45 protein-coding genes, 8 pseudogenes and 1 riboswitch (1 of these 54 running past the window's edge) are annotated in these 57671 nt (G+C 60.3%); of the genes and pseudogenes, 29 read left to right on the plus strand and 24 right to left on the minus strand.

Annotation, left to right across the window (positions count from 1 at the left end):
* Positions 1-585, plus strand: a 585-nt coding sequence (locus EOB49_RS08220) for an FAD-dependent oxidoreductase (RefSeq protein WP_164781619.1), incomplete at its 5' end; no start/stop codon positions are given.
* A 69-nt stretch (positions 586-654) separates the two neighbouring features.
* Here the strand turns inward: EOB49_RS08220 and EOB49_RS37455 are convergent.
* Positions 655-849, minus strand: a pseudogene (locus EOB49_RS37455) (DUF459 domain-containing protein); the annotation flags it as partial.
* Positions 850-1280: 431 nt separating this feature from the next.
* Between EOB49_RS37455 and EOB49_RS08230 the strand changes: the two are divergent.
* Positions 1281-2018, plus strand: a complete 738-nt coding sequence (locus EOB49_RS08230; protein WP_127322442.1) for a hypothetical protein — start codon at positions 1281-1283, stop codon at positions 2016-2018.
* Here the strand turns inward: EOB49_RS08230 and EOB49_RS36880 are convergent.
* Positions 2015-2233, minus strand: a pseudogene (locus EOB49_RS36880) (helix-turn-helix domain-containing protein); the annotation flags it as partial. The gene EOB49_RS08230 and the pseudogene EOB49_RS36880 overlap by 4 nt on opposite strands.
* 398 nt (positions 2234-2631) lie before the next feature.
* A complete protein-coding gene (locus EOB49_RS37460; RefSeq protein WP_245472580.1) occupies positions 2632-2997 on the minus strand; it encodes an extracellular solute-binding protein in 366 nt (121 codons plus the stop codon).
* A gap of 1054 nt (positions 2998-4051) precedes the next feature.
* On the opposite strand from EOB49_RS37460, the pseudogene EOB49_RS08245 reads away from it, so the two are divergent.
* Both EOB49_RS08245 and EOB49_RS08250 read left to right on the plus strand, forming a co-directional pair.
* Positions 4052-4272, plus strand: a pseudogene (locus tag EOB49_RS08245) (insulinase family protein); the annotation flags it as partial.
* A 57-nt stretch (positions 4273-4329) separates the two neighbouring features.
* A complete protein-coding gene (locus EOB49_RS08250) occupies positions 4330-5388 on the plus strand; it encodes a class I SAM-dependent methyltransferase (protein ID WP_127380698.1) in 1059 nt (352 codons plus the stop codon).
* Between the two features lie 607 nt (positions 5389-5995).
* On the opposite strand, the gene EOB49_RS08255 is transcribed toward EOB49_RS08250, so the two are convergent.
* The 4 genes from EOB49_RS08255 to EOB49_RS08270 are packed head-to-tail and all read right to left on the minus strand — an operon-like array spanning position 5996 to position 10527.
* A complete protein-coding gene (locus tag EOB49_RS08255; RefSeq protein ID WP_126057630.1) occupies positions 5996-7051 on the minus strand; it encodes a hypothetical protein in 1056 nt (351 codons plus the stop codon).
* Entirely contained in the window at positions 7048-9114 is a 2067-nt protein-coding gene (locus tag EOB49_RS08260) for a hypothetical protein (protein ID WP_126057629.1), read from the minus strand. Before EOB49_RS08260 ends, EOB49_RS08255 begins: the two co-directional genes overlap by 4 nt.
* A 2-nt stretch (positions 9115-9116) precedes the next feature.
* Positions 9117-9362 (minus strand): hypothetical protein, encoded by a 246-nt coding sequence (locus EOB49_RS36885; RefSeq protein ID WP_148129478.1) that lies wholly within the window; start codon positions 9360-9362, stop codon positions 9117-9119.
* Complete coding sequence (locus EOB49_RS08270; protein ID WP_127319045.1) at positions 9322-10527, minus strand: metallophosphoesterase; 1206 nt, start codon at positions 10525-10527, stop codon at positions 9322-9324. Before EOB49_RS08270 ends, EOB49_RS36885 begins: the two co-directional genes overlap by 41 nt.
* A 59-nt stretch (positions 10528-10586) precedes the next feature.
* Here EOB49_RS08270 and EOB49_RS08275 point away from each other — a divergent pair, with 59 nt between their 5' ends.
* Positions 10587-10916, plus strand: a complete 330-nt coding sequence (locus EOB49_RS08275) for a hypothetical protein (RefSeq protein WP_186815491.1) — start codon at positions 10587-10589, stop codon at positions 10914-10916.
* Positions 10917-10937: 21 nt separating this feature from the next.
* Here the strand turns inward: EOB49_RS08275 and EOB49_RS08280 are convergent, their stop codons facing one another.
* Complete coding sequence (locus tag EOB49_RS08280) at positions 10938-13622, minus strand: AAA family ATPase (RefSeq protein ID WP_126063811.1); 2685 nt, start codon at positions 13620-13622, stop codon at positions 10938-10940.
* A gap of 671 nt (positions 13623-14293) precedes the next feature.
* Here EOB49_RS08280 and EOB49_RS08285 point away from each other — a divergent pair.
* The 3 genes from EOB49_RS08285 to EOB49_RS08295 are packed head-to-tail and all read left to right on the plus strand — an operon-like array spanning position 14294 to position 24025.
* Positions 14294-20257, plus strand: coding sequence for a DUF3320 domain-containing protein (locus tag EOB49_RS08285; RefSeq protein ID WP_127319047.1), 5964 nt, complete (start codon positions 14294-14296; stop codon positions 20255-20257).
* Positions 20258-20270: 13 nt separating this feature from the next.
* The gene (locus EOB49_RS08290) at positions 20271-21395 is read left to right on the plus strand and encodes a DNA repair exonuclease (protein WP_126057626.1); all 1125 of its coding nucleotides are present in this window, start codon (positions 20271-20273) and stop codon (positions 21393-21395) included.
* Entirely contained in the window at positions 21392-24025 is a 2634-nt protein-coding gene (locus EOB49_RS08295; RefSeq protein ID WP_126063810.1) for an ATP-binding protein, read from the plus strand. Before EOB49_RS08290 ends, EOB49_RS08295 begins: the two co-directional genes overlap by 4 nt.
* 21 nt (positions 24026-24046) lie before the next feature.
* Here EOB49_RS08295 and EOB49_RS08300 read toward each other — a convergent pair whose 3' ends face one another.
* The 3 genes and pseudogenes from EOB49_RS08300 to EOB49_RS37465 all read right to left on the minus strand — a co-directional run bounded on the left by EOB49_RS08300 (position 24047) and on the right by EOB49_RS37465 (position 26135).
* The gene (locus tag EOB49_RS08300; RefSeq protein ID WP_126057625.1) at positions 24047-24424 is read right to left on the minus strand and encodes a DUF5615 family PIN-like protein; all 378 of its coding nucleotides are present in this window, start codon (positions 24422-24424) and stop codon (positions 24047-24049) included.
* A 4-nt stretch (positions 24425-24428) separates the two neighbouring features.
* A complete protein-coding gene (locus EOB49_RS08305) occupies positions 24429-25079 on the minus strand; it encodes a DUF433 domain-containing protein (RefSeq protein WP_126057624.1) in 651 nt (216 codons plus the stop codon).
* 533 nt (positions 25080-25612) lie between these two features.
* Positions 25613-26135: pseudogene (locus tag EOB49_RS37465) on the minus strand (SMC-Scp complex subunit ScpB).
* Between the two features lie 1059 nt (positions 26136-27194).
* Here EOB49_RS37465 and EOB49_RS08315 point away from each other — a divergent pair.
* From EOB49_RS08315 to EOB49_RS37470, 12 genes are all read left to right on the plus strand, one after another.
* Complete coding sequence (locus EOB49_RS08315) at positions 27195-27494, plus strand: hypothetical protein (protein ID WP_245463529.1); 300 nt, start codon at positions 27195-27197, stop codon at positions 27492-27494.
* A gap of 662 nt (positions 27495-28156) precedes the next feature.
* Positions 28157-28384, plus strand: coding sequence for a hypothetical protein (locus EOB49_RS08320; RefSeq protein WP_245454713.1), 228 nt, complete (start codon positions 28157-28159; stop codon positions 28382-28384).
* Positions 28385-28505: 121 nt separating this feature from the next.
* Positions 28506-28622: riboswitch (TPP riboswitch) on the plus strand.
* Positions 28623-28725: 103 nt separating this feature from the next.
* On the plus strand, positions 28726-30561 hold the full coding sequence (gene thiC / locus EOB49_RS08325) for a phosphomethylpyrimidine synthase ThiC (protein WP_127380699.1): 1836 nt from the start codon (positions 28726-28728) through the stop codon (positions 30559-30561).
* Positions 30558-31559, plus strand: a complete 1002-nt coding sequence (thiO, locus tag EOB49_RS08330; protein ID WP_127318684.1) for a glycine oxidase ThiO — start codon at positions 30558-30560, stop codon at positions 31557-31559. Before thiC ends, thiO begins: the two co-directional genes overlap by 4 nt.
* Positions 31528-31725: a sulfur carrier protein ThiS gene (gene thiS, locus EOB49_RS08335; protein ID WP_127318686.1), complete on the plus strand. Its 198-nt coding sequence runs from the start codon at positions 31528-31530 to the stop codon at positions 31723-31725. The genes thiO and thiS overlap by 32 nt, the downstream gene beginning before the upstream one ends.
* 1 nt (position 31726) lies before the next feature.
* On the plus strand, positions 31727-32500 hold the full coding sequence (locus EOB49_RS08340; RefSeq protein ID WP_127318688.1) for a thiazole synthase: 774 nt from the start codon (positions 31727-31729) through the stop codon (positions 32498-32500).
* Positions 32497-33102: a thiamine phosphate synthase gene (locus tag EOB49_RS08345; RefSeq protein ID WP_126057618.1), complete on the plus strand. Its 606-nt coding sequence runs from the start codon at positions 32497-32499 to the stop codon at positions 33100-33102. The genes EOB49_RS08340 and EOB49_RS08345 overlap by 4 nt, the downstream gene beginning before the upstream one ends.
* On the plus strand, positions 33093-33908 hold the full coding sequence (locus EOB49_RS08350; protein WP_126057617.1) for a hydroxymethylpyrimidine/phosphomethylpyrimidine kinase: 816 nt from the start codon (positions 33093-33095) through the stop codon (positions 33906-33908). The genes EOB49_RS08345 and EOB49_RS08350 overlap by 10 nt, the downstream gene beginning before the upstream one ends.
* Before the next feature lie 627 nt (positions 33909-34535).
* A complete protein-coding gene (locus tag EOB49_RS08360; RefSeq protein WP_245463528.1) occupies positions 34536-34730 on the plus strand; it encodes a DUF982 domain-containing protein in 195 nt (64 codons plus the stop codon).
* A 564-nt stretch (positions 34731-35294) separates the two neighbouring features.
* A complete protein-coding gene (locus EOB49_RS08365) occupies positions 35295-35927 on the plus strand; it encodes an Hsp20/alpha crystallin family protein (protein ID WP_126057616.1) in 633 nt (210 codons plus the stop codon).
* A gap of 12 nt (positions 35928-35939) precedes the next feature.
* Positions 35940-36344: an Hsp20/alpha crystallin family protein gene (locus tag EOB49_RS08370; RefSeq protein WP_127318690.1), complete on the plus strand. Its 405-nt coding sequence runs from the start codon at positions 35940-35942 to the stop codon at positions 36342-36344.
* Positions 36345-36602: 258 nt separating this feature from the next.
* Positions 36603-36869, plus strand: coding sequence for an Hsp20/alpha crystallin family protein (locus EOB49_RS37470; RefSeq protein ID WP_245463532.1), 267 nt, complete (start codon positions 36603-36605; stop codon positions 36867-36869).
* A 55-nt stretch (positions 36870-36924) separates the two neighbouring features.
* Here EOB49_RS37470 and EOB49_RS08380 read toward each other — a convergent pair whose 3' ends face one another.
* The 3 genes and pseudogenes from EOB49_RS08380 to EOB49_RS08390 all read right to left on the minus strand — a co-directional run.
* A complete protein-coding gene (locus tag EOB49_RS08380) occupies positions 36925-37179 on the minus strand; it encodes a hypothetical protein (RefSeq protein WP_127318692.1) in 255 nt (84 codons plus the stop codon).
* Between the two features lie 43 nt (positions 37180-37222).
* Positions 37223-37456: a hypothetical protein gene (locus EOB49_RS08385; RefSeq protein ID WP_127318694.1), complete on the minus strand. Its 234-nt coding sequence runs from the start codon at positions 37454-37456 to the stop codon at positions 37223-37225.
* A gap of 481 nt (positions 37457-37937) precedes the next feature.
* Positions 37938-38375, minus strand: a pseudogene (locus EOB49_RS08390) (transposase); the annotation flags it as partial.
* A 391-nt stretch (positions 38376-38766) separates the two neighbouring features.
* On the opposite strand from EOB49_RS08390, the gene EOB49_RS08395 reads away from it, so the two are divergent.
* Complete coding sequence (locus EOB49_RS08395) at positions 38767-39837, plus strand: PAS domain-containing sensor histidine kinase (RefSeq protein WP_127318696.1); 1071 nt, start codon at positions 38767-38769, stop codon at positions 39835-39837.
* 298 nt (positions 39838-40135) lie between these two features.
* Here EOB49_RS08395 and EOB49_RS08400 read toward each other — a convergent pair.
* Positions 40136-40418 (minus strand): annotated as a pseudogene (locus EOB49_RS08400) (transposase); the annotation flags it as partial.
* Positions 40318-40530: a hypothetical protein gene (locus EOB49_RS08405; protein WP_126057615.1), complete on the minus strand. Its 213-nt coding sequence runs from the start codon at positions 40528-40530 to the stop codon at positions 40318-40320. The gene EOB49_RS08405 and the pseudogene EOB49_RS08400, both read right to left, overlap by 101 nt.
* 122 nt (positions 40531-40652) lie before the next feature.
* Between EOB49_RS08405 and EOB49_RS36400 the strand changes: the two are divergent.
* Positions 40653-41166, plus strand: a pseudogene (locus EOB49_RS36400) (transposase); the annotation flags it as partial.
* Between the two features lie 314 nt (positions 41167-41480).
* Here EOB49_RS36400 and EOB49_RS08415 read toward each other — a convergent pair.
* Positions 41481-42419 (minus strand): EAL domain-containing protein, encoded by a 939-nt coding sequence (locus EOB49_RS08415; protein WP_164761586.1) that lies wholly within the window; start codon positions 42417-42419, stop codon positions 41481-41483.
* Positions 42396-44063: pseudogene (locus tag EOB49_RS08420) on the minus strand (diguanylate cyclase); the annotation flags it as partial. The gene EOB49_RS08415 and the pseudogene EOB49_RS08420, both read right to left, overlap by 24 nt.
* Positions 44064-44485: 422 nt before the next feature.
* On the opposite strand from EOB49_RS08420, the gene EOB49_RS08425 reads away from it, so the two are divergent.
* From EOB49_RS08425 to EOB49_RS08430, 4 genes are all read left to right on the plus strand, one after another.
* On the plus strand, positions 44486-46957 hold the full coding sequence (locus tag EOB49_RS08425; RefSeq protein WP_245472582.1) for a hypothetical protein: 2472 nt from the start codon (positions 44486-44488) through the stop codon (positions 46955-46957).
* Positions 46958-47470: 513 nt separating this feature from the next.
* Positions 47471-47851: a shikimate kinase gene (locus EOB49_RS37475; RefSeq protein WP_245463526.1), complete on the plus strand. Its 381-nt coding sequence runs from the start codon at positions 47471-47473 to the stop codon at positions 47849-47851.
* The gene (locus EOB49_RS37480; protein ID WP_245463530.1) at positions 47820-48281 is read left to right on the plus strand and encodes a hypothetical protein; all 462 of its coding nucleotides are present in this window, start codon (positions 47820-47822) and stop codon (positions 48279-48281) included. The genes EOB49_RS37475 and EOB49_RS37480 overlap by 32 nt, the downstream gene beginning before the upstream one ends.
* Before the next feature lie 705 nt (positions 48282-48986).
* On the plus strand, positions 48987-49280 hold the full coding sequence (locus EOB49_RS08430) for a hypothetical protein (RefSeq protein WP_164781620.1): 294 nt from the start codon (positions 48987-48989) through the stop codon (positions 49278-49280).
* Positions 49281-49369: 89 nt separating this feature from the next.
* On the opposite strand, the gene EOB49_RS08435 is transcribed toward EOB49_RS08430, so the two are convergent.
* Together EOB49_RS08435 and EOB49_RS08440 are read right to left on the minus strand one after the other, a co-directional pair.
* Positions 49370-49969 (minus strand): NADPH-dependent F420 reductase, encoded by a 600-nt coding sequence (locus EOB49_RS08435; protein WP_127380700.1) that lies wholly within the window; start codon positions 49967-49969, stop codon positions 49370-49372.
* Between the two features lie 74 nt (positions 49970-50043).
* Positions 50044-50778, minus strand: a complete 735-nt coding sequence (locus EOB49_RS08440) for an SDR family oxidoreductase (RefSeq protein WP_127320812.1) — start codon at positions 50776-50778, stop codon at positions 50044-50046.
* A gap of 275 nt (positions 50779-51053) precedes the next feature.
* Between EOB49_RS08440 and EOB49_RS08445 the strand changes: the two genes are divergently transcribed.
* Positions 51054-51950, plus strand: coding sequence for a LysR family transcriptional regulator (locus EOB49_RS08445; protein WP_127380701.1), 897 nt, complete (start codon positions 51054-51056; stop codon positions 51948-51950).
* A gap of 258 nt (positions 51951-52208) precedes the next feature.
* Here EOB49_RS08445 and recQ read toward each other — a convergent pair whose 3' ends face one another.
* Together recQ and EOB49_RS08455 are read right to left on the minus strand one after the other, a co-directional pair.
* Positions 52209-54050, minus strand: a complete 1842-nt coding sequence (gene recQ / locus EOB49_RS08450; protein ID WP_127380702.1) for a DNA helicase RecQ — start codon at positions 54048-54050, stop codon at positions 52209-52211.
* Entirely contained in the window at positions 54050-54619 is a 570-nt protein-coding gene (locus EOB49_RS08455) for a sulfotransferase (protein ID WP_245472593.1), read from the minus strand. Before EOB49_RS08455 ends, recQ begins: the two co-directional genes overlap by 1 nt.
* On the opposite strand from EOB49_RS08455, the gene EOB49_RS37485 reads away from it, so the two are divergent.
* Both EOB49_RS37485 and EOB49_RS08460 read left to right on the plus strand, forming a co-directional pair.
* A complete protein-coding gene (locus tag EOB49_RS37485) occupies positions 54500-54970 on the plus strand; it encodes a hypothetical protein (RefSeq protein WP_245472595.1) in 471 nt (156 codons plus the stop codon). The two genes, EOB49_RS08455 and EOB49_RS37485, sit on opposite strands and share 120 nt — an antisense overlap.
* A 129-nt stretch (positions 54971-55099) precedes the next feature.
* A complete protein-coding gene (locus tag EOB49_RS08460) occupies positions 55100-56521 on the plus strand; it encodes a coniferyl aldehyde dehydrogenase (protein WP_127380703.1) in 1422 nt (473 codons plus the stop codon).
* 255 nt (positions 56522-56776) lie between these two features.
* Here EOB49_RS08460 and EOB49_RS08465 read toward each other — a convergent pair whose 3' ends face one another.
* Together EOB49_RS08465 and kduD are read right to left on the minus strand one after the other, a co-directional pair.
* Positions 56777-57115 carry a cupin domain-containing protein gene (locus EOB49_RS08465; protein WP_127322113.1) on the minus strand — a complete coding sequence of 113 codons (339 nt, stop codon included), beginning with the start codon at positions 57113-57115 and terminating at the stop codon, positions 56777-56779.
* A 112-nt stretch (positions 57116-57227) separates the two neighbouring features.
* Positions 57228-57671 carry the 3' portion of a 2-dehydro-3-deoxy-D-gluconate 5-dehydrogenase KduD gene (gene kduD, locus EOB49_RS08470; protein ID WP_127380704.1) on the minus strand. The gene runs 315 nt beyond the window's last position, so the window shows 444 of its 759 coding nt (coding positions 316-759); its start codon lies off the right edge, out of view — the gene reads right to left on this strand; it ends in the stop codon at positions 57228-57230.

Raw genomic sequence — 57671 nt, forward strand, 5'->3', positions numbered from 1 at the left:
CATGTCGTCGTCGTCGGCGGCGGCGATACCGCGTCCGACTGCGTCGGCACCGCCTTCCGCCAGGGCGCGGTCCGCGTCACCCAGCTCGACATCCGTCCGCAGCCGCCGGAAAAGGAAGACAAGCTTTCGGTCTGGCCCTACTGGGCGACCAAGATGCGCACCTCGTCCTCGCAGGCCGAAGGCGCCGAGCGCGAGTTTCAGGTGGCGACGCTCGAGTTCATCGGCGAAGACGGCCAGCTGACCGGGGTCAAATGCTGCGAGGTCGACGAAAAGCGCAAGCCGATCGCCGGCAGCGAATTCGTCATTCGTGCCGATCTCGCGTTCATCGCCATCGGCTTTGCCGGGCCAGCCGCTCGCGGGCCGGTGTCGGAACTGGCCGGCCAGATGAAGATCGCCATTGACAGCCGCCGCTCGAAGAATGTCGAGGCCAATGACCGGGACTACAGGACCAGCGTCGAAAAGCTCTATGCGGCGGGCGACGTGCGGCGCGGCCAGTCGCTGGTCGTCTGGGCGATCCGCGAGGGCCGCCAGGCGGCGCGCGCCATCGATGAGGCGCTGATGGGATCGAGCGTGCTGCCGCGCTGAGTCCGTCTCGAGACCCTACTTGTGCGGCCACCTGAAGGCGCTTTCCGCCCTTCCGCTGCCCCGGGCAGCTTACGGACTGATCGCCGTGGTCGTTTCGGTTGTGGCCCCGGCCGCAGGCTGCCGCCTTGGCGGCCAAGAAAAATCGTCGGCGCGGCCGGGCGAAGCAGCGGGCGCCTTGCCCTCGACGACGAATTTTTCACCGGACCCGTCCGGCTTGGCCGGCGCTGCGGCACCGAGAAGTTCCGAACCGCCGTCGAATGCCGGTGATTGCGAGTCGGCGTCGGTAGCCGGGTCGGCGGCCTCAGTCTTTTCCTTCGAGGGTGGACTACGCTACTGGCCAGTACCGGCAACGCATCGAAGGAACTTTACAATCATAAAGGTACGTCACTGGTCTCGCGGCTCACCTATGACGATCTAGACGCGCATTCGAGTGAAGTCTTCTTCAACGCGATCCACAATCCGACTGGCATTTTCGTAAAGGCCTCCTCGGTGCGGGCGGCATCAGGGAGGGTTTTCTCATGACGAGGACTTCTTACGGAAATGGGGGGCTACTCAAACACATTCAGTGATCAGCGCGGGGGCGGCGTCAGCTATTTCACCGCCGATCTTGGATATAATTTCTTGAATTCACCGCGCTACCGCATCGGTGCTTTTGTTGGCAACAATTTCTGGCACGAGAGCTACGACGCTTTCGGTTGCACGCAGCAGGCGACCAACTGGGGAACCTGTGTGCCAACCGTCCCACCTACTTCAACCTCATCAGCCAGGACAACGATTGGCATTCGCTGCGACTCGGCTTGGCCGGGCAGACGCAACTCACCGAGCGACTCAGCCTTTCTGGTGACGTGGCGTTCCTCTTCACGCGGCTCGACGGCAAAGATCAGCACCACATGCGCCCCAAGATCAAGCTAATTCCCGAAGACGGCGATGGGCATGGCGTCCAGCTCGAGGCGATGTTGCGGCCGTGGCGAATAACGGCACCGCTCATTTCGAAGAGGCAATGGGCGGTCGTGGTTCCCCGCAGGCCGACGATTGGAAGGCAAAGCGCTACGGCGTTTTCGTGCAGGCTAGCATCAAGTTCAACTGAGAGAGCAAGAACCGAGGAGAGCGGCGATGCCACTCCAGCTCATTACGATCGTTGGATCAACAGAAGGAAGTTTTCCGAAGAGTTCTGCAGGCGTGCGCAAAGTCGCCAGACAAAGTTCTCTCGGTCCATAGTGTACGTGCCGTCACGCCCGTTCTCGACATGGTTGAATGATACGTCCCGCGCGATCGATCAAAGTCGTTTTTCATTGGTTTTCCGGAAATCGCGGGTAGCACAGCGTGCTGTGACCCTCGCCTGCTGGTTTTCTGTCAACGCGCAGATGAGGGAGAATGAGCGTACAGCAAAAATCATCAGTGCTGTCGCTTTCGCCAAAGCCCGCCGCAGCTAAACGGGGTCCCACGCCCGGTAGCGCCCCCTGCCGGTCACCTCACGGATGCCGAGTTCGGCACCAGCCCGAGCGCAGCGCGCTGGCTAATTTTCAGCTCGGCCGCGACCAGGCCTGCCGACACCAGCGGCCGCGCCAGCACCAGCTCGATCAGCGCCGGCAGGCTCGAGTTTTTTGCGCCGGTTCCTGAGCCGGCGCTCCATCTGGCTTTTGGCCAGCGCCTGGATGATTGCAAGGCTGAAACAGTCGATGGAACGCCCCTCCAGCGAAGCCGAACCGGACGAGGCGCGCGCGCCAGGGCCTTCGCCTGCCATCGGCACGCTGGGTTTAAGTGCTTGGGGTGACACGGCGTGATCTCCGCCGTTGGCGGGAACAGGGCAGTGCAATAGTACTGCCCTGTTCCTTTTGATCAGAGGCCAGTGCGGATTTCTTCGGCAAGCGCCCTCAACGTCGTCTCGACGTCATCGCCGTTTGCCATCTTCTGCATCGCCACGGCCCATGCGTTCATGGCTTCGCCGAAGCCGACACGCGGTGTGAAAGCCAGCGCGGCTTGATCCTGTATCTTTTTGAAGCTGTCAACGAAGTTGTTGAACTCGGGCTGCGAAGCGTACTTAGTCTAGGTATCGTCCTGCCAGGTCGACGTGCGCGGCGGATTGACGAGCTGGCCAGCAAGGGCACCCTTGAGCGCCACCTGCTTGGAGGTGGCCCACGGGATGAACAGCCAGGCCGTGCCCTTCTTTTCGGAAGCCGCGTTCATGGCGAGAGCCCAGATCCAGATGTCAGAATCCAAGCTCGTGGCGCTCGGTGCGTGCAGCGGCGGAGCGAAGGCGATCTTGCCGGATGCCGGCTTCCCCGCAACATCGTTCCAGAAGCCGAACATTTTTGAGTCGATCGTCATCGCGCTGCGGCCGGACGAGATGCCGTCCACGACCTGGTTCCAGTTATCATTGGCGAAGGAAGGAGCCGCGCACTTCTTGATCATGTCCGAATGTAGTCGTATCCAGCATCGGTAAGCTTCGGATCACTCAGGTATTTGTCCAGCAGGCGCCACTCGGAGCGAGGTCCTACGCGGGCTGAATGCCAGTGCCGAACACATCCCATGCTGGCGACTTCGTCGTCAGTTGGATCGTCATCTTGTTCCAGTAAGAATCGTCTGGGTAGAGTTCCGGCGTGACCTTGATGCCGGGTCAGCTTCTCGAACTCCGGAAAGTTGCGCAGCGAGAGCATCCGCATAGGGGTGGATGTCGTAGGCCCAAGTTATGCTGGTCCCTTCGAATTGACGCCAGTTCACGGTGTCGGCAGCGGCCGAATTAGTGAGCGATGCCGAAACGGCAAGAAACGCCAAGTCAAAAGCAAGCTGTTTGCGAAGCGACGCGCACCTGTAACGAGTACGGGGAATGAGCGACCCATGTAATCCTCCCTGGGGCATTTTGCCAATTTTTGGGTCCACTCCTCCATCCCGAGTTTGCTCATAGCCACAATAAGCGGTTTCCAACGACCTCGCTCTGAATGCACCAGGCCAACTGGGTAAAAACGGGTAACCGGCACTTAAAGGCGATGTAGTATCGCCACCAGAAATACTGCTCCGTGGTGCTGGCCTTTGCCTGGGGGCGCAACACGGCAACTACCCGCTCAAAACGGTTGGTCCTCTACCTCTTATTCACCGTCGCTTTCCTCGCGGCCTAACCCGGCCGGAATATCCGTTGCCAGAAAAAGGCCTCGCGGCCGGTTCGAGGCGCATCCCTCCTCCGAAGCAGCACGCTCAAGTATCGTCACAAGCCCCGAGCGCTTCGCGTTCGGCGATGTCCAAATTCCGACAATGTCGGATACAGTCAGATCTACTGGATTGCGTTTGAATGGTTTTCTCATTTGGCACAGTACATGCGGGTCATCCGCAAAACACGTGACCGACCAACAAGAGTTCGCATGATCACCTTACCACAACATACAGCCGCCGCGGAACAATCACTTGGCCCCTGATCGCCCGCCCCGGCACCACAACCGGAGTCATCGATGTTCTGACAGGCTGCCCAAGGATACCTGCTGCAACAGGGCTTGCCCTGGTGACGACCACTCCGGCTCCGCCGGTTACCGACGAGGGCAAAGTGACGGATTTCCTGCTTTTCAACGGCATGGAGGTGGCTGTCATTCCCGACCACCGCGCCGCTCGTCACCGATATGGTCTGGTGCAGGATCGGCAGCGCGGATGAGCCGCCGGGGATATCTGCATGTCTTCGAGCATCTGATGCTCAAGGCGCCTCATGACGAGCACGGCTCCGTCGCCTGGAGAGATTGAACCCAAAGGGAGATTCAGATGTCTGAAGCGAATCAGGAAAAGTTGGACGCATTCTTGGGGAAAATGGTCGGCGATCTCGGTGCGATCGCAACGGGCGCGGGAGTCCTGCTGGGGGACAGACTCGGCCTGTTCAAGGCATTGCGCGAAGGCGGCAAGATGACGGCCGCCGAACTTTCGACACGCACCGGCACCCAGGAACGCCTCGTAAGGGAATGGCTTTCCGGGCAGGCGGCGGCGGGTTACGTCGACTACGATGAAGCGAGCGACAAATTCTATCTCAACGCCGAGCAAGAGCTGGTGTTCGCTGATGAAGACAGCCCGGCCTTCATGGCAGGCGCATTCGAGTTCCTGTCCGCGCTGTGGCTCGATGAAGAAAAGGGGAGGCAGGCATTCCAGTCCGGCAAGGGCGTCGGGTGGCACGATCATAGCGCGTGTCTGTTTCGCGGTACGGAACGGTTCTTCCGTCCAGGCTACAATGCCAATCTGATCGACTCCTGGCTGCCGGCCTTGGAGGGCGTCGTCGAGAAGCTCGAACGCGGCGTGGACGTCGCGGATGTTGGATGCGGTCATGGTGCATCGACCGTGCTCATGGCACAGGCCTTCCCCAATTCGCGCTTCGTCGGCTTCGACTATCATGCCCCCTCGATTGAGCGCGCCCGCAAGGCGGCCGAGGTAGCCGGCGTCGGCGTTAACACGCGGTTCGACGTGGCGGCCGCCAAGAGCTATCCCGGAACGTATGACCTCGTCACATTCTTCGATTGCCTTCACGACATGGGCGACCCGACGGGCGCCGCCACCCATGTCCACGGATCGCTCAAGCCGGACGGCACGTGGATGATCGTCGAGCCGTTCGCGCATGATCATCTGGCGGCGAACCTCAATCCCGTCGGCCGCGTTTACTATGCCGCTTCCACTTTCGTGTGCACGCCCGCATCCGTGTCGCAGGAAGTCGGGCTCGCGCTTGGAGCCCAGGCCGGTGAGGCGAGGCTGCGCAAGGTTGTGACCGGCGGCGGCTTCAAGCGATTGCGTCGCGCCGCGGAGACACCGTTCAACATGGTGCTGGAGGCCCGCCCTTAGCGTGGCCGTCGCCAGAAATTGCAGCTCATCGCATTTGATTGAAGATCACCGCCAAAAATCCGGACGCATCGGGGACATTTTCAAGGCGCCTGGGTTCACGCAGAGGTCGCTGCCGAGTTGTGTGCCAAGAGTCCCATACGTTGCGGCTCAGAAAGGACCCGACGCACGGCTACGAACATGCCCATAGTGATGGCCGCTATAATCACATATGCCCACCATGGCGCGTTCACAAAGCTGGTAAGCCACGTCGCACCGAACGCGCTTACGACAAAAACGAGAGCCTCGATAAAATGACTGAGCCTGTACACATTCAGTCGTCTCATCCTCATACCACCCATCCAAAGACTGAGCTTGTTGCGCTACTGCGACAGAGCCTAACATATTGGAGAGCGCTCACTATTTCTATGCTAAACAGTCTCGCCTGAGTATATGTTTTGAGTCGCTAATTATGGAATTCTGCCAGTCTGCATTTCCCCCTGATCTGATGTAGAGCAGCTTCTAAGTGGGAATTAGTCCCCCATCGACCGGATCGGGCGACACGAACATGCGCTGAAGGCTTGGCGGAACGGCTACTGGGACCATGATGCTACTCGAATGCAAGATCGTGTCAGAACGTCCCGGGAAGGCTGCAGGCAGGGGATGTCAGGTCAATCAGCCTATAGATATGATACCGCCCATTCGCTGAGACTTCACGATGGGCATAGGAGGTGGGAATTCGTGCCTTGAGATGGACGCGGCTGTCGGAGCAGGCGAGCACGGCAGCAGCGATGGCCTGAACCTTCGGGCCGCTGACAAAAACGTTCACCACCGCACGCGAGCCGAACCCGTCGAGATACGTCTCGAAAGCATCGAGGTGGGCCATCAGCCCGAAAGCCTGGATGTCGCGAACTTCGCCATCTTCGAGCCGGTGGGTTTCACGTACCTTGGCCACCTGTTGATCGAGCAAAGCATCGATATGCGCATTCTTCTCGCTTCTTGGGACGAGGAGCGAGATCCGTTCCGGACTGACGATATCGATCAATCCGTAGAATACGTCGGCATCTCCTCCGATCCCCACGAGCAGGACTTTCTCTTCGCCCATTCCTCCGCTGCCTTGAAGATGAGGGACGGTGACGTATCGGTCCAAGCCGCTGGAAAAATCCTCTTTGCCGATCGCGTTCCCGTAGATACCTTCGGCGTACCCGAATTCGAGAGACTGAATCGACATTTTCTTGAATGCCACCGCAATCAGCCATTGGATGTAGATTCGCGGCATCGTCGAGCACTCGACGAAAACCTTCCGCAGGCTTCCTTCGTATGAGCCACATGAAGCGGCCATCTGAGTGAGCAGGTGATCGAGGAGATTGATGTTCTTCTGATACTCGATGGAAGGCTCGAGGGTGATCGCAGTCACTTCGACGCCCCATCGGGTACCCATAGCGATGAGCTTTCGCCGGTTTTCTTCGACGGCTGGGACGTTCGCTTCCTTCAGAGCAAAGTCCAGAACCACGATTTTGCCGACCTTCAGGTCAAGATGGTTTTCGAACGCGGCGAAACGCGTTTCCCATCCAAGCGCGACGATCGCGATATCTGCCTCCATCGTTTCGCAGGTACCTGCATCTCTCGCCTTCTCAGTGACGGCCAGATGGCCGAAGACTCGATACTCGACAGTTGAAGCGGTCATTCGAGATCGCTCTCGAAAAGCGAGTGCTGGAATTCGGTCTTGAGTGCGGGCCGCGCGACGAGCTCCTTAAACACCGAGTCGGCCCAGTCTTCTGGGAGCCGATGCCTGGTAAAAAGCAGGTCGACCATCTGCGCCGCAGGGATTGTGTTGATTTCGTACGGGCCGCGATAGGAGAACCCGAAGTAAGGTGCAAATCGCCGATGCAATCTGATCAGCATCTCCTTCGATGCGGGGTCGGCGCGGTCCACCTCAAAGTTGCCGGCGGCGGAGACCTCCCGGATAAACCCATCCCTTTCCGCCCGACGCAGGACCTCGTCCAGTTTTCCGCTGGGTTGCTCCAGTCGGTTCACCAGCGAGCGCATTTCCTTTAGATCAACCCTGAAAATGCCTCTCTCTGTCGTTCCTAGAGCATTTTCTTCGGCAAACTCTGTCTGGAGGCGAGCGGTCAGGTAACCCAACGCCCGCACCATGCGCACGCTCTCTTCTTCGTACGGATGTGAAAGCGCCTGAAGTCCATCAAGCTTCCGTTGAGAGGCGGCGTTCACAGCCTGTCTCTGCTGTTCGAGATGAATCTGTAAATCCGAGTTGATGAATTCCACCAGTTTTCGTGGATCACTGGAACTCGGAACACTGCGGCGGAAGATCTCTCCCATTATATCAAGGAAATCGCGTATACAGACGTCGCTCAATGATGTGATGATCTGGTGCCCTACGTACGGGTAGTCATGCAGACGCAGCATCTGGCACGCTTTCAGAAAAGCCCATCCCTGTTTCCGGGCGATCGACCTCTTCAGATTTGAAGCATCCGCCTTGCTCATGGGCCGGCGCTTGATTTCCGGGTTCATGAGCGCGAGCGCCAGCCCTTCGGCATAAGGGCGCGCTTTTCGATCAAGAAGGAATTGCTGCTGATCCGCCGTCCTCAAATTCACGGAGAGGAATTCACGTGCTGCATCAGCAAGTGCCACAAGCTCTTCTCTGCCCTCGGAATGACCCGATATGATAACCCGCTCGATGATGTCATTGACGGAAAGCCGCCCCAGCCGGTTTTTGAGCGAAAACGCGCTGAGCGCATCGTTGCGCTTGAGATCACTCCGCAGATGGTCAGGAAGCGCATAGTAGAGCCGAAGCGACGACACGTTCTCGCACAGCGTGGCGAACTCCCTCGGATCGACTGAATCAAGATTCTCGACGTCCCGGTCAGCATTCGAGAGCGACTGGCCGGGTATGATCGTCCGGATCGTGTCGTAAAGGCCGCCGATGTAGGCGAGGACCCATTTCACATTGCCGCGCGTCTTCCTCACCAAGGTGTTCAGGAACTGCTGTTGGAGCGGTGTCAGTGCCTCACAGTCGTCAATCAGGATCTTGAAGAAGGGCGCCCTGTCACCGGCGAAAGATGGGCCATTTAAAAGTGGGGTGATCGCGGTCGCGACCTTGTTAATGATCGCGCCAGGGTCTGTCGCTCTGAAGCCGGTCGCTCCCTCATCGGCGGCAAAGAAGAACGCGTTGAAGCATTCGTCGACGTACCGGGTTATCCCACCCCGCAGCTCATCTATGCTGAAGAAGTCGAGACGGGCAGGTTGGGGTATGAAGTGCAGCACTTCGCGATGCAGTGCCAAGGCGACGTCCCTATCTTCAGAGGCCCGGTATTTCAAGTGGCTGTCGCGTCTGAGCTGGCTGATGCTCTCGAGCAGGCGTTCGACTATCTTCAGCTCCAGATAGTGAGAGAAGATTACGAATTGCCGCGGGATCACGGCGGCCGTGTCGAAGCGTATCCGCTCCGGAATGAGGTTCAGAACCGCGTTGTCGATTAGGGGCGAAAATGTCTCATTGAGCTGGAAGAAGACGCCATACCAGCCGAGCTTGCCGACTTGGTCCGCGAGACTTTTGTCTTCGAGGATATGAACTGTGGAAAGCGAGCGAAGAATACTGGTCTTGCCGCTGCCTCTCGTCCCTGCGACGAAGACCGGCTTGGCGGCGGCAGAAATCAAGGCCGACTTCTGACTGAACCACAGTATCGGGCGACTTTCGTACTCGATCCTGTTGGGGCCGAACGGATTCTCCATCTCTATTCGTCCCTTACCTTAATGCGCCAAGCCGAGTTTGCCTTCGTGAGGCCGTCTATCTCGACGAAGCGCGCCGCTTGGAGCATCAGAAGAGAGTCTTCCAAATCTAGCCCGAGCTCGGCGGAGGCGGCAATCTCAGTGATCTCGTCCCAGAAGAGTAACCCATTCCCGCGCCTGGTGGCATGGTCGCGCAGTCGGCGCATCAGGTCAAACGTGTCGTTGTTCAGAAAGGCCTTGCCGTTGGACATAGTCGAGATGAAGCAATGTTCGCCTTCCATGACCGTCCCGTCGGCGACATTGGTGCGGTAGGGTATAAGTCGGATGCCGACGAGCTCTCCCTGGTGCTGAGATGCAGATCAATTTGCCGTCCGGAAACCTTGGATCGTTGACGATCTCGACCGGATCGGCATGTATGTGTCCATGCAGGTAGACGATAGGCTTGTTGCCCTGCAGCAGCTGAGTTCTGACAAATCCGCTGTTGAGCATCTCCGCGTATGGCGTAATGCGCGGAGTCTTTTGTGGCAGCAGATTGTGATGGCCGATCATGATGCCGTAACGCATGTCGGGCTGCTGGAGCAATTCCTGTAGGCCTGCAAGCATCTCACGCGAGATGTATGGCGTGTCCATCTGACCGTAATACTCGTCGTCGGACGCCTCCTTGTCTGGATCGCTGGGAGGTGTCGCGGGCGAATGTCCCGAGGTGTCCGGCGAACCGAGATCTACAGGTTCTGTAGAAGGACCGAGTGCCTCGAGACGATCACGAAGGAACGCGGGAAGGTTCTGAAGCTCCCAACTGCCTATCGCTGTGTTGACGAGGATGAAGTTTGCGCCTGCGGATCCTGTCGGAAGTCTGAAGTGCACGGGTTGGTCCACGGGAACGGTCTGCCAACCCAAGCGGGCGGCTAAACTCGCCATTTCGCTGAATTTCTCAGTCGGTCCAAGTTCGCGCGCGTCATCACGGTTCACATCGTGATTTCCCGGTACGAATATCAACGGAAGCGCCTTTGAACTGCGCCCCTGTGCGCGGCAGAGCAACGTGAAATGCTGGAATGCCGAAGCAATGAAAGTCTTGTCGCCACGGCTCGTGAAATCCCCCATGAAGGCGATCGAATCCAAGGGCTTCGAAGTCGTCAGCCGCCGAAGCTTCGTCAAGACGGCACGCAGCGAAGACGCGCGTAGCTTCTGCGTTATTTTCGGAGCGAACTTGCTATCCTTGGCATCGATGTTGCTAGAGGAAGGATGCCAATCCGGATAGTGAATATCGCCTACTTGAAGGATTCGCACCCGTCGCATAACTCGCCCCCCCGCCGAGAGCCATAGACTAATCCGTTCGCTTTTGCCAAGCGCGAAACGATCATCCGACCGCATCGCCTGGAAAGCGCGTTTATCTTTTTGTTGGTAATGGAGAGGCACGACGCAATTGTGCCCCCGGTTGCTTGTCTGCCCACCAAATGGGCACTCAATCTGGGCGCATGGCTTATGATTTCTCGAGTTTGTCCCATAACGAGTTTGAGGATTTGGCCCGCGACCTCGTAGGTCGCGAGATCGACAAGCGTTTCGAGGCCTTTCCCGAGGGACCGGACGACGCGATGGATGGTCGACATGCCCTTGCCGGCGGCGACATTGTGCAGGCGAAGCACTACCAGCGGTCAGGCTTCTCGGCGCTGAAATCCAAGATGAAGAGCGAGCGCACAGCCATTGATGGCTTGGCGCCCTCGCGATACTTCCTCGTCACGTCGGCTTCGCCCGCGGCAGGCGGACACCGGCATGCGCAGCAGGATGAAGCCAGTGAGGGCCAGTAATACACGACAATAGTCATTAGGCTAGAGTACAGTCGCCTTGGGAGGCTGTTCGAATTCAATCCGGCGCTTTTCGGCATCCTTTTTTCGTTTGGTGGTGTCGATACGATATTGGTCAATTCCATCAAGATCGCTCTTCATATCGTTTGGTGTTGGAACTGGAATGGCCTTGGCGGACGCCATGTCATGTCCAGAACGCTCCGAAACTCGCTTCATGGCCCAATAGATTCGCTTGTGGTCTTCGTCCTCGACCACCACACCCTTCAGGCTCTGTGTCTTGACATCGCTGTTAAATCGCTCGACGACTTTACCGAGCAGGATTTCTTCAACGAGCCTCTCCCAGGTTTCCCGAAGATCGCTGTAGAAATCCTTCGCTGACCTTCGCCAAGCATCGGTGGTGAAATCAGTGGCGCCGTCGAAGCTCTTCAGGCGCGTCTTGAGAGTCTCGATGCGCTTCGTGACAGACTGTGCGATCCACGGCTCGTCAGTTTCGCTAATCAAGCCAAAACCGGCAGATTCGGACTTGTTGATGTAGTTTCGAACAAGGGGAATCGGCGGATTGGCCTGCGCAGCTGCGTCAACCACCTCGTTGAAGAACAGAAGATTATGGGTGAAAATAATAATCTGACGTCCTGTGGCCGCTTCTTTTACGAGCCTTGCCGCGACCCGCCTGATCCGAACATGGTCGAGAGATGACACGGGGTCGTCGATGATCATGCCTTGACGCGATGTGTCTCCTCCGACCTCGGCTAAGAAACAGGCCAGGGCAAGCGCGCGCTGCTCTCCTTCGCTTAAGACCTTGCTGTTTGAGATCGCTTTTGCCGCGTTGAGCCCGACCTCGAAATAGCTCTGCCCATCTTGACTACGATCATTAACTGCGAACGGGATGTGCGTTAACGCCAGAGTCTCAATCTCGGCGACGACGCGCTTTTCGAGATCCTGCATGACGAGGCTTCGTCGAAGCGACGTCATCTGCCGTGACACCGAGCCTGTTTCGACAGCATCGCAGCATGAGAGAAGCTTGCGCCGCTCTTCGAGATTCGCCAAGCGCGCGAGAACGATGGTGAGATCGTCGCCCAGTTTTTTCCGATCCTTGAGTGTATCGCGACGAGCTCGATCGGTAGCGCGGTTCCCGTCGTCGGCCGCTGCCTTGTCGTCCGTCAGCGCTTCGGCCTCTAGCGCCTCCGCCTCCGTTCGGAGTTTCGATGCAACTGGCGCCGCAAGTTGCGGGAACGCAGCGTACTCGGACAGCGCAGCCGCAACGACAATTGCATCACGCCTTTTACCTGCCTCGACATAATATGCCGAGATCAGGGCCACCATCGCCTTGCGTGCGGCGGACAGATCGCCAAACTCTCCGAGAGCCGCCTCAACCGCCTCCCCGGTCGCAATGGTGAGTCCTTTGATTTGGCGCAGGGCCTCTTCATGGGCAATAGATGCGACTTGCGCCGCCTTATTTGCGGCGCCCGTTACGAAGTCATTGAAGGATTGGATCCGCCCCGCGGCGTCCGCCGTCATCGGCTCCTGGCAGAGCATGCAACGATCGCCTTCCTGATCTGGCAAGTGCTGATGATCGATGCCAGTGACGCTCGCTAAATAGGCTCGTGCATGGTCGAACATATACCGCCAGGGAGAAAGCCCAACGCCGCTCAACGGCATAGTCGCGAACGCTCCTGAGGCGGCAAGTTGTGCAGCCTGCGCTGTAGAATCGGCTGTTGCATATAGATTGCGATAAATCTCGAGGGCCGCCGCTGAGAGAGCCGCGTCGATCTGTTCAGATGCAGTCAGCAGTTTTTCCAAGGCCGCCTTGGCACGCCGACGCTTTGTCGCCATCGTTGAAGGGTCGCTTGCCAGAGCCTGTTCGAGGCCAGCGAGATCAGCCATGTCCTGCTCTGAGAGGGCAGCGAGGTTTTTGATTTCGGCTGCGGAAGGCATCACGTCCTTTGACTTGATTTCGAGACGAGCCAGCAGCTTTACGACCGCGCCGGCAGCTGTGTACCCACTCGGCAATGGTGTCTTTAGGTTCTTTTCGATCGCTTTGATTTCTTCCCGGAAGTCGGCTTCGAGCTCGGTGCGGTGACGTCCATGGCTTTCGAGAAGCGCGATGGCTGCGGGCAGAAAACCGATACGGTTTTGCTTATCGACGTAGAGGCGAGCGTTCGCGGAGTCGAAAACGGAGATCCGTGCAATTGACGCGGGGGGCAGCGTTCCGTCCTTCCAGGTTATGGGGGTCGGTTCCGTAGCACCCTCTTCGAGAAACCGGACAAGCACTTCGGCTGGCGGTTTGGTGCCGATCTCGAACACGTTGCCAAGAAGATCATCCGCCGTCAGACTACGGCAAAGCTTCTTCGCGATCCGGCAATAGCCGCTCTTTCCGCTTCCATTGTCGCCGTAGATAATGGTGATGCCATCGGTGGCGAAACGCAGTTGCTGCTCTTCGGCGAGGCGGTTCAAATGCTTGACGGGGCCGAGTGAGCAAAGCACCGCGCGCGGCTCGTTCGAACTGTTGGCCCTCAAATGCTCCGCCGAGAGCGGAGAGCATTCGGGCAGATCAGCGGTAAATCCACCGACGTGGCGGACCCGAGCTGTTACACCGGCCTTATCCTCCTGCTCGAGGTTGAAGCCCGGCCGCGCGGCGTGTCTTCTTAAGGCATCCCTAATCCAGTCGGGCTGCTTATCCGCCCATTCCAAAAGTCCAACCTCGGCCATTCCTGCCCCCCGAATCTTACCATCATTATACTTATTGATCTGTCCAGATTCGATGAATTCGCTTGTCTGGACAAATTTTCCTCGCGATCGCACATAGAGTGCTGGAGATGTACCAAATAAATGACCTCCCCCCGCGCCGCTAGGTCAGCAAACAAATGCTTCAGCGATCAAACGTCTCCACAACGACATCAGCAATCAAAGGCATTGGACCGCGCGCACGAATTTAGGTAGCCGGCAACGCGTACGAGGAGATAGAGCTGGAAGTGCGTGCCTTTCGATAGTCTATGGGCGGAATTCGACCGCCTCACCGATAGGCCGATCGAGGTTCGCCGTCACTGTCGGGCTGGGTCCGAGTCCGCGATAGGCGCCACGACAGCGCTCGCGATAGGCGCGCAACGCTTGGTCCATGGCGCCCGGACCGCCACACATTTGCGGATGACGTCCTGCCCGTCTTGGGTTTCAGCAGCGTGCGCCGGCGCTCCGATTTCCGCGACTTTTGGATCCCCTCCAATCGTGACGACCGATTATCGCCTGTCTCCATTTCGACCGTTATCTGGGCGGTAACACTTTTAGAAATCTATGCTGCTGGACATAAGCGGCGACCATACCGAGAATTTACTTTCAAATTCTGGCGGCAAAGTTCTATCGTAAATGAAAATAGGGGATGGGGTATGGAAACGAGTTCGGAGACTGGCGATGCTGCCGGTATATCAGCCGCGCCCGTAATAGAAGTCGTGGCGGACATCGCCGCCAGCTTTACATATGCGTCCTTCCAAAATGCTATTCCGGTGATCCGGTCTATCGCGCTCAACAACCCGACCCAGCAGGGTTTCGAAAAATGCACTCTCGAGCTGACATCGAACCCCCCTTTTTTGCGCGCCAAAAGCTGGACAATTGATCGGATCGTTGCTGGCGACCGGCTTCCCTTAAGCGATCGAAAAATCGATCTCGACGCCGGCTATCTGGCCGGTCTCAACGAGGCTGAGCGCGGGGAGATAACGTTGCGCCTAACCTCAGGAGGCGCAGTGCTGGCCGAGCAGCGCGTTGCGGTGCGCCTGCTTGCCCGCGACGAATGGGGTGGCGTCGTCGATATGGCGCAATTGCTCGCCGCATTCGTCATGCCGAACGACCCGGCGATCGCAGGACTGCTGCGTTCCGCAGCGGAGCTGCTCGCAGCGCATGGTCATCCTTCCAGCCTCGATGGCTATCAAAGCGGCAATCCGCAACGCGCATTCATGCTGGCGGCCGCAATTTATTCGGCCATTGCTGGCCTATCGCTGCATTATGCAGAGCCACCTGCGAGCTTCGAAAGCCGCGGCCAAAAAATTCGACGTCCCTCAATTATTACGGCAGAAAAGCTGGCAACCTGTCTCGATACCAGTCTGTTATTCGCGTCCGCCCTGGAGGCGACGGGCTTGCATCCCGTCGTTTTGATGTTTCAGGGACACGCGGCCGTCGGCGTCTGGATGACACAAAGGACGCTCGCCAACGCCATTGAACCCGATGCCATGGAGGTCCGCAAGGCGCTGGCATCGCGCGAACTCATCGTGTTTGAGACGACAGGCGTGACGCATCGGCCGGCGATGACGTTGGAGGCTGCCCAACACGCAATCGAACAGCGGCTCGACGAAACGCAGGTAGCCACCTTTGTCGCAGCCATCGATATACGCCGCTCGCGCAGCGGCGGCATCACACCGCTTGCTTCGCACGAACCGACGCGCCGCAGCGTGGATGCAGAGGTGGCAACCGAAATCGCGTTGCCGTTGCCAGCCGCACCGGCCGTGGTAGCCCTGCCGGTCGAGATCGTCGAGGTAAAGCCGACGACAGCGGCCGGACGGATCGACCGCTGGCAGAAAAAGCTCCTCGATTTGACACTGCGGAACCGCCTGCTCAATTTTCCGGACTCCAAGAAGACAATTCCGTTTCTTTGTACTGACGTCGGCTACCTCGAGGACCGTCTGATGGCAGGCGCTTCGATCCGGCTGATTTCGCTCCCCGAACAGAATCCACTGGGCGAGCGGGATGCTGTCCTCTATCGCGAGGTGCACGGACGTGACCTCCAGCGTGGCTTTGCCGCGGAAGCGCTTCTGCGCGACGAGCTCCCGTCGACGCTCGATGGGCGTCAATTGGAATCCCGGCTGATCGATCTTTACCGGCAAGTGCGCAACGATTTTGCCGAGGGCGGCGCGAATACGCTCTTCCTGGCGGTCGGCTTCCTGCGCTGGAAGAAGAAGGCCGAGGACGAGCGCAGCTATCGCGCGCCATTGCTGCTCGTACCGGTCAAAATCGAGCGCCGCAGCGCAACATCGCATTTTACCTTGCGCTTCCATGAAGATGAACCGCGATTCAACGCAACCTTGTTGCAGTTTCTCGAACGCGACTTCGAGCTCAAACTGCCACAGTTTTCCGGTGAGCTGCCCGAGGACGAAAGCGGCGTTGATGTGCCGAGGCTGCTCGGTCTTATGCGCCAGGCAGTGCGCGACGTCCCCGGCATGGAGGTGGTGGACGAGACGGCGCTGTCGACCTTTTCCTTCGCCAAGTTTCTCATGTGGAAGGATCTGGTCGAGCGTACCGATGCGCTGCGCGAAAACCGTGTCGTGCGCCATCTGATCGACACGCCGGAGATAGCTTTCGAGGGCAATGGCGCATCATTCCGCGACGAGCGCGAACTCGACCGGCACTATGCCCCGTCCGACATGGTTTTGCTGCTGCCGGCCGACTCCTCACAGACCGCCGCAAGTCTTGCCGCCGCTGAGGGTCGCGATTTTGTCATCATCGGTCCTCCCGGCACTGGCAAGAGCCAGACCATTGCCAACATGATTGCCAACTGTCTTTCAGTTGGCAAAACCGTGCTGTTTGTGGCCGAGAAGACGGCGGCGCTCGATGTGGTGTATCGCCGCCTGCGCGAACATGGCCTGGGCGCGCATTGTCTCGAACTCCATTCCAGCAAGGCGGACCGACGCAACTTTCTCACCCAGCTCAGGATCAGCTGGGAAAGCGGCGTGCGCGTGGACGCAGCGGAGTGGATTGCGATCAACGAGCGGCTTCGCGTCCGTCGCGACGAACTGAATGCCTATGTCGAAGCGCTGCATCGGCACCATGTCAATGGTCTGACGCCTTATCTGGCGCTCGGCATCGCTCTCAAGAACAAGCGGCAGCACGCTCCGAGATTGTCCTGGCCATCGCGCGATTCCCATGACGAGGCAAACCGGCTGGCGCTGGAGCATATTGCCGCCGAAACAGGTCTCGCATTTCAGTCGGTGGAGATGCGGTCGGTCTTGCGTCTTATAGATGTCACCGAGTGGACGTCAGGCTGGCAGGACAATTTGCTCGAAGGGGCAAAGACCCTCAAGAATGCGTCCGAGGTTCTAGCGACCGCACTCGACGCCTTCCTGGTGAGCATCGGCCTGCGCGCCAAAGGCGACGCGTCAAAAGCGGAGCTCGAAGCGCTGCGAAAACTAGCAGCGGCACTCCAGGACAGTGCCGGCTATGACGTCAGCATTGTCTTTGATCGAGATTTCGCCCAGTTGCGGGGAGCCCTCGCCACTCTCAATGAGGCAATCGGAGACTATCGCAAGTCTCGCAAGGACCTGTCGGCCCGCTATGACGAGGCTGCCGTTGCGCGCATACGGGTGGAGGACATAGAGCAGCAATGGCAGCAGGCCGCTTCTGCATTCTGGCCAAACAGTCAGTTGGGCAAACGCAAAGTCCAGAAGCTGCTTCAAGGCTATGTCACAGAGGGGGTAGCCGATCCTCAGCACGACTTGCTGCTGTTGCGCCTGATGCAGGACCGCCGGGCCACTGTCGAAGCCAACATCCTATCTGGGAAGCCGATCGGATTTGCCGCACTTGATACCGACACCCACCGTATCGATCAGATACTCTCGATGGCCGAAAGGCTTCGACAGACGCTACGCCTGCCCGGCCTCGGCACGGAGGATTTCAAAGCGCTCCTGCAAGCAACCGCCCCGAGCCTGCGAAGCGGTGCAGCAGATAGCACGATGCGCTATGGGGCAGCCCGCTTCCTTGCGGCTTCTGCAGCATTCGAGGCTGCCAAGACCCAATTTGCGATCCCTGCTGGAAAGACGCCTTCTTGGGCAGAACATGATAACCCGCTGACCGAATTGACGACTGCGATGGGAGACTTGCTCGACGCCCGTCATCTTCTCCGGGACTGGACTTCGTGGTGCGGCATTCGTCGCAGGGCTGTCAGTCACAATCTGGGAGCGTTGGTCGACGATATCGAGGCGGGTCTAGTGCGACCAGCTGAAGCTCAATCCGCGTTCCGCCTGGCCTATGTACGCTGGTGGCTGCCGGCCACGCTGGATGCCGATCCGGTGCTGCGGAATTTCCGTCGCTTCCAGCACGAGCACGCCATCGAAGATTTCCGGGAAATCGACGATCTTGTCCGCGCTCAAGCAAGCCTTCGCGTCATCAGTGCCATCGCTCATGGTTTGCCGGCTGTGCAAGGCGTCCCGCGCAATTCCGAGTTGGGCCTGTTGCGCCATCAGATGGAATTGCAGCGGCCCAGCCGGTCAATCCGCGAGATGATTGGCGCGATGCCGACGAGCTTTGCCAAGCTCGCGCCGTGCATGCTGATGTCCCCTCTTTCAATCGCTCAATATCTACCGCCCGACCAAGCCCTGTTCGACGTGGTGATTTTCGACGAAGCATCGCAGATCACCACCTGGGACGCCGTCGGTGCCATCGCGCGAGCCCATCAAACCATAATCGTAGGCGATCCCAAGCAGTTGCCGCCCACCAATTTCTTTGGCCGCAACGAGGAGGACGAGGAAGTCGTCGAACACGAAAAGGATCTTGAGAGCATTCTCGACGAAGCCAAAGCGGCCGGCATCCCGGTACGTGACCTGCGCTGGCATTATCGTAGCCGCAATGAGTCGCTGATCGCCTTTTCCAACCATCACTACTATCAGAACCGGCTCATCACATTCCCTTCGCCAACGGTGGAAGATCGGGCAGTTCAGCTGCGAAAAATCACGACCGGCATCTATGACCGTGGCAAAAGCCGCACCAATCGAATCGAAGCCCAAGCGGTAACCGACGAGGCGGTCAGCAGGATGCTGCGTTGGCTGGCCCTACCGGAAAAGGACCGACCCACGCTCGGAGTCATCACTTTCAACGCGCAACAGCAGTCGCTCATCCTCGACCTTTTCGACAAGGCACGCCAGACAGAGCCGGAGCTTGAATGGTTCTTTGCCGACGAGCGTATTGAGCCCGCCATCGTCAAGAATCTGGAAAATGTCCAAGGGGACGAGCGTGACATAATCCTGTTTTCGATCACCTTTTCGCAAGATAATGCCGGCAAGCGCAGCATGGATTTCGGCGCGCTGAATCGGGACGGCGGCGAACGCCGGCTGAATGTCGCGGTGACGCGTGCGCGGCAGGAACTGATCGTATTTTCAGGTTTTGCCGCCGACCAGATCGACCCCAACCGAACCAAAGCGATCGGCGTACAGCATCTCAAAGCCTTTCTCGATTTTGCCGAACGCGGCGCTGTGGCATTGCCAGCGCAGGAACGCGGATCGGTCGGAGCCCTGGAATCCCCTTTCGAGGAGGCCGTCGCTGCCGAGCTTGAGAAGCGCGGATGGACCATCGTTCCTCAAGTCGGCATTTCGGGCTTTCGAGTGGATATAGGGATCCGGCATCCCGATCTCGCCGGCGCCTATCTGGCTGGGGTCGAATGCGACGGCGCGACCTATCACAGTTCTGCCACGGCGCGAGATCGAGACAAGGTCCGCGAGCAGGTCCTGCGCGGCCTCGGGTGGAACATTGTCCGGGTATGGTCAACCGATTGGTGGTTTGATCTCGAAGGTTGCACCGAGAGGCTTCATGCCAGCCTGGCCGCGCTGCTCGAGGAAAGCCGTCGCAAACAGGCTGAACAACAGGAAAGTGAAGCCGCGATCCATTGGGACATGGGACATAAGGTCGACCCCATGGACCCATTGCCAGCCGAAGACCTAGCATCGGCCGGCGAACCGGAACATCCGTCGATAAAATCAGAGCCAGAACTTGTCGCCGCTCCCCTCGCGACGGGAGAGCGCCCATCGGCATCTGCAGGAATTTTGCCTGCGGCCGCGCATTCGACGCATGATACCGTACCGACGGGCGGCCGTTATCGCCTGACTGATCTAACCGGATTTTCCACCAGCCCGGATCAGTTTTATGACTTCGTCTACCGAGGCACGCTGCGGTCCATGGTCGACGCGGTGATCGAGCAGGAAGGACCTCTGCGAGAAGACGTCCTTGCGCAGCGCATCGCACGGGCGCATGGCTGGCTCAGAACGGGCAACAAGATTCGGGAGCGGATCGACCTGCATCTGCGCGAGTTCGATAGAACTGAAGAATCCAGCGGCAGCTTCCTATGGAAGAGAGGGACGGTGGTCGACCTGCTTGATTATCGCATGCCGTTCGATGCCGATGCCCGCCGGTCCATTGCCGACATTCCAATCGCCGAGCTGGCCGCTGTCGTCGTTGCGAACGAGGACATTCTGGAACAGTCCGACCCCGCTCTCGACCTTGCACGTCTGCTCGGTGTCGAGCGACTTGCGGCGATTTCACGCTCCCGGCTGGATGAAGCCATCGATCGCGCCCAGCGCAACCTGGCATCGACATAGTCTCGGAGACTCCATGTTTCGATTCATCCACAGCTCCGATCTTCATATCGGCAAGCGGTTCGGCAACATGCCAGAGGATCTGCGCGGGCGGCTCCGTGAAGCGCGCCATGGCGCGATCAGCCGGCTGGCAGAGCAGGCACGCGTCCATGGTGCATCCACCATACTTCTGGCCGGCGATACGTTCGATACCGAAACGCCCACTCCAGCGATGTTGCGGCAGGCCATGGCCGAGATGAGCCAGAGCGCGCCTCTGCGCTGGATATTGCTGCCTGGCAACCATGATTCCCTGTTGGCTGATCAATTGTGGAGTGCAGCGGACAGCGTTGTGCCGGACAATGTCCTGCTGGCGACGCGGCCCGAAACCCTGACCATTGGCGCGGACGTGGCGCTGCTGCCTGCACCTTGCACCACCCGCAGACCCGGTCGCGACCTTACCGAGTGGATGAACAGCGCCGCGACGCCGCAAGGCGCCATCCGGCTCGGCCTTGCTCATGGCGCTATTCAGAACTTTTCCGAAGATTCAGCAGCGTCCGATGTCATTGCACCAGATCGCGCGACCAAGGCCGGCCTCGATTATCTGGCACTTGGCGACTGGCACGGACCCGTCACCATCAATGAGCGCAGCCGTTATAGCGGTGCGCCCGAACCTGACCGTTTCAAGCATGATACACCCGGTCAGGCCCTTGTCGTTTCCATTGCCGGGCCTGGCGCCGTGCCCGAGATCGTGGCCGTTGAAACAGCTAGCTTTTCCTGGAAAACCGCTCCCCTGCATCTGCTGTCTGGCGACGACAGCGCCGCGGCATTTGAAGCGTTGCTTCCACCGGCTCATCTGCGGCGTCAGACTTTGCTGCGAATTGCCGCGTCTGGCCGGGTGCGGTTAAGTGGGCGAACGATCCTTCAAGCGGCGATCGCGGTAGCCGCGCCCGACTTCGCCTATCTGGAACTGGACGGGGACGGGCTCGCGACCGACTGCGAAAGTGGCGATTTGGATCGGATCGACCGCTCTGGTGCCCTTCGCGAGGCAGCGCAGGCACTGTTGGATGAAAGCAGCGACGAAACCCGGTCGGCTGTCGAACGCGACATATCGCGAGAAGCACTGGTTCGGTTGTTCAGCTATTGCGAGGCGATGGGATCATGAAACTTACGGCCCTTCGGCTCCACAACGTCAAACGGTTCGCCGGGCAAGGCGTCGCCATCGAAAACATCGGCGACGGCGTCAACGTGCTTTGCGCGGTCAATGAGTTCGGCAAATCAACCTTCTTCGAAGCGCTGCACGCACTCTTTTTCCAGCCTCACACGGGCACACCCGAAGGCGTGCGACTGTTGCGGCCTTATAGTGGGGGCAATCCGGTGGTGGAGGCCGACATCACCACTTCAGAAGGACGCTATCGACTTGCCAAGCAGTTTTATGGCGGCAGGCTGGCCAGCGTTATTGACCTCGACGGCGGGCGACTGTTGGCTCAAGCCGATGAGGCCGAAGCCTTTATCGGCAAACTAATCCATGGCGGAAGCGCAGGACCGGCAGGATTGCTCTGGGTTCGCCAAGGGGTCACCGGCATCGAAAGGCGCAGCAAAAGCGAGGAGGACGGCGAAAAACGCGTGCGCGAAAGCCTACTGTCCTCGGTTCAGGGGGAAGTTGAAGCCCTGACCGGCGGGCGACGCATGGCCGAAATCGCCGCGGCATGTGAAGAAGAACTCTATAGCCTGGTTACGTCAACGCTGCGTCCCAAGAGCGGCGGTCTCTATGCGGCAGCGCTCGACGAGCGTGACAAGCTGGTGAAAGACGAGCAGCGTCTCAGCGCCGAAGTCACCGGTCTGCGCGATTCGCTCGACAAGCGGCGCATGGCGTTGGCGCGTCTGTCTGAGCTTGAAAACCCCGAAGAAGGCGCCACTCGGCGGGAAGCCATCTCGGCCGCGGAAGCCGCAGTCGAGGCCGCCAAATCGCACAGCGAAGCCTTGAAAGCCGCCGAGGCGGAAGCTGCCCTTGCCGCAATTCACCACGACGCGGCGCAGCAGGCCCTCGATAGTTTTCGGACCGCGCTCAAACGAGCCACGGATTTGCGCCAGCAGTCGACGATTGCGCAGCTTCGCCGCAGTGAGGTTCTCGATCGGCGCGCTTCTGCCATTGCCGAAAACGAACAAGCGATGGGCGAAGTTCAAGCAGCCGAACTGGAAGAGCGCGAAGCACGCGAATTGCTCGCGCGGCTGGATGCGACTCTTTTGGCGCGTGACGCTGCCGAACAACTGGCCGGCTCGGACAACCGGTTGAAACAAGCCGAAGTCGCCAGAACCCAGATCGAAGATGGAGAGGCAGCACTGGCGATGCTGGCGGTGCCGGAACAAGCTGTCGAGCAACTCCAGGCGCTCGAAATCGAGATCGCCAGCCTTCGTGCAGCTCACCTGGCAACCTTGCCGACGCTATGCATGGAATACCGGGACGGCGCCGCCGATTTGGTGACCATCGATGCCAAGCCCTTGCCCCATGCAGAAGACCAAAGCTTTGCTGGCACCGTACGCCTGGATATTGCCGGCATCGGAGCCTTGACCCTGCGATCGAATCGGCCGCAGCAGGCCGACCGGACCATCGAAGACGCCGAAGCGAAGCACCGCAGCCTGCTTGCGTCCCTCGGTGTCGATAGCCTCAGGACGGCACGCCAGCGCCTAGTGGAAGCGCGCGACAAAGCTACCGAACTGGGCTTGGCGCGTCAGCGACTTGCCGATCTCGCGCCCAAGGGGATACAGCAATTACACGAGGAGCTTGCTCGTCTGAGTGCCCTCGGGGCCGGGGACCTCGAACTCAAAGTCGATCCAGAACAGATCCGGCAACATCATGCCGCAGCCGAGCAGCGTGTGGCGACAACACGCAACAGCGTGCGCGAGGCCTTGCCTTTGCGCAGCCATGCCGACGAGGCTGTCATGGCTGCGGAGACGGCTTATGTCACCATCCAGGCGGAACTGACCAGCCTCGAGGTCATATTGGGACCCGATGCAGCGCGCGAGGAAAAGGGGCGCTTGCTGCTCACCGAGGCCACCGCACGACAAAAGCTGCGCGAAGCGGCCGAAATGCGCGCTGCTCCCCTGCGCGACGGCGCTCGCGATCTCACCAGCGCTGAAGCCGTTCTGCGCCGCGCCCGTTCGGTTCAGGATGCCGCCACACAGGAAGCAAGTCAGTTGCGTGTAACCCTGGCCGATCTCAATGGCCATATTCGCACTCGGTCCGACGACGCGGTGGAAGAAGCTTTGCGCGAGGCCACAGAAAAATTGGAAATCGCTGGAGAGCGAGCGAGACGCTTCGAATTCGAAAAAGCCGTCCTCGACCGGCTGCGCACGACGCTGGTCGCTGCGCGCTCGACGGCACGCGATCTTTATCTGAAGCCGGTCATGTCCGAGCTGCGACCGCTGCTTGGATTGCTATTCGATGACATCTCCATAGTGTTCGACGAGAACACACTGTTGCCACAGACCGTTCGCCGCAATGGTCAGGATGAGGATGTCGATAGGTTGAGTGGCGGCATGCGAGAACAGCTTTCGGTTCTGACACGTCTGGCCTTCGCCCGTTTGCTTGCCCGCGACGGCCGACCCACACCGGTTATCCTGGATGACGCTTTGGTTTATTCCGATGACGACCGCATCGAGCGCATGTTCGACGCTTTGCATCGTCAATCACACGATCAGCAGATTCTCGTTTTCTCCTGCCGCCAACGCGCGTTTGCAAAACTCGGCGGTAACATTTTGCAGATGAGCGACTGGCAACCGGGTCGGTCATAAGCGGAGATCGCGCAGCCTCAGCTAGGGCGACGGCAGATCGTATCGTGTTACGATTGCAATGCCGTTTTCGATCTCGATTTCGATAACTTCATTAATCAGGAATTCCTCTGGGCCAAGATCCTCGAGGAGAGCATCGAAGAGCTCTCTCTGTTTTTCAGGCCCGACCTGAGGGACGACGATAATCAGGCCGGCGTGAACCGGTTCTTTGGCATAGAGCTTCCTGAAGTCCTTAGCATTGTTGGTGACGAAGGTGAAATCCTCATCGATAATGAGCGGCATGAGGTCCCAGTCGGTTTCGCCGCTTAGCCCAAGCCAGTTGACGTGGTTTGCTTCATGTCCGCGTTCTTGGGCTACCGCAACCAGAGACGTGTGCAGGCACTCATCGATCAGAAACCTCACGAGGTCACACGCGTCTCGACCTGGCCGACGGACCTGGGTCGCCCTTCAAAACCACGCGCTTCGACGACTTTATTTTCACGCCCTGCTCGACCAGCTTCTTAGGCCGCCCACGAACCGGGTGCGCGGCGACCCACATTCTGGCGAGCTCAATCACGCGCGGCGTTAGCTTCGGATATCCCTCCAGAACCTCCGCTTCATCTGCGCCCTGCGCTAGCATCGTCGTGATCATACGAACAGGGATGCGGGTTCCTTTGAAGACAGGCTCTCCGCCCATCACCCCTTTAACGCGGCCGATGGCGGCCTCCGCTTCATCAAGATCCACGATGCGCGCTTTGAGCTGTTTACGTGCCTCGGCGACGTCGACGATCAGCAGGTCGTCGGCCCTTACGGTCTTGGCCCTTGGGGCAGCTTTGATTTCCTCGAACAGGCGGTAGCGACGATCAGCGGGCAATGTCGCACCCACGCCATACCAAAGCTTGAGCCGCAGCAAATCCTCGCCGGTCAATGCCCGTCGGACGACCCCACCGATGCGCCGAGCAGTGCTTGGCACAGTATCGACAATGCGTTTGTCGATCGCATTGTGCACGGCCTTGATTCCTATCCCGCTGACGGCGGCTGCCTCTGCGGGGGTGTAGATGCGAGCAAGTGTGCCCATTATTCTTCTCCTTATAAAGAATAATATAGGCCGTTTGACCCCCTCCGTAAAGGCACGCGTCTTTGGAATCACGGCGGTTAGCAAAGGCGGTGGTGAGCCGAGAGGCCTCACAAACCCTTGGGGCTCGAGATGGCAGACTCGGCGCAGTATAATTGCGCTAACTATCGAATTTGCAGTTGGCGACAAACGACACACGAGTTCGTCGCGGACTTTTAACTCTGCGAAGGCGCGTCTTCGAGCGCTTTGAAACCCTACACCCATCTGCAGGCCATCTGTATCAAGCTTTGGACCAAAACCGTTTCCATCGCTCACGAGCGTTCTCTCTGGGGGTCTCAAGTGGGGCTTGCCCATGGCCACGAATTTTTGGGCGACAGCGGTGCAGAGGCCGCATACCGCTGCCTGCTTGACGTCGCTGACCGTGTCCATGTCCGAAATTTGCCTACAAATTTCGGACGCCCTTGGGCGCGCTAGATTCGCTATGGAAAGCTGGAAGCACTCGCAAGCCCGGTGGCCACAGCGTCTGCAGCGCCAAGCTATTCCTCCGTATCCAAACCCGCATCCTCATGGCCACTAGCCAACTCTGGCATAATTTCACCAGCAAGCAGCTCATCTCTGCTCAGCAGCCCGGCATCCTCGAGCGCCTCGCAGTCCGGGAGATCGCGAAGCGTGTCGAGGCCGAACTCGAGCAGGACGCTTTTGTCGTCACATAGGTGTAGGGAGCGCCGGGCGTCGGACTGCGCGGGTTCGACGCGATCAGGCCGGTGCCGCAGATGGCCGATCAGGTCGCGACTGATTACTTCCCGAAAACCGACGACAATTCGGCGCGGGTAATCGGCTGGAAGTGCCGATGCACATCAGCATCAGCACGTCCGACCACGTCAGGTCCACGGCACGCCCGCTGCTTCCGCAGGCGCGGATGGCATCGGCATAGGCCGGCCGTGTCAGGTGCTTCCAGCCGCCGGCGACAGCGACGAGGTCATAGGGCCGTCCGCGCAGCTCTCGGATGTCGTCGATGAGAAGGTCACGGGCGAGCTCGCGGGAGAGACTGCACCGCAAGCGCGTCCCGCGCGCGCGAACTGCTCGATCAACTGATCTCAGACGACGACGAATCTCGTCCAGATTCCAAAAGCGGTGGCCGCAGCGGCGCTTTGCGGGCTCGCGTTACCACAGATCGCAGAACTGTGATCTCGCCTTGTGCCCGAGACCGCAATCTGGGCTCGCGACGAAGCATATCGCTTGCGATCATCAAAGGACGCGTCGACGCCGTCGGTTGCCTTTTCCACCGCCGCCTCACACATCGTGTTGGGGCTGAAGAGCTACCTGCAAATCCTCGCAACGGGCGCGGCCGCATCCTTGATTTTACAAATTGACACGTCTTGGTTTTTAGAAAATGCCACGTGCGATGATGGCGCCAAAAAAAAATGTCACGCGAGATGATCATGCCTGAGGTAAATGGTCCGCCAAAGTTGGGAAAGGTATACCGGTTGAATGGTGGATAGGTACGCCGGATAAAAAGGGCTTCGGGTTCCGGAAGACGAACTAATCGACGGATAGGCGCTGCTCGTGAGGGAAACTGCATGCGCATTACGGTTATGACCATCCAGGGATGTCGGATATGATCTTGAATAGTGACATTGCAGGCCAAAGAGCGGCCGAGAAGCTAGCAGAGGGCCTGAAATCGCAGGGCAAGCAGCAATACGAAGAAAGGTCGAGGGAACGCGAACGAGATGTGTCTCGTTAGGTCGCACGTTGCACCAGGGGTGCGTCGGAAGGCACTCCGCCGTGTCCTGAAGAGGTAGCCTGCACTTGAGAATAGCCACGGTGGTACCTTATTTTCGGCTGTGAAGCACACGAGACCCGCGACGTGAGACCCAGTTGCTCAATACCCAGTTGCTGGGTGAGCGTGCATGACTGCCAACGGAAGGTCTTGCACGCACCCTCGCGATCTTGAGCAATGGTCGCCATGACTTTCTTCTTGCAGGCTTTTGAGTGGCCCAGCCTGCAATCACCAGACCCCACCGACTCTAAAGAGCGTGGCAGACGGGATAGTCGAGGTTGCCCGGCACAATTACGCTCAAGGCTTGCGCCGCCCAGAGGACACGCTGAAAAGGCAGCATGGGCGCGCAAGCACGCCATTCACGAGAGTTCGACATGAAGACTATGCAAGAAAAAGACATTCCGGCATTCGTGCAAGCAGTTGTGGAGGCCGGCTGCAACATTTGCGCGATTGGCAACTTGGGATATGTCTTTGGCGATGCTGATTTGACGCCGGCGCAACGGAGGTCCGTCGAGCCACAGCTGCGCAGGATTGCTGAGATCTACGGCGAACGCGATCATCTCATGGACGAGATAGCTGTATATCTGCGGTCGATCGGACGCCATGTCGAGGTTGAGCCGAAGACAGGTGTTTCCTGATGGCCGCGATCGATCGCGTTCCGTAGTCGCCATTTCTATTGGGTAACGAGCAGCCGTCTTCCAACCTCTGAAACAAAAAAGAGGTGACCCCCAAAGGCCGCTCTCGAGACCGCAAGTCTGAGCCGCTAACGCATTGCGATAACCAGGCTGTCCGAACTGGGCGTCGATGCCTTCCTCGACCAGGTCGCGGTAGGCGGCGATCTCATCTACCGCATGCATAGCCAAGCCAGAGAAGTTTTCGGCAGCGGAATTCTCGGTCGCTTCCCCTTTTATGACTAGAGGGTGCGGCCGATCCGGCCGCGACGATCTCGCAGGGATTGCCATATACGGCAACACGAACACCGGCGGATCAATACTCGGATAATGGCGGCCGGCTATGTAGCGATCGATCGCGCACCAACATATCAATGCAATAGCTTAGTTGCTTTCAAAGGCGGGTCTCTACGAACTGCAAGCAAGCTAAACGATTGCGTCAACTCTTCCTCGCAGAGCGAAAACTCCGCGCCCACGCGATTTCTCTGCTGGAACAGCGGCACATCCTCAGCGCCAGGACACGGCCGCCGCCGTCGGGTTTTACGAAGCCGGTGATTGCATAAGTTGCCCGCAAGATATCATTGGTATCGGGAACGCCGCCGATGCCGCATCCTGAATAGAGCGGCCGCTTGCACCTGCCAGCCCGACGACCAGATCATATCTGCAACTCCATCTACCTGGACGTGGTGCAAATCACCTCGCTGAAGCCGCAAATCGTCGCCTTCGACCAGGATAACCACATCCGTGACCGCCTGAGCTACTCGGTCGATCTCGACGCACATGGCCGATACAGTTTTTCCATCCTTCACGAAGCGAATGAGACTTTGGCCATTCCAGCCCTGGTCTACGGGGCGTGACTTGTCCCCGATGCATGCGCGAGCTCTCCGCTCGGCCGGCCGCCGGACGTCGCCACCGGCCGAAGGCGCCCGAAGGCGCCCGAAGGCGCTTGACAAAGCAGCACCGGCCCATTCAACTTGAGGCATTCACCAGGGGAGTCCCGGTAAGGGGCTGAGATACTGCTGGCTTTCGCGGCGCAGTGACCCGTTGAACCTGATCCAGTTCATACTGGCGTAGGGACGGTGCAAGCGCTTTGCGGGAGTTTACGCCCGAGGTCCTGCTGCAGCAGGTCTACAGAAGCGTCTTTTCATCCTTCCGGCACAGAACTGGGTCTCCAATGCATGAGCAAAGGAGCCTCACGATGAATGCCCTCACCCCCGCCGTGTCGACGGGACCACTGCCCGCCTCGCGGAAAATCCACAAGCCCGGCGTCCTCTACCCGCAGATCAGGGTGCCGATGCGCGAGATTTCCGTCCATCCGACGGCCGGCGAACCGCCCGTCACCGTCTACGATCCGTCCGGCCCCTACACCGATCCATCGGTCGAAACCAGCATCGAAAAAGGCCTTGCCCGGCTTCGCCACGAATGGGTCACGGCGCGTTGCGATGTCGAAGCCTATGACGGCCGCCACGTCCGGCCGGAAGACAATGGATTCGCCACCGGCGAGCGCCTGACACCGGAATTTCCGATACGCAATCGGCCGCTCAAGGCCAAGCAGGGCAAGGCGGTGACCCAACTTGCCTATGCGCGCGCCGGCATCATCACGCCAGAAATGGAGTTCGTAGCCATCCGCGAGAATCTCGGCCGCGAGGTGATGCGCGGCAAGCTGCAACGCGGCGGCGAAGCCTTCGGCGCGGCGATCCCAGATTTCGTCACACCCGAATTCGTGCGCGACGAGGTGGCGCGCGGACGCGCAATCATTCCCGCCAACATCAATCATCCCGAGAGCGAGCCGATGATCATCGGTCGCAATTTTCTGGTCAAGATCAACGCCAACATCGGCAACTCGGCTGTCACATCATCGATGGCCGAAGAGGTCGAAAAAATGGTCTGGGCGATCCGCTGGGGCGCGGACACGGTGATGGACCTGTCGACCGGCCGCAACATCCATAACATCCGCGACTGGATCGTGCGCAATGCGCCGATGCCGATCGGTACGGTGCCGCTCTATCAGGCGCTGGAAAAGGTCAACGGCATCGCCGAGGATCTGAACTGGGAGGTCTACCGCGACACGCTGATCGAGCAGGCCGAGCAAGGCGTCGACTATTTCACCATCCACGCCGGCGTGCGGCTGCACTACATACCGCTGACCGTCGACCGGGTCACGGGCATCGTCTCGCGCGGCGGCTCGATCATGGCCAAATGGTGCCTGCACCATCACCGGGAGAGCTTCCTCTACGAGCATTTCGCGGAGATATGCGACATCTGCCGCGCCTATGATGTCTCCTTCTCGCTCGGCGACGGCCTTCGTCCCGGCTCGATCGCCGACGCCAATGACGCGGCGCAATTCGCCGAGCTGGAAACGCTGGGCGAGCTGACGAAAATCGCCTGGGCCAAGGATTGCCAGGTGATGATCGAAGGCCCCGGTCACGTGCCTATGCATAAGATCAAGGAGAACATGGACAAGCAGCTCGCTGTCTGCGGCGAGGCACCGTTCTATACGCTTGGACCGCTGACGACCGACATCGCGCCGGGTTACGACCATATCACCTCAGGCATTGGGGCGGCGATGATCGGCTGGTTCGGCACCGCCATGCTCTGCTACGTCACGCCGAAGGAACATCTCGGCCTTCCCGATCGCAACGATGTCAAGATTGGCGTGATCACCTACAAGATAGCCGCCCATGCCGCCGACCTGGCGAAGGGTCATCCGGCTGCTAAACTCAGGGATGATGCCCTTTCCCGCGCTCGCTTCGAGTTCCGCTGGGAAGACCAGTTCAACCTGTCGCTCGACCCCGAAACCGCGCGCTCCTTCCACGACCAGACCTTGCCCAAGGAGGCGCACAAGCTGGCACATTTCTGTTCGATGTGCGGGCCGAAATTCTGCTCCATGCGCATTTCCCACGACATCCGTGCCGAGGCCCAGAAGGAGGGCATGGCGGCAATGGCGGCGAAATACCGCGAGGGCGGCGATCTCTACATGCCAGCTGACGAGACTGGCGTACCGGTCGTGCCAGAGGCTCCCAAACCATCATGAGGGTGCTCGTCAAAGGGGCCGGCGTTGCCGGCCTCACCGTCGCTTTCGAACTCGCCGCCCGCGGCGCGACGGTTACAGTCGCCGAGATGCGGCATGGCCTTGGCGGCAACGCGTCGTGGTTCGCCGGCGGCATGCTGGCGCCATGGAGCGAGCGCGAAAGCGCGGAGCAGCCGGTGCTGGATCTCGGACGCGACGCTGCCGACTGGTGGGATGCGGTGCTGTCGGGTCAGGTGACACGGGCCGGGACATTGGTCGTGGCCGCGCCGCGTGATGCCGGTGAGCTTGACCGGTTCGCCAGTCGCACGTCAGGGCATCGGCGCGTCGATGAAAACGAAATTGCGCTCCTGGAACCCGACCTCGCCGGCCGCTTCCGGCGTGGATTGCTCTTCCCCGACGAGGCTCACCTCGACCCACGCCAGGCGATGGCGGCACTTCATGACAAGCTTGCGACCATGGGTGTCAAATTCCACTTCGGCTGCGACGCCCGGCCTGTTTCGGGTTTCGCCCGTCAGATAGACTGCATGGGAATGGCAGCGGCCGATGACAGGCTGCGCGGTGTTCGCGGCGAAATGCTGATCCTTCGCACGCCTGATGTCTCGCTGTCGCGGCCGGTCCGTTTGCTTCATCCACGCTTTCCGCTTTATGCCGTGCCGCGCACCGATCACCGTTTCATGATCGGAGCGACGATGATTGAAAGCCAGAGCGCCGGACCGGTGACGGCGCGTTCCATGATGGAGCTGCTGGGCGCCGCCCATGCCCTCCATCCGGCCTTTGGTGAGGCCGAGATCGTTGAAACCGGTGTGGGTGTCCGTCCGGCATTTCCCGACAATTTGCCACGCGTCGAAACAGACGGTGAGATCATCGCGATCAACGGTCTTTATCGTCACGGTTTTCTCCTCGCCCCCGCCATGGCGCGCCAGGCTGCCGACCTGGTTTTCAGTCAAGACAGAACCAAGGAGCATGCTCATGAAACTGATGGTCAACGGCGAGGCGCGTGAGATTGCCGCCACCATGCTGGCCGAGTTGCTTGCCGCGCTCGACTATGAGGGCGATTGGCTCGCCACCGCCGTCAACGGCGACCTCGTGCACAAAGCCAACCGCGCGGAGTTCCAGTTGAGCGACGGCGACCGGATCGAAATCCTCTCGCCCATGCAGGGCGGCTAGCATGTTGGAGCTTTATGGAACCGAGCTTTCGTCGCGCCTGCTTCTCGGCACGGCTCAGTATCCTTCGCCGGCCATCCTTGCCGATGCAGTCAAGGCGTCGGGCACGTCGGTGGTGACCGTCTCGTTGCGGCGTGAGATGGCGGGCGGTAGGGCCGGCGAACAATTCTGGTCGTTGATCCGCTCGCTGGGCGCCAGAATCCTGCCCAATACCGCCGGCTGCCTCTCCGTCAAGGAAGCCGTCACCACCGCGAAAATGGCGCGCGAGGTCTTCGGCACCAACTGGATCAAGCTCGAAGTGATCGGCAATCACGACACGCTACAGCCGGATGTGTTCGGTCTGGTTGAAGCCGCCCGCATCCTGTGCGAGGACGGCTTTGCGGTATTCCCCTATACCACCGACGATCTCGTTGTCGCCGAGCGGCTGCTGGAAACGGGCTGCAAGGTCCTGATGCCGTGGTGCGCACCGATCGGTTCCGCCTTGGGACCGGTCAACATGACGGCGCTGCGCTCGATGCGCGGATATTTCCCTGGCGTCCCGCTGATTGTGGATGCGGGGCTCGGACGGCCGTCGCACGCGGCCACCGTCATGGAACTCGGCTTTGACGCCGTGCTCCTGAACACAGCGGTCGCCAAGGCGGCATATCCGGTCGGCATGGCGCGTGCTTTCGGTAAGGCGGTCGACGCCGGTCGTGAGGCGTTCAGCTCGGGAATGCTCGAACCGCGCGAAGTCGCCGTGCCATCGACACCGATGATCGGCAGGGCAGTTTTTTCATGAAGCTCGATCCCTTCTACCTGATCGTCGACAGCGCTGCCTGGATCGAACGGCTGGTCCCACTCGGAGTCCGGCTTCTGCAACTGCGCATCAAGACCGTGGATGAGGCTGGGTTGCGCGCGGAGATCCGCACCGCGAAGGCCTTGTGTGCTCGATACCAGTGCCAACTCATCGTCAACGACCACTGGCGCCTGGCAATCGAGGAAGGCTGCGACTTCATACATCTCGGCCAGGAGGATTTGCAGACCGCTGACCTCTTGGCGATACGGGCAGCCGGCGTAAGGCTCGGACTGAGCACACATGATCATCAGGAGCTGGAAACGGCGATGGCCGCCGAGCCTGACTACATAGCGCTTGGACCCATCTATCCGACCATCCTGAAGAAGATGAAATGGGCGCCGCAAGGGGTCGAACGGATCAGCGAATGGAAGCGCCAGGTCGCGCCGTTTCAATTGGTCGCCATTGGTGGCCTCAACCCTGAGCGGCTCGACGGTGTCTTTGCGGCTGGCGCGGACAGCGCGGCGGTGGTGACCGACATCACGCTCAACGACGACCCCGAGGCGCGCACGCGAGAATGGATCGAGAAGACGGACCAATGGCGCTGAGGCGAGAACCACATGTGCTTGTCGTCGGTGGATCGGACTCCAGTGGCGGTGCTGGAATTGCACGCGATATCGAGACGATCTCTGCCATTGGCGTGCGCACCTGTCTCGCCGTCACAGCGCTAACGGTGCAAACGCATGACGCCGTGATCGAAATCTATTATTCGCCACCTAGCCTGGTGGCCAATCAGATGTGCGCCGCGCTGCAGGCCAACGACGTGGCCACAATCAAGATCGGCATGCTGGCGACTGCCAAGATCATTGTTGCCGTTGCCGCAGTGCTGCGCAAATTTCCGCATGTCCCCGCAGTACTCGACCCTGTGCTGGCCTCCACCTCAGGCCGCGCACTTCTGCAAGCAGGCGCTATCGCTGCCATGAAGCGCGATCTTATGCCGCTTTGCTGCATTGTCACGCCCAACCTCCCTGAACTGGCGCTCCTTAGTGGCTCCGAACTGGCAGTGGATGAGGACGGAGCGCTCCAACAAGGAAAAAGACTGCTGGCCGCCGGCCCTCAAGCCCTGCTGATCAAGGGTGGGCATGCGTCGGGAACCCGGTCGACCGATATTCTGTTACGCTCCGGGCACGAACCCATCCGCTTCGATGCACCGCGCCTTGCCACATCGATGCGCGGGACAGGTTGCATGCTGGCCAGCGCGATTGCGGCGCATCTGGCGAAGCCGAAGCCGCTCGAAGACAGCGTGCGCGAAGGCAAGCTGTTTGTCTTGGAGAGGCTTCAGAAATGCCGGCTGAATAACCACAGCGTTCTGCGTCCAGCCAAGCAGACCCATTTTCCAGAATTTTTCCCGTAGCGAGACTAGAGAAGGGGCTACTGCTTCTCTATGCCATCCTCACAACGCGTTGAGTTTCTCACTGCCAATTATGCGACTTTCGAGGTGCAAATAGCGAATATCGAGTTCTTAGTGACAGAAACGACCGGAATTGGTTGCGTGGATCACCAGGTCGCTACCGATTGGGTCAGCGACTCAATAGAACGTCACATCTCTGTCCACACTCGAGCTTATTTGCCGCAAACGCGTCGAGCCCCGTGTCGATCGGTCTTATAATAGTATCCGGGGCAGCTCCAAAGCTGTGGCATCGGCTACCCGCCGGCCGTGGCGCTTGCTGTTCGAGCGTCGGACGCCGCCTGCCATTGAACATCTGATGGGCTATTGGGTGGCGGCGACACACTCATCCAGGTGCAACTGGCTTTTTCAACTCGGGAACCAGCAGAAGCCTTCGCTGCGTCGCAACATTTGGATTATGTCGTACAGCCCGATCTTCCAGAGAAAACAAGACCTAACGTTCGAAACCTGTCACGCAACCAACCACCGAATGAAAGATCCAGCGTGCGATCGCAGGGAGGTAAGAATAACCGGTCTGGCTTTCCTATCGCCGGTCCAGGTTAAGACCAACGACGTCGTCACGACATCAACACAGTGCGCGAAGCGCTCGTATTCCTGAATCAGTGGCCAAAAGCGCGTCGGGGACCGGTATTCAGTTGCGCGGTGAGAAGCAGCAACGCAGCGATCGCCGGACAGATGACACCCGAGCAGGCGCGGCAAGCATTGTGGGATTTGCCAGGATTGCCGGGCGTGCTGGCCAAATCTGATTTCGTCGTTGGTGGCGACTGATTTAAAGCTGCAGGAAGATCACCGCCGGTAACGCGTTGGCCCGCTGCTCGCCAAGACGGAAAGAACGCCGCCTTGTGAGTTCCAATAATGGGCGATGCGGGAATTGCACATGTCTGTGCCCATCTGTCCGGCCGAAATGCAAATGGCGTCACTGGCGAAGGTCAGCGAACGCGGCACGCAGGGCTGGATTCTTTTGACTTGCGGCAAGCCGACATAGGTGCTGGCTTGATGTCTCGGTCACTGCGACGTGTCATGCCGATTCATTCGTCAGCTACCATGACGATGCGGCGCGTCGCCTGCGATCAGTTGATCGAACCGCGGTGCAATTCGGGACGCTTCGTCGATCCCGACAGTTGCGCAAAGGGAAGCCAAATCAGCGACTAGAGGCAACGTGGCTACGGATTCGAAGGGACCCCGCTGTTGCCGAAGAGGTGACTGGTGGAATGTCAAAGATCACCTCTTGAAAGGCCATTTGGGGCCACCTAATTCGATAAAGCCGGATGCCGCTATCGGGTCCTGGCACGGGAATGACGGTCCGGCCCTACGGTGGATCGAGTTCGGTTCATGTCGCTTCGCAAGGAGGATGTGTTCCGGCGTCTGCCCGAACCCCTCTTTCTCGCATTCTGCGAGGTTGCGCGATCGGGCCGCTCGGTCTCTGTGCTGATCGCCCCTCCTGTTGCCATCGATCGATTCCGCTTCCGGTGCGCACGCACGTGTCGCGCGTGGCAATCATGCAAGGTCGTGAATCATAGGAGGATGTACATGCTTTTGTCGGATTTCGGCCGCATCGGGTTCGATCCGTTTGTGGAAATGCGGCGCATGCAACAGGAAGTAAACCAGCGTTTGGCCGGGCTGACCGCCAGCGCCGCTCAGGAGTTTCCGCCGATCAATCTTTGGACTGGCGAGGACAGCGTGGCGGTGGCCGCGGAACTGCCGGGGATATCACCTGACGAAATCGGCCTCACGGTGCGCGAGAACATTCTGACATTGAAGGGAACGCGCGAGCCTCGAACGGAGGACGAGAAATCCGTCTGGCACCGCCGTGAGCGCGCCTATGGGACCTTCTCCCGGACAGTGCAATTGCCATTCCGCGTCGACCCGGAACGGGTCGAGGCGCGTTTCGCCAACGGGCTGCTCGAAGTCGAGTTGCACCGGCCGGAGGCGGATCGGCCGAAGAAGATCCAGATCAAGGGATAGAGGGAGGCAAGCATGGCTCAGGAACTGAAGACAACCGAGCGCCAGGTGCCAAGTACGCTCGACGGTAGCGAGCGTACCCGTTCGCGTCCGGTGTTCGTGCCGCGCGCCGATATCTACGAGACTCAGGACAATGTCGTCCTTCTCGTTGATATGCCCGGCGTCGCTTCCGACGGGGTCGATATCACGCTCGAGAAGCGAACGCTGGCGATCCGTGGCTACGCGGCCAATCAGCAGCACCAGAACTATCGCCAAGTCTACGCGGAATATGACGCGGGCGACTACGAGCGTGTCTTCACCTTGTCCGAGGACATAGATCGCGACGGCATCGAGGCGTCGCAGAAGGACGGCGTCCTGCGTCTTGTGTTGCCAAAGGCGGCGCCGGCTAAGGCCCGCAAGATTCCACTCAAGATGGCTTAGCCTTGGAGATATGAGGAGGTTGACGATGCAGATCAGAGACCTGATCCCCTGGGGCAATAACAGGGGAAACGAAGTCGCGAAACGCGAGGAGGATAACCCCGTCCTTTCGCTGCAGCGTGACGTGAACCGATCTTCGAGGATTTCTGGAAACGGTTCGATCAACCGTTCGGCGCATTCGGACGCCTGGATGTCAGCGGACCTCCAGTTGATATCGCTGAAACCGACAGCGCGCTCGAGGTATCGGTCGAGCTTCCCGGCATCGATCGGAAGGATGTTGACGTCTCTGTGACGGACAATGCGATCACCATCAAGGGTGAGAAGAAGAGCGAACGAGAAGAGAAGTCGAAGGGCTATCACCTGTCGGAGCGTGCGCGTGGTTCGTTCTATCGGTCGATCCCTCTGCCGTTCGGCGTCGACACGGAAAAGGTCAACGCCGAATTCAGGCACGGCATCCTTACCGTGACGCTGCCAAAGACCCAGGAAGCACTGTCACGGGTGAAGAAGATCGAAGTGAAAGCGAACTAAAAACGCCACACGAATATCATCAGACGCGGCGGACAATTTACCGCCGCGTCTCATGTTACTGCGCCAATTTATGCCGCGTATATACAGTGAGCGCGGTTCGGGCGCGCGCCAAATCTTCTCGCGCAACGAGCAGCATCTCGTCCGCCGTATCCAGCGCGGCCAAGGCTCTCGCGGTCGGACTGGGGCACTCGATGTTGACGCGAGCCCATGCGCGGTCGATTTCGGCCAGAGCCGCGCGAACATTGGCGATCGCGCGTTCGATGGCGTCGTAAAGTGCGATCTCCTCCTCAGCCAGGGCTTTGCCAGCCATTAAACTTCAAGCGAAACGCCGTCACTTTGCCCGCTGAATATCATCAAAAACGAGGCTGCCAACACCACATCACGTTATCGCGCAGCGACGGCGCAATCATCATCTTTGGAGGTGCACCTGCCGGAGTTCGCGGAGTGCTCATACAGGCGCGCACAAAGGTGATGAGTTGCTCAAGGGTCGTTGGATCCCACGGTTTGGTGATCGCACCCAGCGCGCCTGGGATCTGCTCAGGAGTGCCGGTCACGAAAACAACCAGAGCGGCAAATTCATGGGCCAATGCCGATGCAATTTGCGGTCCGGTGAGGCCGTTATGCAGGTTGAGATCGACGAGCGCGAGATCGGGAATGGCGGCCTGCCCAGAGCAAGAGTCTGCTTGGCGTCAGAAGCTGTCCCGACCACTTCGTCACCGAGCGTGGTCAGGTGTGACTCCAGATCCATCGCGAGAACTATCTCATCCTCGACGATCAAAACCTTGAGCGGCTCTATTGCCTCTCCATCTGCTTTCGTAAAAATGCGCGTCGGCGTATCTCCTGCCGAAAAGCGCGCCGAGCAGCCCCCGGTAACGAGGCTAACGCCTGACCGGTCGAACCGCCGCCACGTTCAAAGGGGCCATAGTAGGCGTCGAAGGACGGCAGCACGAAGCTGTGCTCTTCAGTGCCAGTCTGAATGTCCCGAAAGCCGATCTCGGCGAAGAGCCGCTAGAGCCGCTCCGCGTCGCCGAGTGCGAATGTCCGAGATGCGCCCTGAACATCGATCTAAGTGCCGGACTGCCAGCGCCGCGAGGGTAGCCCGAAGTAGGCCGCGACGTCTCGCGAGCGGCGGAAGCGCGTGGGATCGTCGATCGCGTCATGAACGAAAACCGCCGTTACCGAGCCGACGCCGGGATGGCCATGAAGCGCCGGCATGGTTCGCTGCGCGCCACCGTTTTGACGACGCAATCGTGCAGCCGGCAATACTGTCTCCACAGTGCCGCGCGCGCCGACAGCGTTGCATCCATCAGTTCGGTTGACAGCAGATTGTCCGCCACAGCCCCTGCTTGAAAACCCCGCGTCCGTGGCAATCCAAGTTTCTCGAGTTCTGGATTGCAGCCAGGGCGACAGCGATCCGGCCTCGTGGCCGACGCGGTGCAGTCGCGCCAGACACGGCTCCAGCACCGCAAACTGTGCCTCGGGATCCGTCACCATCGTTGCCGCCAGATCAAAGACGACGTGCGTTGCCTGGTGGTGGTCGCAGTGGAGGAGATAAACGGCTTGGTGATGCTGAAATGCGGCGCCTCCCTGCCACCGGAAAGCGCTCGATTCAGGCTTGCTTGTAAAAGTCGTCCGGAGTTCCCCCCGTTCGGACGGGAGTGCGGCACGCAGCTTGATGGACGATGGTCTGGACGCACCCAAAGAGCTTACCGCGAGATGCCACCAATAAAAGCTAGGTCGCCATGACACAGAAAAACAGCAAACTTTGCGGTCAAAAACAGCGACGAGAGGGCACGAAGCTACCGTGGCCGGCGAATTCAATTCGCGACAATGGTCGGGCAAGGGTATAAGGTCCATGCTTGGAGAGGCAAAACGCCGCTCGTCCGGCTTTTTGCCCATGTTTCAACCCGTCGTGAATATCGAAGACGCGCAGACGCTGGCGCAGGCGATCGTCAATACGATCACCGAGCCGTTTCTCGTGCTCGACGAGCAGTTTCGCGTGCTGGCGGCCAGCCGCTCCTTCTACTACACATTCGAAGTCGACCCAGGGCAGACCCAAGGCTCGCTGCTTTACGCGCTCGGCGACGGTCAGTGGGATATTCCGGCACTTCGCCTGCTGCTGGAGACGATCATTCCCGAGAAGACCGCCATGGACGATTTCGAGGTCGAACATGATTTCCCGCGGATCGGCCGTCGCACCATGCTGCTCAATGCCCGCAAGGTGCTTTACGACCATAGTTCGGCCATCACCATCCTTCTCGCCTTCAATGACATAACGGCCCGTCGTATCATCGAGCGGGAGAAGGAAGAACTGCTCGGTCGCACCGAAGACCTGCTTCGGCAGAAAGACGTCCTGCTGCGCGAGATGGAGCATCGGGTTGCCAACAGCCTGCAGATCATTGCCTCGATCCTGTTGCTGAAGGCACGCTCGGTGACGTCGGAAGAGACGCGCCAGCATCTCAAGGACGCCCATCAGCGCGTTCTGTCCGTGGCCGAGGTGCAACGCCATCTCCACACCTCCGCCGGCGTCGACGAGATCGATGTCGGCTCTTACCTACCGAAATTGTGCAGCAGCCTCGCCTCGTCGATGGTCGGCGAAGCCCAGCCGATCACGGTCACCGTGATGGCCGAAGGCGGCAGGATAGATTCGCAAAGGGCAGTCAGTCTGGGACTAATTGTCACCGAACTCGTGCTCAACGCCATCAAATATGCTTTCCCCAAGAAGAGAACCGGCGCTCGCATCCAGGTGAGCTACGAGACCGCGGGCAGTGACTGGAAACTGACGGTTTCGGACAATGGCGTCGGCAAGATCGCCAACGACGTACCGGCTACCGGACTTGGAACAGCCATCGTCGAAGCACTGGTGAAACAACTGGAGGCCAGGGTGGAGATTATCAGCGATATTGACGGCACCAGCGTGTCGGTCACCCGGGCGACGTTCACCTCGCGCGTGCCGCGAGCGGCGTAAAAACCGTTACTACGATGCTGCCTTCCGGACATCGCCTGATGTCCAGGGGATCTTCTGCCGCCACGGCCTTGTCCCCGGAGCGCAGGACTGCCAGTCGCATCGCATAAGCCGAAACCTCTCAGTCGGTTGAGGGCGCTTCCGATGGCCAAGATCCGCTTTTTTGGCGTTCAGCCGGTGGGACCAAGCTCTGAAGCTGACGCTGCGCAGGTCTTTGCGTGGATGACTCGGTGCGGTCGGTAAACTCGAAGTGGCGGTTGTGTGCGTCAAGTTCTGCAAAATGGGGCGGCCACGATGCTGGTCATGCGGCTTGGCGTAGAGCGAGCTTCTTGTGCTCGCGCAGGTCGTCAATGTTGATGTAGGGCCTCCATCCAGTTTTCGTTGGTTTCGACAGCCGGCGCCCTGACGAGGCGCAGGCAGCTTTCGGCGTTGGGGAAGATGCGCACGACATAGGTGCGCCGGCGGATTTCCTCATTGAGCCGTTCAAGCATGTTGGTGCTCTTGAGATGCTTGTGATGCTGGCGCGGCAGGCAAAAGAAGGTCAGCGTGCGCTCGATGGTCTCCTCCACCGTCGTCCATCTCGGCCTCGAGCACCTCCTGCATCACCGCACGGATCATTTCGTGAAGTCCGTCCGGGTCTGAAAGCAGAATGTCTTTGACGGCAGCGCTGGCGGTCTTACTTTCAATCTTGGTCATGGTGGCGTTCCTTCGCGGGAATCGGCGACATGAACAATCACCAGATCCCATGGCGACGGATGGATAGCGGCGCGTGCTCTGGCAGAGTGACGCTGCTAACAAACACCCCGCGGAGGAACACCATGCATGTAGTGGCCGACCGATCCGAAACTCTGACTGCTATCCGGACTGGTCTGGGCGCAATCTTCGTATCGCTGGAGCTCAGCCGTTCAACCTGGCTGATCTCGTCGTTGTCGCCAGGTGGCGGCGAGAAGTTGTCGAAACACAGTGTCCCCAGTGGTGATTTATCCGCCTTGTTCCGTCGCTTCGATAGCGTGCGAGAGAAGGCAAGAGCACGCATGGGGCCAGACTTCCCCGTCGTCGCTATCCAGGAAGCCGGGCTCGATGGCTCCTGGATCCATCGGGTTCTGAGCAAGGCGGGGATCGAGAGCTACGTCGTTGATCCCGCTTCTATCGCAGTGTCTCGTCGCAGTCGCCGAGCCAAAACCGATAAGATCGATGGTGAAACGCTCGTCTCTCCTTGCCTTCAAGCGAGGCGAACCGCGCATATGTGCAATGGTCAAAGAGCCAACACCGGAGCAGGAGGATCGCCGGCGTATCTGTCGTGAACGCAAGGTACTGACGACCGAACGGGTATATAAAACGCCGCTCACTCAGAATGGTCTCGTCGCCCGAGCCCAGCGGCCGTAGGCGGGATGTTGGTGCAGCCGTGAAGAGCAGCGACCGAATGTGAGGTTGATCTGCTCGGTTACGAGCAGAGTCCTGCAAGTCGGGTTCAACCTGGATCCCATAATCGATATGACAAGCTAATCCCACTTTGACCGGCGCTCAGCACACCTAATTTCGAGCCGCGCCGACCTACACACCCGCTATCGACATGATCCGAGTGGCGGCCTGAACTAGGCCGGCAAACTCATGTTCGTTGGCACTGTTTTTCGCTTGCATCCCGGTTAGGCGGGGACAGACGCCCTACTGCGACGCCTGCCCGGCTTGTCCGTGTCTCGCTCGCCTGACGTTTCGGGTTCGGTCTCAATGATCTCGCCCGCCACCACGGCGCGGGTCCGCTCCAGCATCGCGGGGATGTCCCGCGCGGGCAGCGGGCGGCTGAGCAGGAAGCCCTGCGCCTCGGTGCAGCCTTCTCTTCGGACCCGTTCCAGCTGCTCCACGGTCTCGACGCCCTCGGCGGTGGTCTGCATCCCGAGGCTGTTGCCGAGGCTCGTGACCGCTCGAATGATGGCGACGGAACTGTCGATATCTCCGGCGTCCGTGATGAAGGATTGATCGATCTTGATCTTGTCGAATGGGAACGAGCGCAGATAGCTCAAGCTCGAATATCCGGTTCCGAAGTCGTCCATCGCGATATGAACGCCGAGCATGTGGATATGTTGCAGCATCGAGAGAGTCGCCTGGCTGTTGGCCAGCAGCACTGTCTCGGTGATCTCAAGCTCAAGCCGGCTGGGGGGCAGTCCCGAGATATCCAATGCCTCGACGATGGTGGAGAGCAAGCGCGCGTTGCGAAATTGCGCCGGCGACAGATTGACGGCGACCTTGATGCTACCGGGCCAGCTTGCCGCGTCGAGACAGGCTTGCTTGATAACCCATTCACCGATCGGGACGATGAGGCCGATGTCCTCGGCCAGCGGGATGAATTCTCCCGGGGATACGATGCCGCGCGTCGGGTGATGCCAGCGCAGCAGCGCCTCGAAGCAGCTGACCTCGCCGCGGTCGAGATTGAGGAGCGGTTGGTAGTAGATTTCGAACTGCTGCCGCACCACCGCTTCGCGCAGGTCGAGTTCGAGAAACCGCCGCGCTTGCATGCGCGCATCCATTTCCGGTTCGAAGAACCTATAGGTTCTGCGTCCTTCCGCCTTTGCCCGGTAGAGCGCCATGTCGCCGGTCTTGAGAAGTTGGTCGGCGTCCCAGCCATCGTTCGGCGCAATCGAGATGCCGACGCTGGCGCTGATCATCACGCCATGGCCATCGACAACATAAAGTGCGCTCAGCCCATCAATGACTCGTTAGGCAAGGGCTGTAGATTCGACCGGCTGATCAACCGCGGTTTGAATGATCACGAATTCATCGCCACCGAGCCTGGCCACGGTGTCGCCTTCACGGACGACCTGTTTCAGTCTAGCGGCAACCTCCCTCAGCAAGGCGTCGCCAGCCGGGTGCCCCAGCGTGTCGTTGACCGCTTTGAAGTGATCGAGATCGAGGCAGAGGAAAGCAATCTTGCTACCATCACGCCGCATCTCGACCAAAGCCTCCTCGGCGCGTTCGCGAAACAATATGCGGTTTGGAAGCTCGGTAAGTCCGTCGTGGCGCGCCATGTGGGAAATTTTGGCCTCGCTGCGCCGCAAGTCGGTCACGTCATGGTGCGTGGCAAGCCACCCGCCGCCCGGCAGCGGCTGATGAATGAGGTCGATAGTGCGCCCGTCCCTGAGTTCCACTAGGCTCACCACGCGCTCGGCACGATCGATAGTCGCCGTCAGCTGCTGCAGATACTTTTCCGGGTCTTGGCCGACATAGAGGCCCGCCGCGATCCGGAACCGCATCAAATCGACCCATGGCGTGCCGGGACGAGTCAGAACCTCTGGCACATGGTAGAGATCGGCGTAGCTTTGGTTGCACAGAACCAGCCGCCTCTCCGCATCGAACATGCAAAGCCCCACGGGCATATTGGCGGCAGCCGCAGCCAGTTGCTGACGCTCCAGCTCGGCTTCGCGGGCCAGGGCATCGCTGCGCTCCAGACTGGCTCGGTAGCCGGCAAAGGCCGAGAACAGCACTCCTACCTCGTCCCGACGATCTCTTTTCAGCGCAATGAGGCTCGAGCGGCGCTCGCCCTGCGCCAAGCAACGCATCGCCTCGGTCACGGCGAGGATCGGCTTGCTGACATTGTGGCGTATCCAGGCGACAAGCCCACCAAGACACCCGGCGGCAAAGAGAACTGCCAGCCAAGTCAATCTTTGCGCGACGGTATAGGTGCTATCCGCCATCGTCGCGGCGGCCGTGCTGCGCTCATTGGTGAGGGCCAGCAGATCGTCCAATCGCTGCGAGGCGGCGGCAACGGTCGGGAGCGATACCGTCTCGAACTCCTTGACAGCCATTGTTCGCCCTCCTGTTTCGAGGAGCGGGAAAATCGATGTCAGGGAATCTTCGTAGGCCGTCCATAGGTTGACGAACTGGTCGAACAGCTGCTGCTCGGCCAGCGATCCGGCACTCCGGCGATAGGCGCGCCGACCTTGCAGTATTTCGTCGCTTTCCCTCGCCATCTCCTTCTCAATGCCGGCTATCTGCGCAGCCTCGGCAGTGCGCACGCGCAACGTCGCATAGAGCTGGTGTTCCGCGAGGTTGCGCTTCATCTCGCCGACGATCTGGACCTGGGGCAACCAAACGCTGGTGATCTCGCTCGTGACCTTGTTGAGTGATCGCAGTTGCGCGACCCCAAATACTCCCACGGCCACGACGCACAGCAGCGCCAGCCCAAAGCCCAACGAGAGCTTGGTCCCGACGCTAATGTCCTTTAGCCCTCTCATCTAGAAAACTGCAAACGCAAGACCAGTCCTCGTCAAATAGCATCGAGCTTTAGCGAATAGTAAAAGTATTCCTAGTGTCGCGTCTAAGGTATTAATGCTGGCTTAAGACTGCGTAATCCCCTAGAGGATCGACCAAACCACGTTGTAAAAGGCCGGCGGATGAAGCTCACCGATTTCCATATGATCCGATGACGGGCCTACAAAAAGATCGAGGTGCTCGCACCTAGTCTTGGAAGCCGCTTGCAGCTTCTCTCACCGCACCGTGGGATCGGCCTTCGATCCCCTTCGAATGTAGCGAGGCCAGCCCATATTATGCACGACGATGGGGCTTTGAGGCTGGCAGTCGAATCTATGATCGGCAGTGTTCATCAGCCGAGGAAGGAGCGCCGCGGCGCGCGCCGAGGCGGTGCGCGAACTCGAGCGTGATCGCCGAGATCGAGGCGAAGGAGCCGCTCGAAGCGCTCGACACCTTCATGGCGCAGAACGCATCGATGATCCAGGCCCAGCATGCAGCCTCCAGCTTCGATGTCCATCGGGTCCTTCAGGCCATGGACCACGAGCCGAGACCGCCGCAAGGCGATGCCGGACTGATGCGGCTGCCGGTGGTCGACATGCAAGGCCGGCCGCTGGCCAGCGAAGCCGAGTTGCGCTATTCCATTTTCCACCGCTTGACCTCGGGCGCGGTGAAGGTGGTGGCGGTGCAGCTAAAGGGAACTCCGACTGGAGCCATGCTGACACGCACGTTCACCGTGGAGGGCGTGCCCTACCGCATGGACCTGTTCGGCGGCAGCAAACTGAAGCCGCCGCAAAAGAGCCTGAACCAGCTTGCCTCTCACCTGCCTTTCACGGCCGCAGAGGCCCCAAGCGGCAAGCTTTTGGCGATCCCCTATGCCGAGACGGCTCCGGGTACGGCCTTTGAGCAGCTGTCGCGGGCCTGGGCGCCGTTCAAGGAAGCCTATTACTATACCCAGCGCCGCGGATTTGCCGCGCCGCCGGGCATCCCCGACATTGGCCCCCATGATTATGCGCTGGAAGGGTGCTTCAAGCTGTCCCTTCTGCCCGACCATCCCGCAGGCGCAGTGCATCCCTTCCGGTTCGAGGGGCGAGACGGCGAGATCGCCTTGCGGCCGCATGACGGCTGCGGCTTCATTAGGGCCTCACTGGCCGAGCGCATGCCGTCCATTGCCCGGGCTCGCCACGACGCTCCCGAGCGGATGCCTGCCTATGCCGATAAAAGGCAATCGGCGGTACCGCCCTCGGCGCTGCAACATTATCCGCGTAGCGTCGAGGTAGCACAGGAGACCCGCGAGAAGGCTCAGGCTTGGCTCGAAACCCATCAAAGCCTCACCGCCGAGGAGCTGTTCCGGACGGTCACGGGCGGGCATATCGAGGGTTCGAGCGCTATCGCCGTGCCGTCCAGCGACGAATGCCTGCATGTGCCGACGGGCAAGAGCAAGACCTTGACCCGTGACGCTTGCGTGCTTGTCGGACGCTCCCCCTATGACAAGCCCAACCTGCGCCCGTTCGCCGCCGACCGGGTCAGGTCGGCGCGCGATGGCGACCGGACCGCGGCGTTCCTGGATCGGTGCGTGGCCTTCCAATATAGCTTCAACGTCGCGCACAGGTCGGGGGCTGGGCTTGCCGCCGACGATCCGACCTTCTTTGCCAAAGGCATCTTGATCGTTGTGCCCGACGAAATGTGGCCGGCGGACTTCGCCGAGCGCGGGGTCGTGATGTCTGCCGAGGACGTAAAGTGCCATTCGTACTGGCTGGAGGAAAAGGACCGGGTCAAGGCCGACACCGCGCTCGAGTGCGTCGGCATCCTGCAGGCGACGGAGGTGTTCGCGCCCGGCTCTTTGGTTGCGGTTCCGAGCGTCGAACAAAAAATGCTCGACGGCGATTTTGATGGCGACACCGTCGTCATCATTGGCGACCAGCCTCGCCTTTACGAGCATGTGCGCCAGTTCGACGCGCAGCTGCAGGCGCGCGGCATCGCCTCGATGAAGCCGCCGAAGTCGCACACGCCGGCCATTGAGAAAAGCGGCTACCAGTTCACCCGGTCCAAGCAGATCCTGTCGGCCACCGGGCTGGTGCTGGAGACCTACAGCTGCCTGCAGCGCAACGTGCTGGCGCAGCCGCTGGAGGCGCAACGCTGGTTTGCCGAGCGTGCCATCTTCGGCACCTACGAGGGCATTCATAATGAGCTCAAGGCCGACATCCGCGCACTGTTGCAGGAAGATCGGCCGGATGGCCAGGCCCTCCATGAGCTCATCGCCAGGGCGAGGGAAGACAGCAAGGCCGCCAGGCATCCGGTGGCCTGCGAACTGGCCGCGTTGTTAGTGGCCGAGCTCCAGGACTGGAACCTGCAGCTCAATAGCGAGCCGGCTCATGAGCAGTCGGAAGTCAAGCTGCATGAAAGCGCCATCAATCTGTTGAGCGTCGGCATCAAGGTCGGCACTGACGCCTACAAGTCCGATACCGGTGCGCGGGTGTTCATGCAAAAAACCACCGAATTGCAGCGGCTCTTGGAGCAGAGGCCGGGCTTCAAGTCGGCGCCATATGTCAAGGCGCAGGCGGCAAAGCTCCACCAGGGCCGGTTCGACGTCGATGGCAGCCTGGCGGATCTGAAGGACAACCCCACGCTGGCGGCATCGGTCATGGAGGCCTCGATCAGACTCGCCGTCGAAAAGCGCATTCTGCTCAGCGCCTTAGCAATCTCGGCCGAAGACGACCGCGCCAGCACGATAACGCTGAGCAGCGAACAGGCCCTTGAGCGGGCCAGGCTCGAAGCCGCCCCCGCCGAAGCGCAAGAAAGCGCGATTACCAAAAATTGTGCATGCGGTTGCCGAGCTTTTGCGGCAGGACGGCATCGAGGTGAAGGTGCCGCATCTTGACCAACGGTCGGGCGGGCAGGTCTGGATAGCCGACGAGTTGACCGGCCAGAGCGTGAGCACGGCGCCGGAGGCCCAACTGGTCACCAATGCCGTGCGCCATGTCTTCGAGATCCCGGACGAGGCTTTTACGCGCGCCTTCAGGAAGGCGGCACTGGCCTTCGAGGAGCGGGACTGCAGCGAGGTCGAGACCACCAACTGGGTCATCAGGATGGACAGGCCGCGGTTACGCGGCGTTCACACGGCGTTCAGAACCGCGCAGAACTATCGCTTCGAGGTCGAGTTCCCTACGCCGGCCAGTTATCGGGCCGAGCTCGCGCACCGCGCGCAGAGCGAATGCGAGCTAGTCCCCATTCCCCGTGGTGCTGGGAGATATTACACTGGGACTCGTCAGGAGAAAGCAGGTCGAGGGCGGCAGGGACCTCCAGGTCGCCCATCGTCGCAAGACAACAGATTGCGGTCGCTCGCTCGCCGCAAGCCGGCGAGATCCTCGCGGCCCTCGGTACGCGGCCGGTCGTGCTCGTCGGCATGCCGGCGAGCGGCAAGTCGACCATCGGCGCCCAGCTTGCCAAGGAGTTGGGGGTGGAGTTTGTCGACATCGATAAGCATATCGTCGCCGATCACGGCAATCTGATGGAGATGTTCGCCGACCCTGGCCGTGGCGAGGCGCACTTCAGGGACCTGGAGACCAAAGAGCTCGCCAAGCAGCTGGAGAGAGGCCCCATCGTCATCGCAACCGGCGGCGGCTGCTTTGGCAAGGAGTCCAATCAAGCCCTGATTCTTAATAAGGCGAGGTCGATCTGGCTCGACACCCGAGCTGAAAGAGCTCCGCAGGCGCCTCGAGAGGGACACCAGCCGGCCGCTGCTGCAAGGCGCCGACATCGAGCAGAAGGTTGACCAGCTGTACGAAGAGCGCAGTCCGTTCTACCAAAAGGCCGATATCAGGTTGCCCCTCGTCCCGCCCTTTCAAAAAGACAAGAAGGACGCCCGCATTTGCGTGAAGGAACTCTACGCTTTCCTGTGCAGCGACAGAGAAGCCGCTCTGCCCGCTGCCGAGATATCACATGTCTCCGGTGCTTCCGGCACCGCCACCAGCATGTCCCCAACAGCTCAGCGCATGCACGATGATCATCACAACGGCTACGATTGCGGGGGCGGCGTCGTGGAAACCATCCAGGCGCCGGCGGCACTATTGAGTGAAAGGGAACGGCCGCCGCTCCTCGACACCCTCACCGCCGACCCGCAGCCTTTGCTGGCCGGCAATAACGCACGAGCGAATTTAGCGTCTTCCACGAGAAGCAGGGAACGCTCAAGTCGAGGACGATAGCTTAGGCGTCGCAGGTTTGGTGCAGGGTGCGGGTTCGCACCGAATGCTAATAAAAGTGGGAAACGCATGCATAAGTCGTGAGAAGCCTGATGGCCGAGTTGATCCGGCCTGGATGACACAAACGTACAAAGACGAACCGCCGGTGCCGGGTCGCGCGCCAAATCCTGGTGATCGACCGGAAAGGATCAGCTCCGAGTCTAAACGGCATCGTCAACTTAATGAAGCGCGGATACTATGACAGAGTGACCCAATCCACCGCCGCGCCATTGCGTCGGTTTCGACAGATAAGATGGATTGGGCAGGCGAGCTCAAAAGAGCGATTGTAAATCGCAGTTGTAGCAGTGTAACAAACTGCGTAACAAAAAGCGCGAAAAGATTAGCATTTTCAGCAGGATAGGCGTGAAACCGAATCCCTCCCTCTCCGCCATTTAGTCCAAAAACCTGACATCTCCCGGGCTGCTAGCCGCCTGCCGCACATCGCGCAGCCAACAGGACAAAGCCGCCCGAGCCGGGACACCCTGGCTTCGCGGAGGCCGTAAGGCTTCGGCGATGGGCAGGCCCATTCGGCATCTCCGCACATGGCTTTCTGTCCGCAAGCGCAGCCATGCCGCTGTGAATTTGCCAGCCGGTTTAGCCCAAATGGGGGAAGAGGCCCGGCCCGAGATCTCGTAATGGTTGGTTCGCCCAGCCAGTTAGGAGACCACCATGCGCAAAGCCTCTTTCGCCATCACAGTCGCCGGCACGGCCTTCTTCGGTCTTTCCACTGTCGCATCGGCATGCGTGTCGATGGACGGCAACGTCGTCGTAAACAACTGCAATTATCGCGTCATGGGAAATTACAAAGGCTCGGATGGCAGTTGGGGTGGCTTCGGACCCATCCGCGCGGGTGGTCGTGAGGTAACTTCCAAAAGACGCGATGCCGGTTGGGACATCAGCTATTGCAACTACGATTCATGGGTGGCAGGCACCTGCCGGCCGAAGGATCCCAGGCAGATGTAAGCCGCTTTCAAGCGCGTCACTTTGCGCGCTCGGCTGACGATGTGGCCGGCGTCGAACACCGGCCACTCTGACAGCGCACGGTAAATCCGTTATTGCTCCTTCTTGAACAGATCCTGGAAGATCAGCTGGCCCCAAGTGCGGCCGCGTGCGTGCACCAGTGCGCCGCCCTCGTTGAGCTTCCCCAGCTTGACCGGTGCTAACCCGAGTTGTTTGGCCAAGACCGCCACGGGAGCGATCGCGTCCTCGTCGTCACCAGACAGAAAGACGACCCGGTGGCCGCCCTCGACGATCGGATCGGCAGCCAGGGTGGCCGCAATCAGGTGATTGAAGCCTTTGACGAGCTTGGCGCCGGTGAACGCCTTTGCGACGAAGGCGGAGGACGGCAGACCGTCCAGTTCTTCGGGGACTGGAAACACGTTCGTCACGTCGATGATCGTCTTGCCTTCCCAGCTTGACAGCGCCTTCGCGACATCTGGGTGCGATTCAAAGCGGACAGCCAAAAAGATGATGTCCGCCTTGACCGCGTCCGCCAGCGTTTTCGGGATGATCGTGGGTCCGATCGCGGCCGCGGCTGATGCAAAGCTTTCCGGGTCGCGCGTGGTTGCCACGGACACTTCGATGCCGTTGCGGGCAAACGCCTTGGCAAGAGCTTGGCCGATCTTGCCGAAGCCGATAATTGCATAGCTCATGTATATTCTCCTTCAGTTTGCCAGGCCCTGCGGGGCTCGGGATATCGAATGGAATGAACGGCGGGGGTAGCGGGTCAGATTTGCGCCAAGCCCCCGTCGACGGCGACCTCGCTGGCGGTCATGAAGCTGCTGTCGGGCGACGCGAGAAACGCAGCCGCCGCCCCGATCTCCGCTGGATCGGCCATCCGCTGAAGCGGATTCATCGAGGCGAAGACCTTCAAGCCCTCCTCGCCTATCGCTGCCTTCGCGAGTTCGGTCGCCGTCGGCCCGGGCGACAGCACGTTTACCCGGATGCCGGTGCCTTTCAAGTCTTCCGCCCACGTCCGCGCGAGGTTGCGCACGGCCGCCTTGCTCGCGCTATAGACGCTGAATGCGGGCGCGCCCGTGGTGCCGGCGCTCGATCCGGTCAGGATAATCGAACCGCCCTCGCCCATCAGCGGCAGCGCCTTCTGGACCGTAAAAATCGTACCCTTCACATTGGTGTTGAAGGTTTCGTCAATGTGCTCGGCGGTGAGCTTGCCGAGCGGAAGCAGGCTTCCCACCCCGGCGTTGGCGAAGATGATGTCGAGGGTTCCGCGCTCGGCCTTCACCGCCGCATAGAGCCGATCAAGGTCGGCCTCATCCGAGACCGAGCCCTTCACCGCGCGGGCATTGGGCCCGAGTTCGGCCACAGCGGCGTCTAGCGCGTCCTGCCGGCGGCCGAAGATGAAGACGAAGGCGCCCTCCTCGATGAAGCGCTTCGCTGCGGCGCGGCCGATGCCGGTGGCGCCACCCGTAATAACCGCAACCTTACCGTCCAGTTTTCCCATGACTCAATCCTTCCAGCTTCTGTCTTTGGTCGTTCGGGTACGCCCCGAGGACCTCTAGATGGGCCCGTCGGGGTCAGGTGGTGAGTGCGGAAGCGCGCACATCCGTGGTGCAAAATCGATCCGCCTTCAGGACTGACGCCAGCCGCGACGATCCGTGTCCGCCATTCGGAATTGCGCCGCCCTGTCGACATAAGCCGTGATGTCCCGCCCCTACTGCTGTAGGATGTGTTAGATACGGGGTTTGGAAGGCGCACCGCGCGGTGCCGGATTGCACCATGATCGACTGGGATGATATTCGCTACTTTCTAGCCGTCGCACGCGGAGGCTCGGTGCGGGCTGCCGGCGCGCAGCTCGGGGTGAATCACTCGACCGTGCTGCGACGCATCGCACAGCTTGAGGAACGCCTCGGGGCGCAAATGTTCGAAAAGCTGCCTTCGGGCTATCGCCTGACCGCTGCGGGCGAGGAGGTCCTCGAGCTCGCGAACCAGATGGAAGCGTCGTCTCACCAGCTGGAGACGCGCGTGTTCGGGCGCGACCAGAGCGTGCGCGGGCTTCTGCGGGTGACGCTGGCACCGCCCCTCGCGACACACCTGCTCATGCCGGACTTCGCCGACTTCGCGCGTCTGCACCCGGACATCGAGATGGAAATCTTGTCGTCCGGCGAACTGGCAAATCTGACCAACCGAGAGGCCGACGTGGCGATCCGCGTCGTCTACGACCGCAAAACCCTGCCGCTCAATCTTCACGGCCTGAAGGGACCGGAGGTGTTCGGCGGCGTCTACATGTCCCGCGATCGCCTGGCCGCGTGGCGGGCGGGCGCGCCTGATCCCATCCGGTGGATCGTCATAAGCGTTCATGGAATTCCAGAGTGGGCCGGCGCGGGTGAAGTTCGCACCACGGGGGTTCCATTCAGGACCACGGACGCCGAGGCGCAGATCGTTGCCGTACGGCAAGGTCTCGGGATCACGACACTGCCGTGCTTCGTCGGAGATGCTGACCCTCTGCTGGCGAGGGTGCCGGGCACCGACCTGCACATGTACGGAACGCTCTGGCTTCTCACCCAGGGTGAGACACGCAAGACCAAGCGCGTGCGGCTCTTCACGGAGTTCATATCCCGCAGGCTCGCCGCCTACGCTCCGCTTCTCACGGGACTATCCATATCGCGCGACTGACGCCCAGCGGTCGACGCTGCGGTGAATGAGCGGACAGCGGCACCTATTGCGGTTGCAGATGCTTAGCCATGAAGTCGATGAACGCCTCGGTCTCAACCTGATCTGTCGACTGGCCGGCCAGAGAACATTGAACTGATCGGTCTCGGCGGGAGCATGGCGGTGGAGGAATGGGCGGCGACGGAACAGAAGCTCTCGGAACGGATGCCTTCTCCGAAGATCCCTATGCTTCAGAGCGCGTGACCAGTCGCTGATCTGACCTCAGGCCGAGCCATCGGATTGATGCTCGGCAATCGCACTCAGAAAAACCTGGCCGAACTCCTTCAGCTTTGCCGCCCCAACTCCATTCACTTCAGCGAAGGCGTCGAGGTCGTGCGGGCGGCGCTCGGCCATGTCGATCAGGGTGCGATCGGAAAACACCACATAGGCCGGCACCTGGCGCTCCTTGGCGAGCCGCAGTCGCAAGGTCTTCAGCGCGGCCAGCAGCCCGGTGTCCACATCCGATTGCCTGAAATCCTGCCCGGAGCGCGACTTGCCGCGCAAGGCGCGGCTGCGCACCTCGACGCGATAATGGAACGGCATCTCGCCACGGCCAAGCGCATGGCCTTTTTCGGCGATGGCGAGGCCGCCATGACCGGCCGGATCCGGCATCAGGAACCCGCCGGCGACGAGCTGCCGGATCAGCGACAGCCAGAAATCCTTCTTGTGCGCCAGCCCGCTGCCGAAGCTGGCAAGCCTCTGGTGGTTCCTGGCCAGCACTTTTTCGGTTTCATGGCCGAGCAGGATGTCGATGACATGGCCGGCACCGAAGCGTTCGCCACTCTGGGCGATGGCTGCCAGGATTATCCGCGCCTCCGCTCCGCCATCGGCGCGCGGCGCCTGGTCGAGGCAGGTGTCGCAATTGCCGCAAGGCTGCGCGTCCTCGCCGAAATAGCCGAGCAGCACCTGGCGGCGGCACTGCGCCGTCTCGCAATAGCCGATCAGCGTGTCGAGCCGGCCATGCGAGCGCCTCTTGTGCTCGGGCGGCGCATCCTCGTCGTCGATGAACATCCGGCGCATGCGGATATCGCCAAGGCCGAACAGCATATGCGCCTCGGCGTCCCGCCCATCGCGGCCGGCGCGGCCGATCTCCTGGTAATAGGCCTCCAGGCTGCCCGGCATGTCGGTGTGGAAGACATAGGCGACGTCAGGCTTGTCGATGCCCATGCCGAAAGCGATGGTCGCCACCATGACGACGCCGGACAGGGTCATGAAGCTGTTCTGGTTGGCGTCGCGCGCCTCCTTGCTCATGCCGGCATGATAGGCGAGCGCGGTGACGCCGTTCTTCTCGAGGAAGGCCGCCATCTCCTCCGTCTTCTTGCGCGACAGGCAGTAGACGATGCCGCTGCGGCCGGGATGGCGCTCGACGAAGCGCAGCAATTGCCGCTTGCTGTCCTGCTTGGCCTCGATGGCAAGCTTGATGTTCGGCCGGTCGAAGCCCAGCACCAGGGTCTCGACGCGCTCGGCAAACAGTCGGGCTTCGATATCGGTGCGCGTGCCTTCGTCCGCCGTTGCCGTCAGCGCGATGATCGGCACGTTGGGAAAGATGCCGCGCAGGCGCGACAGGTCCTCGTATTCGCGCCGGAACGCCGGCCCCCATTGCGAGATGCAATGCGCCTCGTCGACGGCGATCTGGCTGACATCGAGCCTGGCCAGCGCCTCGAGCATCCGCTCGGTCATCAGCCGCTCCGGCGCGAGATAGAGCAGGCGCGTCTGGCCTGAGGCGACGCGACGCCATGCGGCGACATTGGCATCGCGGTCGATCGAGGAATTGATCGTATCGGCAGCCACGCCGGCAAGCCGCAAGGCGGCGACCTGATCCTGCATCAGCGCCACCAACGGCGAAACGACAATGGTGAGCCCGCCCAGGACAAGTGCCGGGACCTGGTAGCAGAGCGATTTGCCCGCACCTGTCGGCATGACGGCCAGCACATGCCGCCCGGCCAGCAGCGCATCCATGACATCGGCCTGGCCGGGGCGAAAATCATCGAAGCCGAACACGTCTTTCAGCACGCGCCGCTTGGGATCTCGCTGTTCCGTCGCGAGGGCCGCCGGTGCCTGCATCACCGCGCGTCCACGGTCGGCGTGCTCATTGGCATGTCATAGCCGAACTCGGCGCAGAAACGCTGGACGCGGACGAGAAATGCCGGGGGCAGGCCGCCGAGATAACTCCTGAATTCTTCATTCCTTTCCCATTTTCTCAACGAAGCCAACCGGATCGGATTGTCCGGATCCTCGCTGAAGCGAATGCGCGGTGTCAGTCCGAACGACTGCGCGATTTTGTCCTGCTGCGCATCGGGCACGCCGGTCATGTCTTCGTAGCGGACAATGAGTATCTGCCGGTGCGGTTGTGCATTCTTCAGCCGGGTCAGCGCGTCGTATTCGGCCAGCCAGCGATGCGGCGTGACGTGGAACCGACGCTCGTTGCGTGTTTGCGGATGCGAACTTGTCAGCGTGTCGAACGGATGGCGCACGCAATAGATCAAGCCGATGGAGGGAGGGAGCTTCGCCAGATGCGCAAAACCGCGCGCATCGCGCTTGACGACGAGGTTCGATTCCGGCCGGTCCAACATGTCCAGCATTGTGTATCGCGCTTCGGGCGGATGGACGAAAATGTCCTCGAAACACCTCATCAGCCGCTGTGTCAGCGTCGTGCCGCTGCGCGCGCAACCCGAAATGAAAATTCTGTTGGCGGGCGCCGCGCGTGCGTATGTGCGTTTTTGCATGCGCTGTTTCAGAGACAGCGGCACGAACCGCAGAAACTCCCGCACAACCCTTCGCGCAGCCGCTCCAAACGCAGCCTCAAGCCTGTGAGCGCCCTTCATCCGCAATTCCGCTGGGCCGCCCGGCACGAAACGCGCCGCTTGGGGTCCATGGCCAAGATACTCGATATCAGCATCAGGCAGACACCGGACTGGAATTCCTGGATGGGAGAGGATGGGAAATCGGTCAAAACGACTCTCTGCATGGGCACCATGCCTTAGCGCAGCTGTCATCGTGCCACAACAGGAACAGGTCGCCTGCAGCCTGCGCCTTCCCTTGCAACACCTTTACCTCGCTGGATTCCTTCACCCAGCAATGTAAGCTCGGCTCCGCTAGCCAGGGAGGATGCGATGCTGCAGACCAGACAGGATGTTCTCGGCGAGCGGTTCCACCTGCAGCGCGCCGCCTTCGAGGCGCAGCCTTTCCCCAACTTTGGCATCCGCAGGGATCGCCTGAAGCGCCTGCTGGCGCTGACCGAGCGGCACGAGGCCGACATCTGCGCGGCGATCGACGCCGACTTTGGCGGCCGCTCCGCGCACGAGACGCGCCTTGCGGAACTGTTCGTCGTGCGCGCCGGTATCCGCCACGCGCTGTCCCATCTCAGGGGCTGGATGCGCGAACGTCGCATTGCCACCGCCATGCCGTTCCTGCCGGGCAGAAACCGTCTCATCCCGCAGCCGCTCGGGGTCGTCGGCATCGTGTCGCCCTGGAATTATCCTTTCCAGCTCGCTGTCGCGCCGGTCACGGCGGCACTCGCGGCCGGCAATCGCGTGCTTATAAAACCTTCCGAATTGACGCCGGCATTCTCAGTGCTGTTGGCCAAACTCGTTGCCGAGCATTTCGCACCCGATGAGCTCAGCGTCATCACCGGCGATGCCGAGATGGGAAAGGCCTTCGTGTCGATGCCTTTCGATCATTTGCTGTTCACCGGCTCGACCGCGGTCGGACGCCAGGTCGCGATCGCCGCGGCCGCCAACCTGACCCCGGTCACGCTCGAACTCGGCGGCAAGTCGCCGGCAATCTTCGATCCGTCCTGCGATCTCGATGCGGCGGTATCCAGCATTGCCTATGGCAAGCTCTTGAATGCCGGGCAGACCTGCATCGCGCCGGATTATCTGCTGGTGCCGAAGGGGCAGGCAGGCACGGTCGCTGTCAAGCTCGCAACGGCGATCGCGAAGCTCTACCCGACCTTGCGCGACAACCCCGATTATACCGCCATCATCAGCGACCGGCACCACCAGCGCCTGCGCGACATGATCACTGAAGCGCGTGACGCCAGCGCCGATGTCACCGAAATCAACCCGGCCGGCGAAGAGCTGGGTGCCAAAAGCCGGAAGCTGCTGCCGACCCTGGTCCGCAACGCCGGCGCAAACCTGCGGCTGATGCGCGAGGAGATTTTTGGGCCGGTGCTGCCCATCGTAGAATACACCGGGATCGACGAAGCGATTGCGCATGTGAACGGAGCGGAGCGCCCGCTGGCGCTCTACTGGTTCGGCCGCGACAGCGGCAATCGTCAACGCATCCTGCACGAGACTATTGCCGGCGGTGTCACCATCAACGACTGCATGCTGCATCTGGTACAGGAAAATCAGCCTTTCGGCGGGGTCGGCGCCAGCGGCATGGGCGCCTATCACGGCGAGTGGGGATTCCGGACCTTCAGCAAGGAGAAGCCGGTTTTCACACAGTCGCGGCTGAGCGCCGGAGCCTTGTTGCGCCCGCCCTACGGCAAGACGTTCGGGCGGCTCTTCAGCCTGCTCCGGCATATCACCTGACCGACGCAGCCACTGCCATAGCGAACACCCGGCGCGTTAAGCCTATGTTCACCATCATGCGGCAGGTTTCGCATCCTGCGGTCATGTCTTGAGTACCGCGGCGCCACAAGCGCCCAGGCAACAACCCGCGCCTCTTTTGAGGTGCGGGTCTTCCCTGCTCGATCTCCTACCCTTGGCTAGAGCAATTCCAGGAAAAGTGTGAAGCGGTTTTCCCGGGAAAAAGGCATAGCGTTTTCCCTTGGGAATTGCGTCAAATCAAAGAGAAAGAAAATCGGCCCGGTGCGGTGTAAAGCTGTCGACCAGCCGCCCTGCTTCCAGCGCCTTGACGCCGTGCACCAGACCGGACGGCACGATGAAGCTGCCGCCGGTCTCGATGGTTTCGGTCCGACCGTCGATGGTCACCTCGAAGCGGCCTTCGGCGACGTAGCTTGCCTGGACATGCGGGTGCGAATGCAGGGCGCCGACGCCACCCTTGTCGAAGCCGAATTCGACCAGCATCAACTCATCGGTGTGCAGGAGGACGCGCCGCCTGTTGCCGTCCAGCGTTGTCGTCCAGGCGCCCTCGCCGGCTTGCGCGAAAATCTTTGCGGTCATTGTTGTCTCCTCAGAGCAATTCCAGGAAAAGTGTGAAACGGTTTTCCGTCCGGAATTGCGTTAAAACAATGAGATAGCGCGGTTCAGCGTTTCCGCTAAACGATGAACCTCGCTAGCGCGCCAGCCAGCCGCCATCCACCGGCACCACCGCTCCATGCATATAGTCCGATGCCGGCGCCAGCAGGAAGACGGCGGCGTCGCCAATGTCGCCCGCCTCGCCCCAGCGGCCGGCCGGGATACGCGCCAGGATGGCGGCGCTGCGGTCGGGATCGGCGCGCAGCGCCTGCGTGTTGTTGGTCTCGATATAGCCCGGCGCGATGGCGTTGACGTTGATGCCTTTTTGCGCCCATTCGCAGGCGAGCAGACGCGTGATGCCGAGCACACCGTGCTTCGAGGCAGTGTAGGACGCAACGCGGATGCCACCCTGGAAACTCAGCACGGAGGCAATGTTGACGATCTTGCCTTTCCGCTCAGCGGCCAAGGCACGCCTTGCAAAGCTTTGGCAGAGCAAAAAAACCGTTTTCAGATTGACGTCCATGACGTCGTCCCAATCGGC

It is taken from the genome of Mesorhizobium sp. M7A.F.Ca.MR.148.00.0.0 (assembly GCF_003997735.1).
Lineage (GTDB): Bacteria > Pseudomonadota > Alphaproteobacteria > Rhizobiales > Rhizobiaceae > Mesorhizobium.

Bases quoted from the DNA above. Each gene is read 5' to 3' on its own strand.
- EOB49_RS08275 (WP_186815491.1), top strand. From the start codon at position 10,587: ATGGCTTATGATTTCTCGAGTTTGTCCCATAACGAGTTTGAGGATTTG.
- recQ (WP_127380702.1), bottom strand. From the start codon at position 54,050: ATGCAGGCACCGGCGGCCCTCGCGACGGAACAGCGAGATCCCAAGCGG.
- EOB49_RS08395 (WP_127318696.1), top strand. From the start codon at position 38,767: ATGTTTCAACCCGTCGTGAATATCGAAGACGCGCAGACGCTGGCGCAG.
- EOB49_RS08465 (WP_127322113.1), bottom strand. From the start codon at position 57,115: ATGACCGCAAAGATTTTCGCGCAAGCCGGCGAGGGCGCCTGGACGACA.
- EOB49_RS08250 (WP_127380698.1), top strand. From the start codon at position 4,330: ATGTCTGAAGCGAATCAGGAAAAGTTGGACGCATTCTTGGGGAAAATG.
- EOB49_RS08405 (WP_126057615.1), bottom strand. From the start codon at position 40,530: ATGACCAAGATTGAAAGTAAGACCGCCAGCGCTGCCGTCAAAGACATT.
- EOB49_RS08370 (WP_127318690.1), top strand. From the start codon at position 35,940: ATGGCTCAGGAACTGAAGACAACCGAGCGCCAGGTGCCAAGTACGCTC.
- EOB49_RS08435 (WP_127380700.1), bottom strand. From the start codon at position 49,969: ATGAGCTATGCAATTATCGGCTTCGGCAAGATCGGCCAAGCTCTTGCC.
- EOB49_RS37485 (WP_245472595.1), top strand. From the start codon at position 54,500: ATGCGCAAAACCGCGCGCATCGCGCTTGACGACGAGGTTCGATTCCGG.
- EOB49_RS08350 (WP_126057617.1), top strand. From the start codon at position 33,093: ATGGCGCTGAGGCGAGAACCACATGTGCTTGTCGTCGGTGGATCGGAC.
- EOB49_RS37460 (WP_245472580.1), bottom strand. From the start codon at position 2,997: ATGATCAAGAAGTGCGCGGCTCCTTCCTTCGCCAATGATAACTGGAAC.
- EOB49_RS08340 (WP_127318688.1), top strand. From the start codon at position 31,727: ATGTTGGAGCTTTATGGAACCGAGCTTTCGTCGCGCCTGCTTCTCGGC.
- EOB49_RS08380 (WP_127318692.1), bottom strand. From the start codon at position 37,179: ATGGCTGGCAAAGCCCTGGCTGAGGAGGAGATCGCACTTTACGACGCC.
- EOB49_RS08260 (WP_126057629.1), bottom strand. From the start codon at position 9,114: ATGGAGAATCCGTTCGGCCCCAACAGGATCGAGTACGAAAGTCGCCCG.
- EOB49_RS08415 (WP_164761586.1), bottom strand. From the start codon at position 42,419: ATGGCGCTCTACCGGGCAAAGGCGGAAGGACGCAGAACCTATAGGTTC.
- EOB49_RS08315 (WP_245463529.1), top strand. From the start codon at position 27,195: ATGGGCGCGCAAGCACGCCATTCACGAGAGTTCGACATGAAGACTATG.
- EOB49_RS08430 (WP_164781620.1), top strand. From the start codon at position 48,987: ATGCGCAAAGCCTCTTTCGCCATCACAGTCGCCGGCACGGCCTTCTTC.
- EOB49_RS08365 (WP_126057616.1), top strand. From the start codon at position 35,295: ATGTCGCTTCGCAAGGAGGATGTGTTCCGGCGTCTGCCCGAACCCCTC.
- EOB49_RS08295 (WP_126063810.1), top strand. From the start codon at position 21,392: ATGAAACTTACGGCCCTTCGGCTCCACAACGTCAAACGGTTCGCCGGG.
- thiO (WP_127318684.1), top strand. From the start codon at position 30,558: ATGAGGGTGCTCGTCAAAGGGGCCGGCGTTGCCGGCCTCACCGTCGCT.
- EOB49_RS08255 (WP_126057630.1), bottom strand. From the start codon at position 7,051: ATGACCGCTTCAACTGTCGAGTATCGAGTCTTCGGCCATCTGGCCGTC.
- EOB49_RS08345 (WP_126057618.1), top strand. From the start codon at position 32,497: ATGAAGCTCGATCCCTTCTACCTGATCGTCGACAGCGCTGCCTGGATC.
- EOB49_RS08460 (WP_127380703.1), top strand. From the start codon at position 55,100: ATGCTGCAGACCAGACAGGATGTTCTCGGCGAGCGGTTCCACCTGCAG.
- thiC (WP_127380699.1), top strand. From the start codon at position 28,726: ATGAATGCCCTCACCCCCGCCGTGTCGACGGGACCACTGCCCGCCTCG.
- thiS (WP_127318686.1), top strand. From the start codon at position 31,528: ATGAAACTGATGGTCAACGGCGAGGCGCGTGAGATTGCCGCCACCATG.
- EOB49_RS08285 (WP_127319047.1), top strand. From the start codon at position 14,294: ATGGAAACGAGTTCGGAGACTGGCGATGCTGCCGGTATATCAGCCGCG.
- EOB49_RS08305 (WP_126057624.1), bottom strand. From the start codon at position 25,079: ATGGGCACACTTGCTCGCATCTACACCCCCGCAGAGGCAGCCGCCGTC.
- EOB49_RS08280 (WP_126063811.1), bottom strand. From the start codon at position 13,622: ATGGCCGAGGTTGGACTTTTGGAATGGGCGGATAAGCAGCCCGACTGG.
- EOB49_RS08440 (WP_127320812.1), bottom strand. From the start codon at position 50,778: ATGGGAAAACTGGACGGTAAGGTTGCGGTTATTACGGGTGGCGCCACC.
- EOB49_RS08455 (WP_245472593.1), bottom strand. From the start codon at position 54,619: ATGAGGTGTTTCGAGGACATTTTCGTCCATCCGCCCGAAGCGCGATAC.
- EOB49_RS08290 (WP_126057626.1), top strand. From the start codon at position 20,271: ATGTTTCGATTCATCCACAGCTCCGATCTTCATATCGGCAAGCGGTTC.
- EOB49_RS36885 (WP_148129478.1), bottom strand. From the start codon at position 9,362: ATGTCCAACGGCAAGGCCTTTCTGAACAACGACACGTTTGACCTGATG.
- EOB49_RS08445 (WP_127380701.1), top strand. From the start codon at position 51,054: ATGATCGACTGGGATGATATTCGCTACTTTCTAGCCGTCGCACGCGGA.